Below are 56,246 nucleotides of genomic sequence, written 5' to 3' on the forward strand. Positions count from 1 at the left end.
CGTCCAGGCGCTGCTGTCCGACGCGACGATGGCGGTCGACGACGATTTCGCCGCGGAGGTGCTCACGGAGCTGGACGCGGAGATTCCGGATCTGGACCCGGATGAGCTCGATGACGTCGACGGCTGGCCGGACGGGGACTTCGAGCTGCTGGCCGACATCGGCCTGAGCGAGGAGGTGCTCGGCGTCATCGCCGACGACGAGGACCTGTGGCCCTCCCAGCAGCTGCTGCGGATAGCGGAGGAGCTGGGCTTCGACGAGGAGCTTCTCGACGTCACCGGGATCGACGATTGATCCTGCCCCGGGAGGAGGGTCTCGTCCGGGCGGAGCGCCTCATGCGGAGGGCCCTCGAGGTCGCGCGCACGACCCCGCCGGGTGACGTCCCGGTCGGGGCGGTGGTCTACGGTCCTGACGGCAGGGAGCTGGCGGCGGCCACGAATCGTCGGGAAGCGGACGCCGACCCCACCGCGCACGCGGAGGTGCTGGCGATCCGGGAGGCCGTGCGGCGGCACGGGGACGCGTGGCGCCTGGAGGGCTGCACGCTGGTGGTCACCCTGGAGCCCTGCACGATGTGTTCGGGGGCGCTGCTGGGGGCGCGGGTGGGGGAGCTCGTCTTCGGGGCGTGGGAGCCCAAGACGGGCGCCTGCGGTTCGCTTCTCGACGCCGTCCGCGCCCCCGGCCAGCTCCACCGCCCGCAGGTGCGCGCCGGGGTCCTCGAGGGGGAGTGTGCGGAGCTGCTGAGCGGCTTCTTCGAATCGTTACGTTGATGTTATGCATGGATCGCCATATGACCGGTACGGTGGGATCTACATCACATCAACGAAAGGATATGTCATGAGCATCGGAGACAAGGCGGAGAAGCTCGGCGGCAAGATCAAGGAGGGTGTCGGCAAGCTCACGGACAATGAGCGCCTCGAGCACGAGGGCAAGGCCGACCAGACCAAGGCCGACATGAGGGAGGCCGCCGAGGAGGCCGGCAAGAGCGTCAAGGAGGCCGGGGACCGCGTGCTCGGCTCCGTCCAGGACGCGAAGCGCGACCGCCACTGAGTGAGATTTGGCGCGCCACGACAAGCTGGTTTAGTCTTGACCGAGGTCGGCTTTCCGGCCAGTCAAGGTGGCGTGTCCGAGCGGCCGAAGGTGATCGCCTCGAAAGCGATTGTTGGGTAACCCCCAACCGAGGGTTCAAATCCCTCCGCCACCGCCATGTGATGTCGCGGGACGTACTACGTCCCGCGACATCGTTTCTTTTCAGCGGCCATTTCGTGTGACACCGGGGCCCGGACCGACTCGTTCCGGGCCCCGGTGTCACACGGAACGGTCGAGGCCTTCGGTGATTCCGGGCCGTCTCGGTAGACTGGCCGTGTTTGGTTGTCTGTCATCTGAGGAAGCCCATCCACCGTGGCTAAATTACTGTTCAAGCTGGGACGCTGGTCCTTTCACCGCAAGTGGGTCGTCATCGTCCTGTGGCTGGCGGCGCTGGCCGGTGTCGCCGGCGCCGCGGTGACGTTCCAGAAGCCCTTCTCCAACGAATTCTCCATCGGCGGCACCCCGTCGATTGACGCGACCTACACCCTCGTCGAGAAGTTCCCCGAGGGCGGCAACCCCGTCAACGCCGCCGGAGTGAACGTCGTCTTCGCCGCGCCCGCGGGGGAGAGGCTGGAGGACCCGCACAACTCGGCGGCCATCGACAAGGTGGTCACCCACATCCGGGACAACCTGCCGGACCTGACCGGCACGGAACGCTTCGGCAACCCCGTGGAAGTCTCGCCCGCGCTGCAGCAGGGCGTCATCGAGATGATGACCGAGCAGGGCCTCCCCGAGGAGTCCGCGCGTGACGACGCCGAGAACCTCGCCATGCTCTCCGACGACGGCCGCATCGGCTACACCACCTTCACCATCGACGTCCCCTCGTCGATGGACGTCACCGACGAGCACCGGCGCATCGTCAACGCCGCCATGGACCTCGGCCGCGCGGAGGGTATCGAGGTGGAGGCCGGCGGCGCCGGCTTCGGTGACCCCATCGAGGTGAAGACCACCAGTGAGATCGTCGGCCTGGCCATCGCCTTCGTGGTGCTCATCGTGACGTTCGGCTCCCTCGTGGCCGCCGGTCTGCCGGTGCTCACCGCGGTCATCGGCGTGGGCATCGGCGCGCTGGTCATCATCATCGCCACCGCGTTCGTCGAGCTCAACAACATCACCCCGGTCCTGGCGGTGATGATCGGCCTGGCCGTGGGCATCGACTACGCCCTGTTCATCCTGTCGCGCTACCGCGCGGAACGGCAGCGGATGCCCGCCGACGAGGCGGCGGGCATGGCCGTGGGCACCGCCGGCTCCGCGGTCGTCTTCGCCGGCGCGACCGTCATCATCGCGCTGGCCGCCCTGACGATCGTCAACATCGAGTTCCTCACCGCCATGGGCCTGTCCGCGGCGTTCACCGTGTTCGTGGCCGTGCTCGTGGCGCTGACGTTCATCCCGGCGCTGCTCGGCGTGCTCGGCGACCGGACCTTCAAGGGGCGCGTGCCCGGCGTCGCCGGCAACCCCGTCCGCCGGGGACGGGGCGTGAGCCGCACCAGCGAGCGCCGCCGTCGCCCCACCATGGGCAACCGCTGGGTCCGCTTCGTGCGCCGCGTCCCGGGCCTCGTCATGGCGGTCGTGGTGCTCACCCTCGGCGCGCTGTCGTACCCGGCGCTCAACATGGAGCTCTCGCTCCCCTCGGACTCGACGTCCAACCTCGACACCACCCAGCGCAAGTCCGCCAACCTCCTCGCCGAGGGCTTCGGCGCGGGCATCAACGCACCGTTCCTCGTCATCGTCGACGCCGACGACGTCAACCCCGACGCCCCGGCGCTGCAGCCGCTCGTCCGGGCGCAGGAGGCGATGGCTCCGGAGGGGGAGACGGTGGACCGTCGGGAAGCAGCGGTGACCGCCTCCTACATGTACACCGTCGGACAGCTCAAGAACGTCGGCGGCGTGAAGCACGCCCAGCTCGTGGGCATGAACCCGGACACCAACGGCGCCCAGATCCTGGTCACCCCGTTCACCGGCCCCGACGAGCAGTACACCACCCAGGTCTCCCACGCCCTGCGCGAACAGGGCGCGCAGATCGCCGACGCCACCGGCGCCGCCATCGGCCTGACGGGCCTCACGGCCGTGCAGATGGACATCACCGAACGCCTCTCCGAGGCCATGCCGGTCTACCTCGGCATCGTCGTCGGCCTGGCGGTCTTCCTGCTGCTCGGCGTGTTCCGCTCGGTGCTGGTGCCGCTCGTCGCCGGCCTCGGCTTCCTGCTCTCGGTCGGAGCGGCCTTCGGCGTCACCGTCCTCGTGTGGCAGGAGGGCCTGTGGGACCTGGTGAACACCCCGGCGCCGCTGATCTCCTTCATGCCGATCTTCCTCATCGGCGTGACCTTCGGCCTGGCCATGGACTACCAGGTCTTCCTGGTCACCCGCATGCGCGAGCACTACATCAACCTGCGGGTGAAGTCCCACGAGAACCCCGACCCGGACGTCCCCCGCGCGGTGTCCAAGCTCGACGCCCTCGAGGAGTCCACCATCGTCGGCTTCACCCGGGGAGCCCGCGTGGTCACGGCGGCCGCGCTCATCATGATCGCCGTGTTCATCGCGTTCATCGACCAGCCGCTGCCGTTCATCCAGATCTTCGGCTTCGCCCTCGGCGTCGGCGTCTTCTTCGACGCCTTCTTCGTCCGCATGGCACTCGTGCCCGCCACGATGTTCCTCCTGGGCAACGCCACCTGGTGGATCCCCCGCTGGCTCAACCGGCTCATCCCCCGCATGGACATCGAGGGCACCGCCCTCGAGAAGGAGTGGGAGGCCCGACACGCGGCCGAACAGCTGCACCGCAAGGAAATGGAGAAGCATGAGCAGGTCTGACCTGTCGTTCACCCTCGGCACCGAACTGGAGTCCGCGCCCGGCCGCCACGGCCGCACCGGCACGATCCACACCCCGCACGGTGACATCCGGACCCCCGCGTTCATCCCCGTCGCCACCAAGGCGACCGTGAAGACCCTCACCCCCGAGCAGATCGAGCAGACCGGCGCGCAGGCGATCCTCTCCAACGCGTACCACCTGTACCTGCAGCCCGGCGCCGACATCGTCGACGAGGCCGGCGGCGTCGGCCGTTTCGAGAACTGGTCCGGCCCGACCTACACCGACTCCGGCGGCTTCCAGGTGATGAGCCAGGGTTCCGGCTACCAGAAGGTCATCTCCATGGACTCCTCCGACGCCGCGAACGGGCACCTCCCGGCGAAGAAGAACATGGCGAAGGTCGACGAGGACGGGGTGAACTTCACCAGCTTCATCGACGGCTCCCGGCACCGCTTCACCCCTGAGGTGAGCATGCAGATCCAGCACCAGCTGGGCGCGGACATCATCTTCGCCTTCGACGAGCTGACCACCCTCATGGACACCCGCGCCTACCAGGAGGCCTCCGTCGACCGCACCCACCGCTGGGCGCAGCGCTGCCTCGACGAGCACGACCGCCTCACCCGGGAACGCGCCGACAAGCCCCTCCAGTCCCTCTGGGGCGTCGTGCAGGGCGCACAGTACGAGGATCTGCGCCGCCAGGCCACCCGCGGCCTCGTGCAGCTTTCCGACGCCGCCGTGGACGCCGGCCGCCGCGGATTCGGCGGCTACGGCATCGGTGGGGCCCTGGAGAAGGAGAACCTCGGCACGATCGTCGGCTGGGTCTGCGACGAACTGCCCCGCGACAAGCCCCGCCACCTGCTGGGCATCTCCGAGCCGGACGACATGTTCACCGCCATCGAGGCGGGCGCCGACACCTTCGACTGCGTCGCCCCCACGCGCCTGGCCCGCCGCGGCGGCGTCTACACCCTCGACGGCCGGATGAACCTGGAGGGGGCGCGCTTCAAGCGGGACTTCCGCGGCATCGACGAGGAGTTCGGCGGCTACGTCTCCGAGAACTACTCGCGCGCCTACATCCGTCACCTGTTCAAGGCGAACGAGTTCCTCGGCATGACGTTGTGCACGATCCACAACCTGCAGTTCATGATCCGCCTGGTGGACAACATCCGCGACTCCATCGAGGGTGGCTACTTCGAGGAGTACCGCGCCGAGTTCATGGGCCGGTACTACGCTAACCGGCGCTGAACTGCATGTTTGATATTTGCAAACAGAATGCATCGCAGAACGCGCTGTTTGATTCTGTTTGCAATGTTGTTTGATTAGGACGGTCGGACGTAGCGCGTGCCTCGGCCACGCCCCTCCATCACGAGCTCGCCGGTGTCGACGAGCTCCCGTAGAAAACGGTAGGCCTGCTGGCCACTGATTCCGCAGGTGTCCGCTGCCTGCGTGCGGTTGATCGAGCCGAAATCATCAACGTATGCCAGGAGGAGCTGGGCGGCCCGTGTCTCGTCGACCTTGGTGGAGCGGACGAAGTCTCCTCGGCGGCCGACGATGTCATGGAATACAGGGCCGAGGCGGTACTGGTTGCCGCGGGCACCGGGGATGATCGCCACCAGGCCGAAGTCGGCGAGTTCCGTCAGTTCACGGCTGATACGCTGTGGCGATTCGGACAGTCGTTCGGCCAGGCCGCTGGCGTGTGACGGGCCGTCGTTTCGAAGGGAGCGGATCAGGCGCAGGGAACGAACTGACAGCTCGGGGTGGGACTGCGTCCAGCGGGCGGTGAAGGCGGCGAATTCGCGGTCAGCGACGGTCACAGGTAGTCCGACGGACACGATTTCATCGGTGGTGCCGTGGAAGTCCGGCTCCATGTGGCCGCTGGTCAACATGGACTCGAACATGATCTTCACGCCACGTCCGCTGCGCTCGACCAGTCCAGCGCGTTTGAAGGCATCAGCTAGTGCGGGACTGCGGGGTGTCGATGCGTCGAAAATTGTGTCCAGGGTGACCGGCCGGGGAAGACCGCCGGGACTGGTCACACGGAACTCATCGTCGTCGAGCCTGATCTGGATGGGTCCAAGCATCGTGTAGTCGCGGTGAACGAGTGCATTGGCGACAGCTTCACGGCTGGCACGTTCGGGCAGGTTGACCAGTCCGATGCGCAGGATTCCCACAGTGATCTCGTCCTCATGGCGATAGGGCTCGATCCGGTCGGCAATCTCCTCCATGACCTGGAACAGGGGCCCGCGGGTGCGGAAGTTCACCTTCACGGCAGTACCCGCGAAGATTTGCAGAAGCACCTCGTGATTGGGAATCCACCGGGCCAACGCCGGGAGGGTGCCGAAGAGCAGGACGGCACCCAGTTTCACCGGGTCAGCTGAATCATCATAGAGTCCCATTCCCCGGAGTATTTCCTCGTCGTCGAGCTGAGACAGTGTCTTGTCTCCCGGGCCGGCAGCGATGAGTTTGCGAAGACGGTTGAACTCGGACGGGTCAAGGTCATCGAGGGTCGCGCCGATCGCGGGGAGTGTGGCCCAGTCCCTGGCATGGGCGGTGTGGTACTGGCTGAAGAGGTAGGCGGGGTCCATCGCAAGGCACTGGGGGTCACCCGTCGCGCGTAGTACGCGTCGCTGGTAGACGCCGTGTTGGGTGGCGATCGGCGTGGTGGAACGGGGCACCTCGATCACCAGTATCTCAACACCGTCAGTGTTGATCAGGTGGGCGACGGTGGCGAGTGAGGGTCGGGTGTTGTGCTGGATAAGCGACTCTATCGCCCGTGGATCGGTGCCTGTCTTGTGCCACGGGTATGAGCCGGATACGGTCCCGTCGTTTTCGACCCCGATGAAAATATGGCCACCCTGGCCGTTGGCCATGCAGGCCACCGCTTCGACCAGCTTGCGGTCGTTGAGGTCCTGGGAAGAGCGGCGTCGTTTGAATTCAACTGTGAGGGTTTCGCCGCCGGAAATGATTCTCAACGCCGTGTCAGCATCCATGGGCCCATTCTACCTGCATGTTTGATATTTGCAAACAGGATGCATCGCAGAACGCGTTGTTTGATTCTGTTTGCAATGTTGTTTGATTGGGGCGCGTCGCTAAGACGCGTAGCCCTCGCGACGCTTCACCCACCCGATGACTGCGTACGTGACCGGCAGCAGGAGCACCTCGATGAGGGTCTTCCACAGGAAGCCGACGATGACGTAGTTGACCAGGTCCCCGCCCGTCGTGATGCCGATGACCGGCGCCGCGATGACGCAGAACAGCAGGGTGTCGCCGAACTCGCCGACGACGGTCGAGCCGATGAGGCGCGCCCACAGGGACTTCTCGCCGGTGCGCTGCTTGATCTTCACCAGCACCCAGGAGTTGAGGAGCTGGCCGACGACGTAGCCGGCCAGTGACGCCACGACGATCTGCGGTACCAGGCCGAGGACGTGGGCGAATTCGGGCTGGGATTCGTAGAAGTCGGCGGCGGGCAGCCAGATCGCCACGTAGAAGGAGACGACGGCCAGCAGGGTCACCGCGAAGCCGGTGAAGATGGCGCGGCGGGCGGCCTTGAATCCGTAGCACTCGGCGAGGACGTCGCCCAGGACGTAGGCCAGCGGGAAGAGGAAGAAGGCGCCGTCGGTGATGAGGGGGCCGATGGTTACGCCCTTCGTCGCCAGAATGTTGGAGATGAGGAACACCGCGACGAAGAACGCCACGATGACGGGGTACAGGGTGGGCTGGAGGGGGATGAACCGGGCAGTCATCCCCTGCCCAGGTGCGGGATCAGGAGTGTTCACGGAGGAAATGATCTCACAGCACTAATCTGGAGTCATGACTGAGCACGCTGGACGCTACGCCCCTTCGCCGAGTGGGGACCTGCACTTCGGTAACCTCCGCACCGGCCTCATCGCCTGGCTCTTCGCGCGGACGACGGACCGGAGGTTCCTGCTGCGGGTGGAGGACATCGACACCCAGCGTTCCACGATCGACTCCGCCCACCGGCAGATCGATGACCTGCTCACCCTCGGTCTGACCTTCGACGGGGACATCCTCTACCAGTCGGACCGTTTCCCGGCCTATCAGCGGGCCCTGGACATGCTCACGGCCCGGGGGCTGGTGTACGAGTGCTACTGCTCGCGCAAGGACATCCAGGATTCGCCGCGGGCTCCGCACGCCCCGGCGGGTGCCTACCCGGGCACCTGCCGGGACCTGACGGAGGGGGAGCGGGAGGCGCGTCGTGAAGCACTCGCCGCGGAGGGGCGCACGCCGGCGCTGCGCCTGCGTGCCGACGTCGCCGAGTTCACCATCCACGACCGCTACCACGGCGCGTACACCACGGAGGTCGACGACTTCGTGCTGCGCCGCGGCGGCCAGGACCCCGACTGGGCGTACAACCTGGCGGTGGTCGTCGACGACGGTTTCCAGGGCATCGACCAGGTCGTCCGTGGCGAGGACCTGCTGCCGAGCACGCCGCGGCAGGCGTACCTCGCGACGCTGCTGGGTATCGAGCTGCCCGAGTACGTCCACGTGCCGCTGGTGGTCAATGAGCAGGGGCAGCGGCTGGCGAAGCGCGACGGCGCGGTGACTCTCCGGGAGATGCTTCTCGACGACCCGGTGTTCAAGGTCGTCGAGAAGCTCGCCGCCTCCCTGGGGTATCCGGGGGTGAACACGCTGCACAAACTGCTGGAGGTGTTCGATCCGGAGGATCTGCCGCGGGAGCCGCTCGTCTGGCGGTAGATTTGTCCGTATGAACCTGGACAAAATCGCCACCCGCATCGTCGCCGACACCCTCGATGCCGTCATCTACTGCGACCGCTCCGGCACCATCCGTCTCTGGAACGCCGGCGCGGAACGCATCTTCGGCTGGACCGCCGAGGAGGCCGTCGGCCAGAACCTCGACATCATCATCCCGGAGAAGCACCGCAAGGTGCACTGGGCCGGCTGGGAACGCGTCATGGAGACCGGCGAGACCAAGTACGGCGCCGACCCGCTGGCCGTGCCCGGCCTCCACAAGGACGGCTCCACCATGTCGCTGGAGTTCTCCATCCTGCTGCTTGCCGACGACACCGGCTACATCGAGGGCATCGCCGCCATCCTCCGCGACGTGTCCCGCCGCTGGAAGAGGGAGAAGGAGCTCCGCGCGCGGGTCCGCGAACTCGAGGCGCAGAAACCTTAGGGACGACTAAAATCTGAGGTACCCCTACCCAGCATTGGAGTCACCGTGCACACCAGCATGACCTCCCGCCTCGCAGCGGAATTCCTCGGTACCTTTGTCCTCGTATTCGGCGGCGCCGGCAGCGCCATCTTCGCCGCCTCCGTCCTGGCAGGCGACACCATCAACATGGGCATCGGCTTCGTCGGTGTCGCCCTCGCCTTCGGTCTCACCGTCCTGACCATGGCCTACGCCGTCGGCCACATCTCCGGCGGCCACTTCAACCCCGCCGTCACCCTCGGCGCGGTGCTGGCTGGCCGCGTCGAGCCCGGCGCCGTCATCCCGTACTGGATCGCCCAGCTCATCGGCGGTATCGCCGCCGGTGGCGTGCTCTACCTCATCGCCTCCGGCAAGGAGGGCTTCTCCGCCGTCGAGTCCGGCTTCGCGACGAACGGTTACGGCGCCCTCTCCCCGGACGGCTACTCACTGGTCGCCGTCCTCATCGCCGAGACCGTCCTCACCGCGATCTTCCTGTACGTCATCCTCGGTGCCACCGACAGGCGCGCCCCGCAGGGCTTCGCCCCGATCGCCATCGGCCTCGCGCTGACCCTGATCCACCTCGTGTCGATCCCCATCTCCAACACCTCGGTCAACCCGGCCCGCTCCCTCGGCGTCGCCGTCTACGCGGGTTCCGAGCCTCTCATGCAGGTCTGGGCCTTCTTCCTCGCCCCGCTGCTGGGTGCGGCGATCGCCGGCGTCACCTACAAGTTCGTGTTCCCCGACGAATCCGACCACGTCATGGAGGAGATCGGCCGCTGACCGTTTCGTGTGACGCCGGGGCCCCGAACCAACTGTTCGGGGCCCCGGCGTCACACCACATGGTCAGGGTCTCGGTCCGGAAAAGCAATGATGCCGCGGGACGTGGTACGTCCCGCGGCATCAGACTGCGGAGGATGTGGGATTTGAACCCACGAGGGTATTGCTACCCGCACGCGTTCCAGGCGTGTGACATAGGCCGCTAGTCGAATCCTCCTGAGCACCTGCAACCGTGGTTGCTGTGTTCTCGTGAAACAGTACACAACATGACGGGGAAAACACAAATCGCAGGTCATGGTGGGGAAAGGGGCGTCGATAAGCAGGGGAGTTGGCGGCCCGGTGCCGGGATGGGTTACAGTTGTGCGCAGGATCCCGTGCGGCGTTTATCTTGTGAACTCCCCCAGGGCAGGAATGCAGCAAGGGTCAGCGAGCTCTGACGGGTGCGCGGGATCCCCTTTTTTGATTCGGGGGCCGGGGGAAAAGTCACCGCGGGGAGAACGCGTCTATCATTGTGGCCGAAGACACCCGATGGAAGGCAGGCCCCTCAAGTGACGCTCCTCGATTTCGATTCCGACCGTCTCGCAGACTTCGCGGCGCAGGTCCGCAAGGAATACGACGACCTCAAGGCCAGGAACCTCAAGCTCGATCTGACCCGCGGCAAGCCGTCGTCGGAGCAGCTCGACTTCGGCGAGGCCCTCCTCGCGCTGCCGGGCGAGGGCGACCACGTCGACGCGGACGGCCAGGATGTCCGCAACTACGGCAACCTCAAGGGCATCCGCGAGATCCGCGAACTCTGGGCCGAGGTCCTCGGCATCGACGCCGCCGACATCATCGCCGGTGACGCCTCCTCGCTGAACATCATGTTCGACCTGGTGACCTGGTCCTACCTCTTCGGCAACAACGACTCCCCGCAGCCGTGGCGCAATGAGGAGAAGGTCCGCTGGATCTGCCCGGTACCCGGCTACGACCGTCACTTCACCATCACCGAGACCCTCGGCTTCGAGATGGTCACCGTCCCGATGCTCGAGGACGGCCCCGACCTCGACGCCATCCGCGAGCTGGTGCAGGACCCGCAGGTCAAGGGCATGTGGGCGGTGCCGATGTTCGGCAACCCGACCGGCATCACCTTCTCGGAGGAGGCCTGCCGCGAGCTGGCCGCCATGGAGACCGCCGCCCCGGACTTCCGCATCGTGTGGGACAACGCCTACGCCGTGCACACCCTGACCGAGGAGTTCCCGCCGATCGTCGACATCGTCGGCCTGGCCGCGGAGGCAGGCAACCCGAACCGCTTCTGGGCGCTGTCCTCCACCTCCAAGATCACCCACGCGGGCTCCGGCGTCAGCTTCCTCAACTCCTCCCAGGAGAACCTCGACTGGTACCTCGGGATCGCCGGCGTCCGCGGCATCGGCCCGAACAAGGTCAACCAGCTGGCGCACGTCCGCTACTTCGGCAACGCCGAGGGCGTCCGCGCCGTCATGCGTAAGCACGCCGGCTCCCTGGCCCCGAAGTTCGACCGTGTCCTCGAGATCCTGGAGGAGCGCCTCGGCGAGTACGAGGTCGCGCGCTGGACGCGACCGGAGGGCGGCTACTTCATCTCCCTCGACGTCATCGACGGCACCGCCTCCCGCGTCGTCGAGCTGGCCAAGGAGGCCGGCATCGCGCTGACGGGCGCCGGCTCCTCCTTCCCGCACAAGGACGACCCGAACAACCGCAACATCCGCCTCGCGCCGTCGCTGCCGCCGGTCGAGGAACTGGAGGTCGCGATGGACGGCGTGGCGACGTGCGTGCTGCTGGCGGCCGTCGAGAAGCTGGGCGCCTAGGAGCCTCCGATGAAGCGCGACGACACCATCTACTGGATCGACCAGCTCCTCCCCGCTGAGCTGCAGACCAGTGACAGGGTCGTCACCGCCGACCTCGGCGACGGCCAACGCGTCGCCGTGACGGTCGGCTTCGCGGACGTCGACACCGGGCTCGTGACGGTGGAGGACGGCACCGACGTGCGCTCCGAACTCATCATCGTCGGTCGGGCGACGGAGCAGCAGCTCACGTCCGTGCTGCACGCCGCCTGGGCCGCCTTCGAGGGCGGGGACCTCCCCGCCCAGCCCGGCACCCTCCTCCCGCAGCTGGACGCCGACCTCGAGGGCGTCAGCGTCGCCCACGGGATCTGCGTCCCGCCCTACCTGTGGGGTGGCGAGGTCCCGCGCGTCACGGAGGACGAGCGGCTCACCGTGCTCCTGCAGCTGGTCATGCTCACCGACGCCGAGTACGCCTACGCCGCCGAGGAGGGCGCGGCCGCCCTGCAGCAGGCGCTGGGGGAGGCCGGGATCGACCTTCTCGACTGGCAGCGCTGACCCGCCCGCCGGGTAAGGTTGGCGACGTGGCTCTCTACAGGAAATACCGTCCCGCCTCCTTCGCCGAGGTCGTCGGCCAGGAGCAGGTGACCCGACCCCTGTCGGTGGCCCTCGACTCCGGCCGCATCAACCACGCCTACCTGTTCTCGGGTCCGCGGGGATGCGGCAAGACGTCGTCGGCACGCATTCTCGCGCGGTCCCTCAACTGCATCGAGGGGCCGACGTCGAACCCCTGCGGCGTGTGCCCCTCCTGCGTGTCCCTGGCCCCCGGCGGCCCCGGCAACCTCGACGTCACCGAGCTCGACGCCGCCTCGCACCGCGGCGTCGACGACATGCGTGAACTCCGCGACTCCGCCATCTTCGCGCCCGCGGAGTCCCGCTACCGCGTCTTCATCATCGATGAGGCGCACATGATCACCCGCGAGGGCTCCAACGCGCTGCTCAAGATCGTGGAGGAGCCGCCGGAGCACCTCATCTTCATCTTCGCCACCACGGAGCCGGAGAAGGTCATCGGCACCATCCGTTCGCGCACCCACCACTACCCCTTCCGTCTGCTCACCCCGCAGGCGATGCGTGGACTGCTGCAACGCACCGTCGAGTCCGAGGGCGTGCCGGTCGACGACTCCGTCTACCCCCTGGTCATCCGCGCCGGCGGCGGCTCCCCGCGTGACTCGCTGTCGATCCTCGACCAGCTCATCGCCGGTTCCGGCCCCGACGGCCTGACCTACGACATCGCGTTGCCGCTGCTGGGGGTCACCGACCTCTCGCTTATCGACGCCACCGTCGACGCCCTCGCCGCCGGCGACCGCGCCGCCCTGTTCACCACCGTCGACGACGTCATCGAGGCCGGCCACGACCCCCGCCGCTTCGTCGAGGACCTCCTCGAGCGGCTCCGCGACCTCATGATCCTGCAGGCCGTCCCCGAGGCCTTCAACCTCGGGCTTGTCGACGCCCCCACCGACCGCGCCCCCATCCTCGCCGAGCAGGCCGGCTCCTTCACCGCCGGGCAGCTCGCCCACCTCGCGGCGACCGTCAACGACCGCATCGCCGACATGCGCGGCGCCACCTCCCCGCGCCTGCTGCTGGAGATCCTCTGCGCCCACCTGCTGCTGCCGGTCGCCCCGGTGCAGGGAGCCGGGGGAGTGGCGGCCGCTGCTGCACCCGCCGCCCAGGTCGCCCCTCCGCAGCCGACGCCGGCCCCCTCGGGCAAGGTCTTCGAGCGTCCCTCCGTGCGCAGGGCCCGCGAGGCGGCTGAGGCAGCGAAGGCGGCTGAGGCCGCCCCGGCCGCCCCGGCAGCGGAGCCCACGAAGGCCTCGGAGCCTGTGAAGCCGACGGGGCCGGTGACTCCGGTGGCACCCGTGGAGGAGAAGCCGGTCGTCGAGAAGCCGGTGGACCCCGTCGAGGTGGTCCGCGCCAGCTGGGCGACGGTCCGCGAAGAGGTGTCCCGCCGGAACAAGGTCGCGGGCATCATGCTCGCCGAGGCCCGCGTACTCGGCCTGCGGGAGGACACCCTTGTCCTCGGACACAACACCGGTGCACTGGCCGAGAGGCTGAATGCGGAGTCGAACAACACGGTGGTCGCGAAGGTGGTGTCCGAACATGCCCGCCGGGAGCTGAAGGTGCAGTGCGTGATCGGCACAGACCCCACCGCCGCCGGTTTCAGCCCGACCCCTGCGAAGCAGGAGACCTGGAAGCCGCACCCCCCGGTTGCGCAGCCCGAACCCGCCGAGGCCCCCGAGGAGCCTGAGAGTCCGGCCCCCACCTGGGGTAGACCGCGTGATGTCGGCGATGCCACCCCGCCGCCCCCTGCGGCTCCGGCCTCCACCTGGGGGAAGCCCCGTGATCTCGGGGGTGACTCCACCTCGCAGACCCCGGCCCCGCAGCCGGCACCCGCGGCCCCGGCCCCTACCTGGGGTAGGCCCCGCGATCTCGGAGGCGACTCCACCCCGCAGCCCCCGACCCCGACTCCGACACCTGCACCGGAACCCGAGCCCGAGAAGCCGTCGTGGCAGCAGATCGCCGAGCGCGGACGTGCCAACGCCGCCCGTCAGGCCGCGGAACGGGCCGCCCGTCCCGCCTTCGACGATGGGGTGCCCCTGCCGCCGGAACCGATGGACGACCCGGAGATGGTCCCCCCGGAGGACCACACACCGGTACCGCAGTCGCCCCAGCCGCCCCAGCCGCCCCGGCAGGACGCACCCTCCCGCCGCGAGGAGGAGGACGAGATGGTCGAGGCCGCGCAGGAGCCCGGCACCTACGACCGTCGGGACGCGACCACCATCGCCGTGGAACTGCTGGAACAGGAACTCGGCGCACGTCGACTGTGAGTCGGTAGGATGGCCGTCGGAAAAAGCAACCGACGAAAGGTAGACCCATGACCCAGCCGGACATGTCCCAGCTCCTCGCCCAGGCCCAGGAGATGCAGGCCAAGCTGCAGCAGGCGCAGCAGGAGATCCTCGCCTCCGAGGTCACCGGCACCGCCGGCAACAACCTGGTCACCGTGACCATGACCGGCGGTGGCGAGGTCACCGACGTGACGATCGACCCGCAGGTCGTTGACCCGGAGGACGTCGAGACGCTGCAGGATCTCGTCCTCGGCGCGTTCCAGGACGCCCACCAGAAGGCCGGCAACCTCGCCGCCGAGAAGATGGGCCCCCTGTCCCAGGGCGGTGACCCCTTCGGCGGGATGCTCGGCTAGAGCGTCGCGAAGTAGTCGACGTCGGTGAGCAGGATGCGGGCCCCCGGATTCTCGTCCCACTCGACGTCGATGCCGTGCCTGCGCAGGACGGGGATGACCTCGTCGCGCATGAGCCCGACGGTGAGGCGCTGGTAGGTGGCGTCCTTCTCCGCCTCGCTGAGCGCCTCCCACTCGCCCGCGCTGAGGTGGGAGTCGAGGAAGACGCCGTACCCGATGTAGGTCGCGCGGTCCTCGATGAGCCTCTCGGTGTCCTGCTCGTGGTAGTAGACGAAGCCGCGGGCGTCGGGCATGTCCTCGCGCTCGTCGACGATCTCCGCGTGGGCGCAGGTGCCGCAGCAGGTGAAGTCCTCGCGGGCGAGGACGCCGATGGTCTCCAGTTCGGCGAAGGCCTGCGTGAGGCGGGACGTCGGCTGTGCGCCCAGCTCGTCCTGCTGTCGACGGCGCAGCGCGAAGAGGTCGTCGACGAAGGCGCGGGTCTCGGTCTCGTCGACGTCCGGCAGCTCCTCGCCGAGTGCGTCGAGGTAGTAGCCGGGGTCGGATTCACCCCGCACGACGAGGGACCAGAGGTAGTCCGCGAGGTAGTCGCGGTCCTCCTCGTCCATCGGCCAGTGCGCGGGAAGGGCGTAGTCGGCGGGACGGGTGTTCCACGGGTGCGTCATGGCCGTGATTGTTCCACGCCCTGGTGGGTGGTGCAGGGTGGTCTGGCACTATCCTCGTATCGGATCATCGACGAAAGGCACGAGAGTGTTTGAAGGACCGCTGCAGGATCTCATCGACGAGTTGTCCCGTCTGCCGGGTGTCGGCCCGAAGAGTGCGCAGCGTATCGCGTTCCACCTGCTCGCCGTCGAACCGGACGACATCAACCGGCTCACCGCGGCCCTGGAGGCCGTGCGCGACGGCGTGACGTTCTGCCGCATCTGCTGCAACATCTCGCGTGAGGAGGTCTGCCGCATCTGCGCGGACTCCGGCCGCGACCGCGGCCTGATCTGCGTCGTCGAGGAGCCGAAGGACATCCAGGTCATCGAGCGGACCGGTGAGTACAACGGCCGCTACCACGTGCTCGGGGGAGCGCTGGATCCGCTGGCCAACGTCGGCCCGAAGGACCTGCACATCACGGAGCTCCTCCAGCGCATCGGCGGCGTGCTGCAGGACCGCGAGCTCGCGGACTCCACCCCGGACACCCCGCTTTTCGACGCCGCCCCCGACATCCACGAGGTCATCCTCGCCACCGACCCCAACACCGAGGGGGAGGCGACCGCCTCGTACCTGGCTCGTCTGCTCAAGGACTTCCCGGACCTGGTGGTCTCCCGCCTGGCGTCGGGCATGCCGCTGGGCGGCGACCTCGAGTTCGTCGACGAGCTGACGCTGTCCCGGGCGCTGAGCGGCCGACTGCAGATCTAGGGCATGCCCGTCAGGGACGGGACCGGGACGATGACGACGTCGTGGAGTTTCCAGTCGATGGACTCCACGGAGCGGCGCAGGCGATCCAGCTCGGACACCGTCGGATCCTGCCCGCGGTGGGGGACCACGAACAGTTCCACGTGGAACACGTGGCCTTGGTCACGCACGCGGGCGCGGGCGTCGGCGACCCAGGGGAAGGTGTGGGCGCGGGCCTCGGCGGCATCGATGAGGAAGTGGGGCTCGGAGTCGTCGAAACGCATGGCGCGTTCGTCGACGAGGTCGCCGACGGCGGCCTTGAGGTTGGTGATGCCGTCCCAGATGATCGACAGGGAGACCACGATCGCCGCGGCGGCGTCCATCCACCACAGCCCGACGCCGATGCCGAGGACGCCGATGATGGTGGCCAGGGCGGTGGTCCAGTCGGCTTTGAGCATGTCGGCGTCGGCACGCAGCAGTTTGTCGTGGAGCTGCTCCGCGAGCTTCAGTTTCATCCGGCCCAGGATGACGGGGGCGACGCCGGAGACGGCCATGACGGCGACCATGAGCCAGCCCGCCCAGATGTCGTGGCCGAACAGGACGGTGATGCCGATCGGCGGCCGCTCCTGCGCGATGAGCCCCGACGTCGAGGTGAACAGCAGCAGCCCACCCATGAACAGCAGTGCCGTCGCCGCGACGAGGTGCCCGACGCCGATGGCCCGGTGGTAGCCGTAGGGGAACTGCCCGCTCGGCGGGCGGCGGATGATGCGCACGGCGATGAGGAACGCGATCGGCGGCAGGAACGCCAGCATGTCCTCCAACCAGGCGGCGCGCATCGCCTGGGACTGCCCCGCGACGAGCCCGACGAGCGTGACGTTGACGGCGGTGGTGGCCAGGGTGATCCACTCGAGGCGGACCGCCTTCTGCAGGACCTGCTCTTCGGTGCTCACTGGATCTCACCGAACTCCCGCGCCAGGTGGCGCTCCAGATTGACCAGCAGCTCATTCTCGCCCAGGCGCACCCCCATGACCATCTTCTCCCCGGCGACCGTCTGGTACGGGCGGGTCAGGGCCATGGAGTCCATCCAGGGGGAGGAGGCGGTGAGCCCGCCGACGACGACGTCGACCTCACCCCGTCTCACCTTGTCGGCGAGGACGCTCTCGGGGCCTGCGGTCCACTCGATGTCCGCGTCGATGGAGTCGGCGAAGGAGGTGATGAGGTCCGCCTCGGAGCCGGTGACGCGGCCCTCGTCGTCGACGTGGGCCCAGGGCGGGTGCTCGGACACCCCGACGACGAGCGTGCCGCCCGACGCCCGGTCGAAGGTGCCCTCGACGTCGACCGGCAGGGCCGTGCAGCCGACGAGCAGGAGTGCGAGGGGGAGAGGGAGGAGGACACGCACCGGGACTCCTTTCCATAAGGGAAAGCGAAAGTGAGTCCCAGGCTACTCCTAGCGGAGGCGTTCCAGCCGGAGACGGTCGACGACGGCGATCTCCAGGGGCTCCAGCGCGTCCAGCTCCACGCCCATCGCGCGGGCGAGCAGTAGATCCGCGAGCTGCGGGTTGCGGGCCAGGACGGGGCCGTGCATGTACGTGGCGATGACGCTGCCCTGCACCGCGCCCTCGGCGAAGCGCTGGCGGGTGCCGTCGTCGACGTCGTCGGCGGCCGCGGCGACGTCGCAGTTGCCGGTGCCGCGGGTGACGCGGCCGAGAGGCTCGGCACCCGGGCCCAGCAGGGTGGCGCCGAGGTGGTTCTCGAAGCCGGTGAGAGGCTCCGTCAGCTCCGCGGTGATGCCGGCGCGGGTGGGCGTCGACGCGACCTCGCCGATCGCGCGGGACTGGAGCCCGATGGTGGTGGCGTCGATGAGCCCGAGGCCGTCGACGATGCGGCCACCGGCGCGGAAGGACTCGCCGAGCACCTGCAGGCCGGCGCAGACCCCGAGGACCGGGCGGCCGGCCCAGGCGGCGCGGGTGAGGCCGCCGTCGGCGATGAGGTGTTCCGCCGCGAGGATCTGGGCGGTGTCCTCGCCGCCGCCGAGGCAGTAGACGTCGAGGGACTCGGGGACGGCCTCGCCGAGGCGGACGGGCAGGATCTCGGCGGTGATGCCGCGCATGCGGGCGCGCTGGCGCAGGACCAGGGCGTTGCCGTCGTCGCCGTAGGTGCCCAGGACGTCGGGAAGCACGAGTCCGATGGTCAGCTCAGCCACGGTGGGTCTCCTTCTGCAGGGCGGCCTTCAGGTCACGGAAGGCGGTGTAGTTGGCCAGCACCTCGATGCGCCCGGGCGGGCAGGCGAGGACGGCCGAGAGGGGGTCGGGGACGAGTTCGTGCCCGATGTCGGCGTAGGTGAGCCGTACGGCGAGGTCGGTGCCCCGCTCGCCGGCGGCCTTGACCACCAGTCCCTCGAAGTCCTCGAAGGCGACGTCCCACAGCCAGGACAGGTCCTCACCGTCGGCGACCTGGCCGTTGACGGCGATGACCAGCCCGTCGGCGGAGCGGTCCACCATCGACAGCGCCTCCTGCCAGCCGGCGGGGTTCTTGGCCAGCAGCAGGTGGATGTCCCGCTCGCCGAGGCGGATGGTGGAGTAGCGGCCGGCGACGTTGTCGACGGACTCGGCGGCCGCGACGGCGTCGGTGAGCGGGACGCCGAAACCCTCGACGGCGGCGGCGATCGCCTGCGTCGCGTTGCCGCGGTTGGCGCGACCCGGCAGCTTGAGGGAGAGCGCGGAGGACCCGTGCGGGGACTCCAGACCGGAGTCGGTGATGGTCCAGGTGGGGGTGGGGCGGCGGAAGGGGCGGCCGTCGGGAAGCGGCTTGACGGCCCACCAGTCCTCCGCCTCGCGGACGACGTGACCCCCGGTGCGGGGGCAGGACACGGAGTCGCCGGTCCAGCCGGCCCCGGCGGACACCCAGATGACGTTCGGGGCGTCGTAGGCGACGGACGTCATGAGTACGTCGTCGCAGTTCGCGATGACGAGCATGTCCGGGTGGGCCGTGACCGCGCGGCGCAGGGCACGCTCGATCTTGTTGATCTCCCCGACGCGGTCCAGCTGGTCGCGGGTGAGGTTGAGCAGCACCATCACCTCGGGGCGCAGACGCTCCGCGACGGCGGGGACGTGGAGCTCGTCGACCTCGAGGACGATGTGGGAGGCGTCCTTACCGGCCAGGAGGGCGGAGATGATGCCGGCGTCCATGTTGTCGCCGCCGTCGTTGGTGGCGACGCTGAATCGGGAGCGCATGGCCGCGGCCAGCATCCGCGTGGTCGTGGACTTGCCGTTCGTGCCCGTGACGAGCACGGCCGGGCGTCCACGGCCCAGGTTCTCCATGATGGTGGGGTCGATGGCGTTGGCCACCAGGCCGCCGATCATGCCACCGGCACCGCGGCCGGTGAGACGGGAGGCGGTGGTGGCCAGCTGTGCGGCGGTGGTGGCCGCCCTCGATCGCAGGCGGCGCAGGACACCGGAACGTGGGGAACTCATGCCACCACAGTAGTCCTAGCGTCGCGGACGGCTCTGCACCTGCTCGACCGCGTCGAGGAACTCGGTGTCGGTGAGCAGCGGGATGCCCTTGCGTACCGCGTGCATAGCCTTGCCCCGCAGGTCAGCGGTGTCGTTGCACACGACGACGCTGGTGGTGCGGGTCAGCTTCTCCGAGTAGACGAGTTCCGCCTTCACGCACTCCGCGATGAGGATGTCGGGGTCGAGCTCCACCTCGGGGGCGACGACGACCTCCATGCCGCGGACGAGGTGGCGGCCCGGGACGTGCACACCCGGGTTGGGGTGGGGGCGGGGTGCCTCCATCGCGTCGACGCGCACGTGGGAGCGCTGCAGTCCGAAACGGTCGGCGCGCAGGTCGCCGGGGGCGGACTCGGCGAGCACGGCGTCGTCACTGTGGGCCCGCAGTTCGAAGAACACGTCGATGAGCAGGTCGTTGGTCTCCCGGGTCGTCTCGTGCTCCGGGCGGCGGGCCCGCTCGACGGTGGCGACGGGGGAGGGGGCGTCCATGCCCAGCGCCAGGGCCAGGCCGCCGAGGCGGGTGTCCTCCAGGGGGATGCGCCGACGACGGGCGGTGGCGAGCGTGTCGACGATCGCCAGCGGCTTCGGCACGTGCCCCACGCGTTGGCGACGACGCCCGCGTCCCCGTCCCCGTCCCCGGGAACGGTTGGAGCGGGCGGCGGCGTTCATCGCACGCCGGGCCTCGGCGACGATGAACCCCCACACGCGGGGGGCGTTGTGGACGATGAGCGTGCGGTCGTCGAGAAGCCTGTCGAGGGTCTTGAGGACGGAGGAGAAGCGCTGCCCCGCCGCGACCTCCTCGTGGGTCAGCCCGTGGTAGTGGTGCGGGCCCGGATCGGAGCCGGGGTTGAGGACGGTGTGGAACTCCTCGCCGATCTCCCCGTCCTCGTCGAAGGTCAGGACGTCGACGGCCACCAGGCGGGCGGTCGACGGATGGATCCCCGTGGCCTGGACCGTCAGAGCGACGAAGGGGAACGCCGGCTCGACGGCAGGCGGGGTCTCAGCTGCGGAATCGCCGTGGTCTGGGGTCGTGGTCATTGTTCAGAGTCTAGTGCCTCTCCTGCGGGGACTGTGCTGGTAGGGGCCGGTAGGGGCGGTGAGATACGGAAGGAGGGGAGTGCGCGGCCGCGCACTCCCCTCCCGTGACTCAGGCGGTCTAGACGCCGCCGGCCAGCACGGAGGCCTCGACCTTGATGGCACGGTTGACCGCGGAGGTCAGTGCCTTGATGGAGGCGCGGGTGATGGAGCCCGCGATACCGACGCCCCAGGCGGCGGAGCCGTTGACCGTGGCGTAGATGTAGCAGGCGGCCTCGGCGTCATCGCCCGAGGAGCGGGCCTGCTGGGAGTAGAACTGGACCTCCGCGTCGATGCCCAGCTGCTCCAGGGCGTTGGCGTAGGCGGCGACGGGGCCGTTGCCGGTGCCGGTGATCTCCTTCTCGGAGCCCTTGTGGATGACGGTGGCGGTGACGGTGGCCTCGTCGGTGTCGGTCTCGGCGTTGACGATGCGGATGGAGACCTCCTCCACCGGCTCGGTGACATCCAGGTACTCGGTGGCGAAGACGTCCCACATCTCCTTGGAGTTGACCTCTCCGCCCTCGGAGTCGGTGATCGCCTGGACGACGGAGGAGAACTCGGCCTGCATCTGACGCGGCAGGTTGATGCCGTGATCCGTCTTCATGATGTAGGCGACGCCGCCCTTACCGGACTGGGAGTTGACGCGGATGACGGCCTCGTAGTCGCGGCCGACGTCCTTCGGGTCGATGGGCAGGTAGGGAACCTCCCAGACGGCCTTGCCCAGCTCCTCCCAGGTGACCTCGGTGTTGTTGGCGCCCGGCTTGACCTTGGCGGCCATGGCGTCGAGGCCCTTGTTGACGGCGTCCTGGTGGGAGCCGGAGAAGGCGGTGAAGACCAGGTCGCCGCCGTAGGGGTGACGCTCCGGGACTCGCAGCTGGTTGCAGTACTCGACGGTGCTGCGGATCTGGCGGATGTCGGAGAAGTCGATCTGCGGGTCGACGCCCTGGGTGAGCATGTTCAGGCCCAGGGTGACCAGGCAGACGTTACCGGTGCGCTCACCGTTGCCGAACAGGCAGCCCTCGATGCGGTCGGCGCCGGCCAGGTAGCCCAGCTCGGCGGCGGCGACGCCCTCACCACGGTCGTTGTGGGGGTGCAGCGACAGGATGACGGAGTCACGGCGGTCCAGGTTGCGGTGCATCCACTCGATGGAGTCGGCGTAGACGTTCGGGGTGATCATCTCGACGGTGGACGGCAGGTTGATGTTGATCGGGTTGTCCGGGGTGGGCGCCATGACCTCGATGACGGCGTTGCAGACCTCGAGGGCGAACTCCAGCTCGGTGCCGGTGAAGGACTCCGGGGAGTACTGCCAACGCCAGTTGGTGCCCGGGTAGTCCTGGGCGATGGTCTGGATCAGCTCGGCGGCGTCGACGGCCAGCTGCTTGATGGCCGGCTTATCCTTGCGGAACACGACGCGGCGCTGCAGCTCGGAGGTGGAGTTGTAGAAGTGGACGATGACGTTCTTCGCGCCCTCGCACGCCTCGAAGGTGCGGCGGATCAGGTGCTCACGGGCCTGGACCAGGACCTGGATGGTGACGTCCTCCGGGATCATGTCCTGCTCGATGATCTCGCGGACGAAGTCGAAGTCGGTCTGGGAGGCGGACGGGAAACCAACCTCGATCTCCTTGTAGCCCATCTGCACCAGCAGGTTGAACATGCGGCGCTTGCGTTCCGGGCTCATCGGGTCGATGAGCGCCTGGTTGCCGTCACGCAGGTCGACCGCACACCACTGCGGGGCGGCGGTGATCTTCTTGTCCGGCCAGGTGCGGTCCGGCAGAACGATGTCCTCGACGGCCTCGGCGAAGGGGCGGTAGCGGTGTACCGGCATGGAGGAGTTGCGCTGCTTGTTCCAGAAGGGCTGGCCCTCGCGGCGCGGTCCGTCCGGGGTGCGGATCTCGGAGGGGGCGGAGATGAAGGAGTCGTTCGGGGACATGAGTTTCCTTTTCGGGTCTGTCTGTGGCTGCGGACTACCAGGGGCCGACAACGGCCTTCACTGTAGTAGCCTGCGAGGTCTCACCGCTGATGAATGGGCTATTCAGCGGGAGCAGCGACCGGCAACACCAAACTCCGCGACGGGGTGCCGGTCGCTTCGTTACTGGACCTGGGACCCGCCGCGGCGAAGAAGAAGGAGGTTCGCGCGGGAGAACATGCTGTGAAGTCTACACACTCCCTCCCCCGGCGCAACGCAGTTTTGTGAAGAAACGTGAAAAGCCCTGCTCCACGGCATCGACCCCCGTCGCACCGGGGTGCGACGGGGGTCGGTATCGAGTTCCGGACGGGCCCTAGAAGTGCGAGCTGATGGTCCGGAACGGCCAGGTGACCCAGCCGAACAGGAACTGGAACGGTGAGACGATCCAGTTGATGATCTCGGTTGATCCGTGCATGTCGCTGTTCCTTTCTCTCGATTGATGAACCACACCTAATGCTACTGGAGGGGTAGGTCGAGGTCCATACTTTTTCACTTGGAGAAGGGTGGCAACAAGGGCGTGGATTCATCCCTTGTTCACAGCCGGAATCTGTAACACAATGCGGGTGCTCCCGGATCAGCCCAGGGAGCTGAGGAAGGGAACCGCGTCGACGATCGAGGAGGCGAGGCCGTCGAGAAGCAGGAAGAAGGGAAGAGGGATGACGCTGAGCATGAGATCTCCTGGTGTCGGGGGTGTTTCCCACCAGCGTAGCGCGGATCCGCAGTGGTTACGGGTGCTTGTCGACGCCATCCTGGTGTTCACCCTCGGCGCCGCCTTCCGCGTCGCTGTGCTCGGGCTTCTCGCCCGCGCCAACGACGACTCCCTCTCGGGGCTGCTGAACAAGTGGGACGCGCAGTACTACCTCGCGATCGCGGAGCAGGGCTACTTCCGGGCCGACATCGGCACCGACGTGCCGGTCCACGAACGCACCCTCGCCTTCTTCCCCGGCTACCCGGGGCTGGTGCGGCTGGTCCACGAGCTGACGCACCTGGACTACGATGTGTCGGCGGCGCTGGTCAACCTCGTCGCCGGGGTCGCCATGACGGCCGGCGTGATGGTGCTCGCCCAGCGGATGGGGGCGGGGCGGGGCGCGCAGATCGGGGCGGCCGTCGTGGTGTCCTCCGCCCCGATGGCCATCACCTACTCCATGCCCTACAGTGAGGCGCTCTTCGGGGCGCTGGCGGTGTGGTCGCTCGTCGCGTTCCTCGACCGGCGCTGGTGGTGGGCCGCCGGCCTCGTGCTGCTCCTGGGGTTCACCCGGCTGACGGCGGTCACCATGATCGGCGTGTTCGCGCTGGCGGTGCTGCGGCACGCGCGCCGGGACCGGCGGGCGTGGCTGGCGTTGGCACTGACCCCGTGGTCGCTGCTGGGCTACCTCACCTGGGCGAGCAGCCACACGATCGCGCAGGGCGGCTACTTCGGCATCCAGGAGGCGGGCTGGGACTCCGGCTTCGACTTCGGCCGGGCCACCGTCACGTGGGTGTGGGAGGTGCTGACCACGGGTGACGAGGGCGGCTACCTGCTCACGGTCGGCGTGATGCTCGCGGCGGTGGGGGCGCTGCCTCTCGCCTGGCGGCGCGTGCCGTGGGAGGTGTGGTGGTTCGCCGCGGCACTCCTGGCGACGGTGCTGCTGTCCGACGGGATCATGCACTCCCGCCCGCGCCTCCTGCTGCCGGCGGTGATCCTGCTGCTGCCGTGGGTGATCCGGGGCGTCGAGAAGCTCCCGCCGCGGTTGACGGTGCCCCTCGGCGCGGCGTGGGTGCTGTTCGGCGCGTGGTATTCCGCCTACATGCTGGCCGTCTTCGAGTGGGCGATCTGAGGGGCTAGGAGACGCCCCTGCGGGACAGCACGACGGTGGCGGCGAGCATCGCCAGGAAGGCGACGGCCATGAACAGCCAGCCGGAGACGGTGGACACCTGGAACTTCTCGCCGAGGACGAGGTAACCGAGGCTGAACGCCACGACGGGTTCGGAGATCGTCATGGCGGGCAGGGAGTTCTTCAGCGCCCCGGCGTTGAAGGAGTACTGCTGGACGATCGTGCCCAGGGTCGCGCCGATGATGAGGCCGTAGGTCTCCCAGTTGGTGATGATCGCCCACACTCCACCGTGGACGAAGATGTCCACGAAGGCCTTGCTCAGCACCGCGACGTAACCGAAGAGAGCGCCGGTGACGATGCCCAGCAGCAGCGCCTTCTCCCGGCGGATCTGCCGTTGCGCGAACCGTTCCAGCGAGACGAGCACCACCACGCCGACCGCCAGGGCCGGTAGCCACCGTTCCAACGGGGGCTGCGGATCGCCGGGCAGGGGACGGCCGAGCATGACCAGGACGGTGACGCCCACGGTGAGCACCCCCGCCCAGAAGAGTTCGTGGCCGGAGATGCGGCGGCCGTCGTAACGCGCGGCCAGCGGCAGGGTGAACATCAGGGAGAGCACGAGGATCGGCTGGACCACCAGCAGGGTGCCGAACGCCAGCGCCACCACCTGCAGCCCGTAGCCGAGGAGGGCGGTGCCGGTGCCCGCCCACCACAGGGGACGGCTGATCGCGTTCCAGAAGGGGGAACCCTTGAGGGAGCCGTCGGCGGGGGCCTCCTCCGCGATGCGGTGGCGCACCACGGTTCCCCACGCGATGGTGAGGGCGGAGGCCAGTGCGAACAGCACGGCCAGCAGATTGCTGTGCACCTCATCCACCTTAGTGAACGGGGGCCTTTCCGCAGGGCCGGGACCCGCCCACTCGACTACTCGGACGACCCCGGCTCCGGGTACGATGAAGCAGAACTTTGGCACCCCAGACGAAAGGCGGCCTACACGGTGGCTCTGATCGTTCAGAAATATGGAGGCTCCTCCCTGGAGACCGCGGAGCGGATCCGCGCTGTCGCCGAACGGATCGTCGCCACGAAAAAGGCCGGCAACGACGTCGTCGTGGTCTGCTCCGCGATGGGCGACACCACGGACGAACTCCTGGACCTCGCCGCCCAGGTGAACCCGGTTCCGCCGGCCCGTGAGATGGACATGCTGCTCACCGCGGGTGAGCGCATCTCCAACGCGCTGGTCGCGATGGCGATCTCCTCGCTCGGCGCGAAGGCGCAGTCCTTCACCGGCTCGCAGGCCGGTGTGCTCACCACCGAGCGTCACGGCAACGCCCGCATCGTCGACGTCACCCCGGACCGCGTCCGCGAGGCGCTGGACGAGGGCAACATCTGCATCGTCGCCGGTTTCCAGGGCATCAACAAGGACACCCGCGACGTCACCACCCTGGGTCGTGGCGGTTCCGACACCACAGCGGTGGCCCTGGCGGCGGCGCTCAACGCCGACGTGTGCGAGATCTACTCCGACGTCGACGGCGTCTACACCGCCGATCCGCGCATCGTCCCGAACGCGCAGAAGCTCGAGAAGCTCTCCTTCGAGGAGATGCTCGAGCTGGCGGCCGTCGGTTCGAAGATCCTGGTGCTGCGTGCCGTCGAGTACGCACGTGCCTTCAATGTTCCCCTGCGAGTTCGCTCGTCTTACAGCAATGACACCGGCACCCTGATCGCCGGTTCGATGGAGGATATCCCCGTGGAAGAAGCAGTTCTCACTGGCGTTGCCACCGACAAGTCCGAGGCCAAGGTCACCATCCTGGGTATTCCCGACAAGCCGGGCGAGGCGGCCACCGTCTTCCGCGCCGTCGCGGACGCGGAGATCAACATCGACATGGTCCTGCAGAACGTCTCCTCCCTGGAGGACGGCACGACCGACATCACCTTCACCTGCCCGCGTGCCGACGGCCCCCGCGCCATCGAGCTGCTCAAGAAGATGCAGGCGAAGAGCGGCTGGTCCAACGTGCTCTACGACGACCAGGTGGGCAAGGTCTCCCTCGTGGGTGCCGGCATGAAGTCCCACCCGGGCGTCACCGCCGACTTCGCCGAGGCGCTCCGCGACGCCGGCGTGAACATCGAGCTAATCTCCACCTCGGAGATCCGCATCTCGGTGCTCACCCGCGAGGCCGACCTGGACGCCGCCGCCCGTGCCCTGCACGAGAAGTTCGAGCTCGGCGGCGACGCCGAGGCCACCGTCTACGCCGGCACCGGCCGCTAGACAATCCCTTCCACAGAGGAGCTTTCACTCTCATGACCACCATTGCTGTCGTCGGTGCCACCGGCCAGGTCGGCCGCGTGATGCGCTCGATCCTGGAGGAGCGCAACTTCCCGGCCGACAAGGTCCGTTTCTTCGCGTCCCCGCGCTCCGCGGGCACCGTCATCGAGTTCCGCGGTGAGGACATCACCGTCGAGGACCTCACCCAGATCACCCCGGAGTCCGTCAAGGACGTCGACATCGCCCTCTTCTCCGCCGGTGGTTCCACCTCCCGTGAGTGGGCCCCGGTCTTCGCCGAGGCCGGCGCGACCGTCATCGACAACTCCTCCGCCTGGCGCAAGGACGACGAGGTCCCGCTCGTCGTCGCCGAGGTCAACGGCGAGGAGGCGAAGAACCCGTCCAAGGGCATCGTCGCCAACCCGAACTGCACCACCATGGCCGCCATGCCGGTGCTCAAGCCGCTGCACGACGCCGCCGGCCTCATCCGCCTGCATGTCTCCTCCTACCAGGCCGTCTCCGGCTCCGGCCTCGCCGGTGTGGAGACCCTGGCGAAGCAGACCGCCGAGCTCGGTGAGGACAACGTCAAGCTGGTCCATGACGGTTCCGTCGAGGCCCCCGCCGACCTGGGTCCCTACGTCGCCCCCATCGCGTTCAACGCCCTGCCGCTGGCCGGCGCGCTGGTCGATGACGGCTCCCTGGAGACGGATGAGGAGCAGAAGCTGCGCAACGAGTCCCGCAAGATCCTGGACATCCCGGGTCTGCGCGTCGCCGGCACCTGCGTCCGCGTGCCGGTGTTCACCGGTCACACCCTGACCATCCACGCCGAGTTCGAGCGTCCGATCACCGTCGACGAGGCCAAGGCCCTGCTCGCCGACGCCCCGGGTGTCGAGCTTGTCGACGTCCCGACCCCGCTGGAGGCCGCCGGCAAGGACACCTCCCTGGTCGGCCGTATCCGCCAGGACCAGTCCGTCGACGACAACAAGGGCCTCGTGCTCGTCGTCTCCGGTGACAACCTGCGCAAGGGCGCGGCGCTGAACACGGTGCAGATCGCGGAGCTGCTGGTGTAGTCCACCGCCTCCACTGATATCGGGCCCCTCACCATGTTGTGGTGAGGGGCCCGTTCTTGTCGGTGGTCTGGTAGGGGAGGCCTTCATTCTGTCCAGACAATTCTTGTGGTGTCCTGGGGCGTCGGCATGCGGCGTCGGGCGGGTATCGGCGTTCCCGTTCCTCGTTTGGCGGTTCACTGCCGGACAATGGAGGATTTTCTCAGGAACAGGGATCCCTGCTGATCTCGTATTTCGCCCCGGAACTCCGCTGGACGCTCAGCTTGTCCCCAGAATTGGGGTCTTTCCGCAGCGAATTGTGAGGAAATGTTGCGGGAGCCGTGAAATGTAGGTGCAATTGACCCGTGTCATAACTCAGTAGATATGAATGCTGAGCCTCCTTGATGGCCTGGGTGACCACCGGTTCGCCGGCAACGCCCACGTCACACGACAACTGATTGAGGACGGACTATGAGTCTCAAGAAGAAGGTCACTGCAGTCGTCTCTGCAGTGGCCATGGCGTTCGGAGGTGTCGCGGTCGCGACCAGCCCCGTCGCCGCTCAGGAGCCCGAGCAGGGCAACCTCACCGACGCCTGCAAGATCGACTTCAACGCCGTGGGTGAGCTGGACACCAGCAAGGCGACCGATGTGGGTTCGCTCGAGGGTTTCCTGGTCAACACCAGCCCGAACGAGTACGGTGACGCCGGCGCGGCCGCCCAGCACTGGAAGTACAAGACCGGGGACTGGCAGAACTTCAACTGGCGTATCCCGTTCGGCACCGCCGAGCCGCTCCAGAACGCCCAGCTGACGGTGACCCTCCCCGAGGGCTTTGAAGTTGCGCAGCGTGATGAAAATAACCTGATCTACGACAGCGATGTGCTCGTCTACTTCTCCGTGGAGAAGAACCCTGACTACGGTGTGGCGAACGCCCGCTCCAACGGTGGTTACATCACCGACAGCTCCACCAACACAGGTTCTCCGGAGTCCGAGCAGCACCGCAAGAAGTGGAACAACGTCATCGTGTCCACGAACTCCGCGGGCCAGACCACCGTCACCGGTGACATCGGGCGTTTCGATGCCGGCGAGCATTCTGTCCTGCAGATTGAGGTCACCCCGAAGGCGGACTTCGTTCTCGGACCGGTGAGCACCCTCAAGGTGAACATCACCGCTGACCGTGCCTGCGCCATCGACGGCCGCGCCTTCAACGACACCGATGCTGACGGTGTCTGGGATGCGGGCGAGCTGCCGCGTCCGGGTGTGCCGGTCTACCTCATCAACGCTGCGGGCGAGATCGTCCAGCAGACGGTGACCAACCACACCGGCCAGTACCGTTTCGGCGAAGTCGACATGGACACCTACACCGTCCACTTCGAGCGTCCGGAGGCTCTGCCGGGATACATCTTCACCCAGGGCCCGGACTCCCACGTCGACGCTGAGGGTGTCGCTGGTCCGATGATCTTCGACAATGACACCCCGCAGTTCGGTACCGACCGCGAGTTCCGCGGCGTGAACGCAGGTATCGCCCGCGTGGAGGGCCAGCCCTCCTACGACGATTCCTACACCAGCCCCGGTACCCCGGTGGAGGTCAACCAGACCGGTGACCCGTTCGTCCCGGCTGGTTCCGAGTACTCCATCGATGAGGGAACTGTTCCGGCCGACTGGACCGTCGAGATTGACAAGAACACCGGTCGCCTGACCGTCACCCCGCCGGCTGATGCACAGCCGCGTGAGAACCACGAGATCGGCGTCGTCATCACGCTGCCCAACGGTGACGTCTACGCTGAGACGACCGCCCGCGTCGAGGTCGACGCCCGGATCGTGCGCTTCTACATCAACGACGACGGTGACCTGATCGTCGTCTGGAACTACAACGGTTCCGACGGCCAGCCGTACGAGGAGAACCTCGGCAACGTCAAGGGTGAGCCGGGTGAGCAGGGAGCGCCGGGTAAGCCGGGTACTCCGGGCCAGGACGGCATCAGCATCGTCAAGACCGAGATCATCAACGGTGAACTGTGGATCACCTACAGCGATGGCCGCGAGGAGAACGTCGGCAAGGTCATCGGTGAGGACGGCAAGGACGGTATCGACGGCTCCTCCGCAATCGTGGCAGGTTCCTCCGCTCTCCTGACCGGCTCCTCTGCACTGCTGGGCTCCTCCGTGGATGACGAGGGTGATGAATCCTCCTCGTTCCTGGGTTCCTCCGCTGACGGCACCGGTCAGGGTGGCTCCTCCGACGCACGTTGCGTCCAGGCCGCCGCCACCGTCGGCATCCCCCTGCTGGCTCTCCTGCCGATCGGTCTGGCCACCCAGGTGAATATCCCGGGTCTGTCCCCGCTGGTCGCTGACGCCCAGGCACAGCTGCAGTCCTTCAACACGGACATTCAGCAGCAGTCCGGTATCCACGACCCGAACACCTCCCGCTTCATGGCTCAGGTCAACGCTGAGCTGCAGAAGCACGGTGCAACCGTGGGACAGGCAGTGGGTGCTGCTGCACTGCTCACCATCGGTGGTCTCGCCGGCAAGTACCTCTACGACAGCTGCGTGCCGCGCGGCTAGTTTCCGCCTCGGCTGATCACAATCGTCCGTCCCTCCCACTGGAGGGGCGGACGATTTTTCTTCTGGTGAGGACCGTGTGTTGTGGACCGCGTTCGTTTCTGAACGCCCCGGCCTCTACGCGCTCGACGTCCCCACTCCGCTGGAGGTCGTCGGCAAGGACACCTCCCTGGTCAGCCGTATCCGTCAGGATCAGTCCATCGACGACAACAAGGGCCTGGCCCTGGTTGTCTCCGGTGACAACCCGCGCGAGGATGCGGCGTGAACATCGGTCAGGTCGCTGGCGCAGCTGTGTTGCTGACCGTCGGTTGTCTGGCGCTCAAGCACGTCGTGGACAACTGCCTCCCGGCTTAAGTCCCTGACGTCTCTGCCGGCTGCCGGCAGTGAGGCGCAACGCCCGAGCTCCCTTCGGGGAGGGCGGGCGTTGCCGCGTTTCGGGGGGTCAGCTGGACTCGATGAGGTCCTTGCGGGCGCGGGCCACGCGGGAGCGGATTGTGCCGATGCGGACGCCGGCGATCTTCGCGGCCTCCTCGTAGGTGTAGCCGAGGACCTGGGTGAGGATGAGGGCCTCGCGGCGTTCCTCGGGGAGGGCGTCGATAAGCGTGCGGACGTCGATCCACTCGGACCAGGAGGCGGCGTTCGCGCCCTCCACCGGGGTGGTGGCGGCGGCGTCCTCGTACTCGGTGATGGACTTGCGGGGGCGGGCCATGTCGTGGCGGATGTTGTCCACCCACACGCGTCGCGCGAGGGACAGGAGCCACGTGCGTGCCGAGGAGCGGGCGGCGAAGCGGGGGAGTGCGCCCATGACGCGGAGGTAGGTCTCCTGCGTGAGGTCGTCGGCGATGTCGCGGCCGCCCAGGTGGGCGAGGAGGCGCCATACGTCGTCCTGGGTGGCGCGGATGAACTCCGTGAGCGCCGCGCGGTCACCGCGTCCGGCACGTAGTGCCAGGTCGGTGACGCGAGCGTCTTCGTGGGCGGAGTGCTTGGTCACGGATACAGACGTTACCAGGGCAAACGGCGGGGATCGCTTTCGATGGGTACGGTGAGGGTTGCACGGGTCACAATATGGGTCTAGACTATGAACCAGCGGCCACCGATAGGTGGAATGAATTATCAATCCAGAAAGAGGAGCCATGAGCGACCAGAACTCCAAGGCCAACGAGATCGTCGAGCGCGGACTGCGTCCCAAGGTCACCGGCACCACCACCCGCCACAACGGCGCGCCGGTTCCGTCCGAGAACATCTCCGTCACCGCGGGCCCGCAGGGCCCCAACATTCTCAATGACATCCACCTCATCGAGAAGCTCGCGCACTTCAACCGTGAGAATGTCCCGGAGCGCATCCCCCACGCCAAGGGCCACGGTGCCTTCGGCGAGCTCCACGTCACCGCCGACGTATCCCGGTACACCAAGGCGAAGCTGTTCCAGCCGGGCACGGTCACCCCGATGGGCATCCGCTTCTCGACGGTCGCCGGCGAGAAGGGCTCCCCGGACACCTGGCGCGACGTGCACGGCTTCGCCCTGCGCTTCTACACCGAGGATGGCAACTACGACATCGTCGGCAACAACACCCCGGTGTTCTTCCTTCGCGACGGCGTGAAGTTCCCGGACTTCATCCACTCCCAGAAGCGTCTCGGCCGCAACGGCCTGCGTGACGCCGACATGCAGTGGGACTTCTGGACCCGCACCCCGGAGTCCGCGCACCAGGTCACCTACCTCATGGGCGACCGCGGCACCCCGACCACCACCCGTCACATGAACGGCTACGGCTCCCACACCTTCCAGTGGGTCAACGAGGCCGGCGAGGCCTTCTGGGTGAAGTACCACTTCCTCTCCCGTCAGGGCGTGGAGAACTTCACCGCCGCCGAGGCCGAGGAGATGGCCGGCAAGAACGCCGATCACCACCGTCAGGACCTCTACGAGGCCATCGAGCGCGGCGACTATCCCGTCTGGGACGTCAAGGTGCAGATCATGCCGTTCGAGGACGCCGAGAAGTACCGCTGGAACCCCTTCGACCTGACCAAGACCTGGTCCAAGAAGGACTACCCGCGTATCGACGTCGGCCACTTCATCCTCAACCGCAACCCGCGCAACCACTTCGCGCAGATCGAGCAGATCGCCCTCGACCCGGGCAACATCGTCCCGGGCATCGGCCTGTCCCCGGACCGCATGCTCCAGGCCCGCGTCTTCGCGTACGCCGACCAGCAGCGTTACCGCATCGGACCGAACTACCGTGACCTGCCGGTGAACCGTCCGCTCAACGACGTCAACACCTACAGCAACCGCGGCCCGATGGCGTACTTCTTCGACGACGAGGACCAGCCGACCTACTCGCCGAACCGCTACGACAAGGGCGCCGGCTACCTGGACAACGGCGAGGACTCCTCCTCCAACCACCAGTCCTACGGTCAGGCCGCCGACATCTACGTCAACCCGGACCCGCACGGCACCGATCTGGTCCGCGCCGCCTACGTCAAGCATCCCGAGGACGATGACTTCGGCCAGGCCGGAACCCTCTACCGTGAGGTGCTCGACGACGCCGCCAAGCAGCGTCTCGCCGAGAACATCGCCGGTGCCATGCAGGGCGTCTCCGAGGGGACGGAGCAGCGCGTCTACGAGTACTGGACCAATGTCGACCCGAACCTGGGTGAGGCAGTGAAGGCGGAGTACGCCAAGCTGAAGTAGTTTCCCACCCGCACCCGTCAGCCCCGGAAGCCCCCGCTTCCGGGGCTGACGTGCCACGATGGGGGTATGCGCCCCCTCATCGTCTGTGTGCTCGGAACCGCCCTGCTGCTGGGTGGGTGCGCCTCCGACGGGACAGATCCCGTGGTGATCACCGTGACGGAGGTGGAGACGGTGACCCCGGACGTCGGTACGCAGGCGGACCGTGCCTTCCGGGACCATGCGCCGCTGCCGGAGTCGGGGCTGATCGCCATCCTCCGGGAGGAGGGTTTCGGCGAGGAGGAGGCGCGGCAGGCCGTGGCGGAACTGAACGTCGACTGGGTGGAGCAGGCGGGGGAGACCATCCGGCAGGACGGCGGCGACCTGTCGCTGTCCCGGGTGGAGATGGAGTACTGGCTGCAACGCGCGGGCTACACCGCGGAGGAGTCGCAGCAGGCGGTCGCCCTCGCCGCCGTCGACTGGCGTGACAACGCCCGGCGGGCGGCACGGGAGACCCGGGAACACGAGGGCCTCACCCACGAGGCCATCCGGGAGCGGCTCCTCCAGCGCGGTTTCACCCCGGAGGAGGTCGCGGGGGCGATGTCACACCTGTAGCGGGGGAAGGGTTTGCATTCCGCGGAAACTGCGCCTCTGACGTGCCAGTATGAAGGTATGCGCCCCCTCTGCCTCCTGCCCGTGATCATCCTGCTGGTGAGCGCCTGCGCCCAGCCGGAGCCCGGACCCACGCCGACGGTGACGGTCACGACGTCGGCAAGTGAGGAGCACGGCGGCACCCGGTCCCCGGACCCGACCACCCCGAATCCGACCACCACGCACGAGACCACCGCACAGACGGAAGACTTCGCCCGGGAGCGTGCCCGCGAGCTCCTCAACAACGAGATCTACTCCGCGCTGGGACTCGAGCTGGATCTCATCGGCGAGGGATTCAGCCGCGAGGATGCCCGCCGGGCCGTCGACTCCCTCGACGTCGACTGGCGGGAGCAGGCCGCCCTGGCGGTCGGGGAACTCAGCATGTTCACCATGAACTCCCGCGTCGGGATGATGAACGACCTCCAGGCCGGCGGCTTCACCCGGGAGGAGGCACAGTACGGCGTCGACAACGTGTACGTCGACTACTACGAGAAGGCACACGCGATGGCCCACTACCTGTCCTACAACATGGACTACGTGCTGTTCGAGGACATCCGCCAGCTCCTCATCGACGAACACGGCTTCCTGCCGGAGGAGGCGGACTGGGCGATCGAGAACCTGCACCCCGACGCCGTGGGCTGAGCGCACGGCCCCGACCCCAGGACGAATGACATGAAGCGTGCCCTGACCCTCCTGCCCGTGACGATCCTGCTGCTGGGCGCCTGCACCCAGACCGGGCCCACCCCGCCACCCGCGCCGACGGAGACGGAGACCGTCACGGTGAGCGTGACCCCGGACATACCGTGGGTCCCGGAACGCCCGACCCCGGAACCCACCACCCCCGGGGAGATCATCACGCAGTCCCGGGACTTCGCCCGGGCGCGGGCCCGTGAACTCAACACCCAGGAGATCCACTCCGTGACCAGCCTCGAGTTCGCGCTCGTCAGCGAGGGCATCAGCCGGGAGGACGCCCGCTGGGCCGCCGACTCCCTCGACGTCGACTGGAACCAGAACGCCGTCCGGGCGGTCAGGGAACTCGACAGGGTGACCACGAACTCCCGCGTCGGGATGCTTCGTGACCTCAAGGCCCGCGGCTTCACCCAGGATGAGGCGCACTACGGGATCGACAACTCGTGGATCAACTACCACGACAACGCCCTGCAGACCGCCTACCAGCTGCACCAGTCCACGGAGGAGGGCATGCTCTACGAGGAGATCCGGCACGGCCTCATCGAGTGGTACGGCTTCCTCCCCGAGGAGGCCGACTGGGCCATCGACAACATGTACCCCCACGCCGTGGGCTGAGCACGCCTGTTCGTACCCGGTGCGTGACGTGTCGGTGGCAGGGAGGAAGATGAGGATCCGCCTTCCCGAACCGAAGAAAGAGTACTCATGGTCACACCCCTCCGCGCCGGCATCCTGCTCGCCGCCACCTCCCTGACGCTGGCATCCTGCGCCTCCGAGCCCGAGATCGTCACGGTCACCGAGACCGTCACCGCCTCGCCGGAGAAGTCCACGGTGACGTCGACACGCAGCACGACGAGCAGCGCCACCCCGGAACCCGCGACGGATACCGCGACGGAGCCCCGGGAAACCACCACCGAGACGACCACGACTCCGACCACCACCCGGGCGGCCGCGGCAGACGGGACGCCGCGCGAATTCCGCGCCGCCGTGGACAAGGCCGTGAGTTACAACTCGACGTCCGGATTCTCAAAGCAGGGTCTCTACGAACAGCTGCTCTACGAGGGGTTCCCGGAGGCGGCGGCCCAGTACGGGGTCGACAACGTCTCAGCTGACTGGTCGAACAATGCGCTGCGGACGGCGGAGAGCTACAACTCCATGTCCGGATTCTCGCGACAGGGGCTCCACGATCAGCTCATCTACGAGGGTTTCACCGCTGAGCAGGCCCAGTACGGGGTCAACAACGTGCAGGCGGACTGGTCCGCCAATGCGCTGCGCACGGCGAACAGCTATCTCCAGACCTCCGCCTTCTCGGACGCGGGGCTCTACGATCAGCTCCTCTACGAGGGTTTCACCCCTGAGCAGGCCTCCTACGCCCTGGCGAACCTCTGAGTGGTTGAGGGGGTATTCGACTCGGGGAATCAATCAGGTGGCGCCGACGCAGCACTCGATCAATTCCCTGAGTCGAATACCCCCTTCCTCTCTAGACCGTCTCCGTGCCCTGCTGGTAGGCGCGTTCCTCGGCGTGGATGGCGTCGACGACGGTGACGCCGTAGATCGACCTGCCCAGGTAGTAGGAACCGACGGACCCGACGATCCACACCCCGGCGATGGACAGCACCGCACGCACCGTGTCGTTGGCGTCGAAGCCGCTGGTGGACCAGTCGATGATCAGCTTGCCCGTCACCAGCAGCGGGAACGCCACGCCGACGACCGGGCCCATGAGGTTGACGCGGGTGAGCGCGTCCGGGGCACGCCACATCGCGACTGCGGTGGTCACCACCATGAGGGTGGCCAGCACCACGAGGACGGAGACGAAGATCTCTGCGACACTCATGCTTATCGACGCCCCCTCGAGATGATCCGTGCCATCGACAGGGTGGGGAGCACGCCGCCGGCGATCGCCGCCAGCAGTGCCACCTCGTAGCCGATGGACGTGGCGTTGGTGAGGGTCCACGTGAGGAAGATGCAGACCATCGAGTAGAAGATCAGGTCACTGATCACGGCCTTCGTGATCACGTCGCGGGTCCGCAGAATAAGGACGAGGCCGGACACGAGCGCGAGCGTCATGACGGCGATGCACACGGCGAGGAGCCATTCGAAGGGGGTCACCGGTTCTTCTCCTTCCGGCTGGTGGGGTACGCGTAGAACCTGGGGTCCAGCGAGGTGGCGGGACCCTGTCCGGGCACGCCGTGGTCGATGTCGCGGACGCGGGGCGCCAGACGGGCCTCCATGTCGGCCAGGTCGGCGACGACCCCGGCCGGGTCAGAACCGAAGGCGGCCTGGACGAGCAGGATCCGCGGCTGGCCCTCCTCCGCCGGCTCACGCAGACCGAGCGAGAGCGTCGACGGGGTGGCGGTGATGGCGGTGGTGAACCAGAAGATCTCCCACTCGGAGGTCACCCGCAGCGGGTAACGCACCACGACCGGGTCGTATCCGGCGTCAGGGCGGAAACCCGCCCACGCCACCTGGAAACCGGCGACGAAGATCTCCTTGATCCACCAGGGGATGAACAGCAGTACGTGCATGTCAGCGGCCTCCCTGGAGGTCGGTCAGGTCGGGGACACCGACGGGATTCTCGCCGAGGATGGCGGCGGAGTAGCCGGTGACGTCGAGAAGCCCTGCGGTGGAGGTGAGCGTGGCGTCGATGAGCGGGCCCGCGAAGACGAACATGGCGACGGAACCCGCCATGAGCACCACCGACGGCGTCAGCAGACGGCCGGAGACACGGCGTTCAGCGGGCTGGTGCTGCATCGGTTTGCCCCAGAACACCTTGCGCCACACCCGCAGCATGGACAGCAGCGCACCGATCGACGCGCCGACGATCACCGCGATGACCGTCCACGCCCACCAGTCGGCGACACGGGCGATCTCCATGACGATGAGGATCTTGCCCCACATGCCCGAGAACGGCGGGAAACCGACGATGGAGAAGGACCCGGCGGCGAACAGCGCGGCCACCAGCGGATCGCGACGCGCCAGACCCGACAGGCGTGTGAGCAGGCCGCTGGCGTAGGTCTCCTCGATGGCGCCGGAGGTGAGGATCAGCGCCCCCACCGTCACCATGTGGTGCAGCGTGTACAGCAGACCGGCCGCCAGCGCCCGCTGCGGGTCATCCGACGTGAACGCCAGAATGATGAGGATGAAGGGCATGCCGTTGATCATCTGGTAGCCCAGCACCCGACGGATCGAGTTCTCGCCCAGGCCGGCGAACGCGCCGATGAGCATGGAGACCAGCATCAGGGCGATGATCAGCCAGTTCCAGCGCGCCTCCAGGTCGAAGATGGTCACCCAGATGCGGAACAGCATGTACACCGCGACCTTGGTGTGCAGACCCGAGAACAGGCCCATCACCGCCGCCGAGGTGGCCGGGTAGGTGCGCGGCAGCCAGGTGTGCACCGGGAACACGCCGGCCTTCGCGCCCACCGCGATGAGCACCAGGCCCATCGCCACCACCACCGGACCGTTGCCCGCGGCCGCCCCCTGCAGCGCCGCGATGTTCACCGTGCCGGTGATGCCGTAGACGACGCCGACGCCGATGAGCAGCAGCGTGGACGCCGCCAGGTTGACCAGCACGAACGCGCGGCCACCGGCCAGACGGGCCCAGGTGCCGGACATCGCGATGAGGCCGTAGGACGGCAGGAGCATGACCTCGATGAACACGAAGAAGTTGAACAGGTCGGCGGTGAGCAGGGCACCGTTGACGCCCGTGACCAGGATGAGCGTGAGCGACGCGTAGTAGCGCGACACCGTCTCACCCGACAGGGTGGCGAACCAGTTGGCCGACGCCGCGACGATCATCGTCGCGATGATCATGATCGCCGAGAACGTGTCCGCCGCGAACGGGATGGCCACGCCACCGACGTACAGGCCGACGTTGTGGGCGATCGTGCCGTGCTCCGCGGTGTACGCGAAAAGCCAGGCGCCGGCCAGGATGCCGAGGGTGGGGATGCCGATGTGCAGCACATCCCGGGCCCACCGCCACGGCAGCAGCACAGCCACGGCCGCGGTGAACAGGGGGACCGCCGCGAAGAGGGGAAGTGTCCAGTCCATCTAGTTGCCTCCGGTGACAGCGGCCCGACCCAGCGTCTGCACCGGGTCGACGATGTTGTCGTCCGCGGGCTCCGGGACGTCGGTGTCGTCGTCCCGGCCCAGGGCCGCGAGGGTGAGCAGGATGGTCGTCGTCGCCATGGCGATGACGATGGCGGTCAGCACGAACGCCTGGGGCAGCGGATCGGCCGCCAGCTCCAGGGAAGTCCGGTCGGCGAAGGGCTCGCCGCGCCAGGCGCCCACGCCACCCGCGAGCAGGGTGAGGTTGCCGGCGTGCCCGAGCAGGGACATGCCGAACACGATGCGCACCATGCCACGCTGCTGGATGAGGTAGACGGCCCCGGTGACGAGCACCGCGATGGTCAGTGCCAGGATCATCGGTCGTTCTCCTTCGCGTCGGTGGCGAGCACGTCACGTGGACGCGCCGCCGGGTTGATCGGCGCAGGGAAGGGTTCCGGGGCGGGTTCGCCGCCGAAGCTGTCGCCCTGGTCGCCGCTGCTGCGGTCGGATTCGCCGTCACCGGCGGCGCTGTCGTCGGCGGAGGAACCCGGGGTGTAGTCGAGGTCGTCGAGATCCACGCCCGGGCGCAGGTAGCCGCCGAGCGCGTTGATGGCCATCGAGAGCATGCCCAGCACAGCCAGGTAGATGCCCAGGTCGAAGATGAGGGAGGTGGTCATGTGCTCACCCAGGATGTACCCGTGGATGGCGAAGAGGAAGGAGCCCTCGAGGAGGCCGAGGAAACCGGCGCCGACCGCGGTCATGATGCCGACGCCGGTCAGCCACATCGGGGTGGAGTCGCGGAAGACGATGTCGTCGCGGCCCCGCGAGAGGTAGGTCAGGCCGATCGCCGCACCCATGATGAGAGCCGCGACGAAACCGCCGCCCGGGTCCTGGTGTCCGCGCATGAACACCAGGACGCTGAGCACCGCCAGGACGGGGATGACCAGGACGATGAGCTTGCGCATCGGGATGGAGTTGAGCTGCGACTGCCCGAAGGGCGCCGGGCGGGTGCCGTCCTTGAAGGGGTGCCGCGGCATCGACTGCGCCACCGCCGCGATGACGATGGCGGCCATGCCCAGCACCGAGAGCTCGCCCAGGGTGTCCAGGGCACGGAACTCGACCAGGATCGTGGCGACGATGTTGTTGCCGCCGGTGATCTCCGGGGCCTCGGTGAGGTACCACATGGCCAGCTCGGAACGCTCCCTTCGGCCCAGCAGGGAGTACACCCCGCCGAAGGCGACGGCACCGGCGAGCAGCGCGATCACCAGGGAGCCGACCTGGCGGCGGTTCTGCTTCACCCGGGGGAAGAGGTTCGGCTGGTAGCGCAGCACCATCATGATGACGATGACGGTGAGCGCCTCGACCGTCAGCTGTGTGAGCGCGACGTCGGGGGCGCCCAGCAGCATCATCTGCAGGCTCATGCCCACGCCGGCGGTGCCGATGAGCACCGCCGCGGACAGCCGCGAGTTGGTGATCATCAGGCCGAAGACGGACACCGCGATGATGACCAGCGGGATGAGGTCCCACGGGTTGTCCAGGCCCGGGGTACGCGGGGCGGGGGTGACGCCGTCGACACCCGGCGACAGCCAGGCGGCGCCACCCAGGATGATGACCAGCGCGACCAGCGGCAGGAGGTGCCGCGAGGGGTTGTGGCTGTCGGCCATCGCGCCGAGCATACGGCCGGTGCGGGTGGCGGCTCCCACCAGGGCGGAGAGCAGCTCGTTGCCGGTGGCGGGGGCTAGCTTGCGACCCTCCAGGGCCGGCCAGATCTGCCTGCGGGCCAGGACACCGAGCACACCGAGCGCCAGCACGCCGAGGGAGATGAGCAGCGGGGTGTTCACCCCGTGCCACAGGGCCAGGTGCGACTCGTGGTTGGCGCCCATGGCGGCGACGATGGCGTCGAGGGGGGCGTCGGCAAGCGGCAGGACGAAGACCAGCGGCAGGGACATGACGCCCGGCAGGGCGGCCGGCAGCCACAGCGACACCGGCGCCTCGTGGACCTCCGACATGTCGCGTGGGCCGTCGATGAACGCACCGAAGACGATCTTCGCCGAGTAGGTGAAGGTGAGCACCGCGCCGACCGCCGCGACCGCCAGGAGCGGGCCGGAGGCCGGGGCGTCCTGGAAGGCGGTGAGCATGCCCTCCTTGGACACGAAACCGAGCAGCGGTGGCACCGAGGCCATCGACGCCGCGCCGATCACCATCGAGCCGAAGGTCCACGGCATGCGGTTCCACAGCGGGCCGAGCCGACGGATGTCCCGCGACCCGGCCTCATGGTCCACCACGCCGATGAGCATGAACAGGGAGGACTTGAACAGGGCGTGCGCGGCGGTGTGCACCACGGCCGCGGACAGAGCGAGGGGCGTGCCGACGCCGATCGTCGCGACGATCCAGCCCAGGTGCGACACCGTCGAGTACGCGGTGAGCTGCTTGAGGTCGGTCTTCTGCACGGCGAAGGCCGCCGACATGACGGCCGTGGCCATGCCGACGACGATGAGCAGGCCGTTCCACACGGCGACGTCGTGGAACACCGTGGAGAACCGCAACAGCAGGTAGATGCCGGCCTTGACCACCGCCGCGGCGTGCAGGAACGCCGACACCGGGGTCGCCGCCGCCATCGCCTCCGGCAGCCAGAAGTGGAAGGGCAGCTGCGCCGACTTGGTGAACGCCGACAGCGCCACCAGCACCGCCACCAGCACTGTCAGCTCCGGGCGCTGCGACCAGAAGTCGCTGGCCAGGATGCCGGTGAGGTTGGTGGTCCCGGCGGCCGTCGCGGCCACCGCCACCGCCACCAGCAGCGTCAGACCGCCGATGAAGGTCAGGATCAGGGTGCGCACCGAACCGGCCTCACCCCCGGAACCGGAGCGGGCTATGAGCATGAACGACGCCAGCGAGACGAGCTCCCAGGCGAGGAAGAGGAGGACCACGTCGTCGGCGAGGACGAGCAGCAGGATCGACAGCGTGAACGCCGTCATGATCGTGTAGAAACTCGTGTTGCCCCTGCGGGGCGGGAGATAGGCCGCGGAGTAGATGAACACCACCGCGCCGATGACCAGCGCCAGCAGCGCGAAGAAGAGGCTCAGGGCATCGCCGCGCAGCGTGAAACTGACGTCCATGCCGGGGGCCACCACATCCGGCACCCACACGCGGTCGAAGGTCAGGGGCCGACCGTCCATCACGCCGGGTAACTCCCGGCCGAGCAGCACCGCCCCCACGAGGAACAGGCCGGCCAGAGGCCACCCTGCTTTTCTGTCCAGGATGTGCACCGCGGGTGGGGCCGCTACAACCGCCAGTGCCGCGAGCGCAATGACAAGAATCAGTGTCACAGGGAAACCACGCTCTATTAGCTCGGGGACATGTCAGATCCCATCTGACGTTACCAGCCGGATACGACGGTGCGCCTACCGCACCTGGCACCCGTTCTACCAGTACTTTCATTAGGCATGAGCCCCTCCCTGCGCAACTGGATGACCGCCTTCATGCTGCTGGTGCCCCTGATCCTCGGCGCCACCGTCGCCGCGGTCACCAACCTCGACCCCGCCCGCAGCTGGAGCAGCGCCGATGAACCGGCCGCCGCCCCCGCCCCCGTCCCCACCACGGAGCTTGTCGACGCCCGCCGCGCCGCCGGTGAGGCCGGCGCACAGGCGGGGTTCCTCGCCACCGGCACCGGCGAGCTGAAGGACGGCGTCGCGGAGATGCGCAGCGGGGCGGAGGCCCTGCCGCAGCAGTTCGCCGAGGCCGTCACCGGGGCGCAGCAGCTCCACCAGGGGCTGATCGAGCTGCAGGCCGGCGTCGGGCAGCTGGGAACCGGCGCGAACGACATCGCCGACGGCGTGGGCAACGCCGTCGACCAGGTCATCGGCTTCGGTGCACTGCAGGGGCAGCTGCTCGGGACGCTCGACGCCACCCTCGAGGAGATCGGGGACACCGAGGACCCCGTGCTCGTCGAGGCCCGCGCACGCCTCCTCGAGCTGCGCGGCCAGGTGGAGATGATCCGCCTCGACGGGCCCCTCGCCGATCAGCTGCAGGCACTCAAGGACGGCTCCCGTGACCTCGCCAACCAGCTCGGCGTGCCCGGCTACGCCTTCCACGACGGCGTCTACTCCGCGACGCGTGGCGCCCAGGACCTCTCCTACGGGCTGACCCAGGCGCAGGGTGGGGTGGATGAGGCGGTGGCGGGCGTCGAGAAGCTCGATGAGGGGGCCCAGCGTATCGACGGCATGGCCACCCGCACCCAGGACCGCATCGGCGACGTCCAGCGGGCCCTCCCCTCCACCATGACGGCCGCCGGGGAAGCGGAGGGGGAGGGGGAGATCCTCGGCCTGTCGCCCATGTTCGCGCTCCTCATCGCCTCCCTGGCACTCATCGGCGGTGCCTTCGCCGGGGCCACCCGCCGCTGGTGGGTGCTCGCCGCGGCCGTGCCCGCGCTGACCGCAGCCGGGCTCATCCTGCTGTGGCTGGTCGGCGTCGGCGCCACCACCCAGACCCTCACCTGGTCCGCGCTGGTGCTCGCCCTCGGCGTGCTGGCCTCCGCGACGGCGACCCGTGCGCTGCTCGGCGTGTTCGGCATGGTCGGCGGCTCGCTCTCCGCTGCGGTGCTCGGCCTGGTGCAGCTCGGCCTGGTCGGCTGGGTGTGGAGGAACCTCACCACCGCGGAGGTCTCCGGCGCGTGGCAGATCGTGGCCAACCTGTCCCCGCTGAGCTGGGCCACCGCCGGCCTGACCACCGCGGGCAACGACGCCTCCCCGGGTGTCCTGTGGCTCGCCCTCGGCGTGCTCGGCGGGATGGCCGTGGTGGGGCTCGTCGGCGGGGCGCTCGACCGGCAGGGGCCGCAGAAGGACGCGGATGCGGTGGAGGCACTGTAGGCACTGCGCGCGCCACACAAGTTCGGGTTCACTCTGTCGAGAGGACACCCCGGGGGCCGGACACGTTCGAGAGGAGACTCCTCTCGAACGTGTCCTCTCGCCGTTGCGGTTTACCGTGGACAGCAGAAAACCCCCTGGCCCGAAAGCCAGGGGGTTGTCATGTGGTCGGGATAACAGGATTTGAACCTGCGACCTCTTCGTCCCGAACGAAGCGCGCTACCAAGCTGCGCCATATCCCGGTGTCCTGCGGTGTACTGCCGTACTCCGTGGTACCTCGAATACCTTAGCCCACAGTAGTCATAAGAGGCAAAACGTGAGGTCAGGACTCCTTTTCGGTGATGCGGAGCAGGGTTGCCGAGGGTCGGCAGAACAGGCGCAGCGGAACGAAGCGTGAGGTGCCCAGACCGTTGGACACGTGCATCTTCATCCGGCCGAAGTCGTGCAGCCCCTGGGCGCGCGCCCGGTCGATGCCGCAGTTGGTCACGATCGCCCGCGAGCCCGGCAGGCACAGCTGGCCGCCGTGCGTGTGGCCGGACAGGGACAGCTGGTAGCCGTCGCGCTCGAACTCGGTGAGCACACGCGGCTCCGGGGCGTGGAGGAGCGCCAGGGAGAGGTCGGAGTCGGGGTGCGGGGCACCCTCGATGAGCGAGTAGTCGTCGAGGTCGTGGTGCGGGTCGTCGACACCCGCGGCGGCGATGCGGACGGAACCGACCTGGAACTCCAGGCGCCGGTGTGTGGCGTCCTGCCAGCCGCGCTCGATGAATGCGGCGCGCATGTCCCGCCACGGCAGGTCGATGTACGACGGGATGCGGCGCATGCCCAGCAGGTACTTGAAGGGGTTGGGCAGCTGCGGGGCCCAGTAGTCGTTGGTGCCGAAGACGAACATGCCCGGGCGGTTGAGCAGCGGGCCGAGCGCGCGGAGGACGTCGGGGACGGCGCGTTCGTCCGAGAGGTTGTCGCCGGTGTTGACCACCAGGTCCGGCCGCAGCGCGTCGAGGGCGCTGACCCACGCGATCTTGTCGCTCTGCCCGGGGATCATGTGCAGGTCCGAGATGTGCAGCAGCCGGAACTCCGACTTCCCGCGCAGCGTACCGGGGGCGAGCAGGGGGACCGTGATGTCCTTGAGCTCGAAGCGGCGGAGCTCCGCGTTGCCCCAGACGGCCAGTCCCGCACCCGCGAGGGCGGCCGCGCCGAGGGCTCCGGCGAGGGGGAGGAAGCTCTTCTTCAGGGTCACCTTGGCAGTCTCGTTCACCCGGACCACCCTACCCGGGGAGTACCGTGGTCAACATGAGTGAGCTCAAGGACAAGATCCGTGCCGACCTGAAGACCGCGATGCTGGCCAAGGACAAGGCCCGCACCGGCACCATCCGTATGCTCCTGGCTGCGATCCAGGGTGAGGAGACCACCGGCGTCAAGCATGAGGCGACCGACGAGGACATCCTCAAGGTGATCGCCCGGGAGATCAAGAAGCGCCGCGAGTCGGCGCAGATCTACACCGACAACAACCGCCCCGAGCTGGCCGAGACTGAACTCGCCGAGGTCGCGGTGCTCGAGGAGTACCAGCCCGCACAGCTGGATGACTCGGCTGTCGCCTCGCTTGTCGACGACGCCGTGGCCACCGTCGCCGCCGAGGCCGGTATCGAGCCGGGTGAGGTCTCGATGAAGCAGATGGGCCAGGTCATGAAGGCCGCCACCGCGGCCGCCGCCGGCCAGGTGGACGGCAAGCGTCTGTCCACCGCAGTGCGCGCGAAGCTGGCCTAGCTGTCAGAGGCCGAGGGCGTCGCGCAGCTGCTCGGCGACCTCGTCGAGGTCCTGCTGCGTGATCTGCGGGCGGCGCGTGGTGGTCGCGGGGGCCGGGTCGGGGGACGGCTCCGTGTTGCGCGGGGCGGGCGTGTAGCCGCGGGAGATCTCCAGGATCACCGTGGCCCCGCGCTCGAGGATGCCCTCCGCGACGGCGCGTTCCACCCGTCCCTGCGGCTGCTGGCCGTCGACGGTGCGGGTGACCACGTGGTAGCCCCGCCCCTCCAGGACGCCGCGTGCCGCGGTCTCGGTCATGCCGACCACCTCCGCCAGGACGGCGTTGGTGGTGCCGAGGTCGTACTTGGGGTCATGGCCGGGCAGCACGCCGTTGACGGCCGCGGGCAGCATGTTCGCCGTGTTGAACCAGGTCTCCGCGGCCTCCCGGCCACCGAAGAGGTTGCCGCTGCCGCACTGGCGCACGGGTGACGTGCACAGGGGGGAGGTCGTGGTGCCGTCGTTGTAGATGTACGGCGCCGCCGCGAAACCGCTGTTGAAGCCCAGGAACGCCGAGGACTGGTGGGATTCCGTGGTACCGGTCTTGGCCGCGGCCCGCCCGCCCCAGCCGGTCACGGACGCCGCGCGGGCACCGGTGCCGGAGATGAGGTCCTCGGCCATGCCGTCCGCCAGGGCGTTCGCGATGCCCTCGTCGACGGCCTGCTCGCAGTCGGGGCGCTCGAGGAAGACCTCCCGGCCCTCCCGGTCGGTGACCGACGCGATGGGGGTGGGCTCGCACCAGCGGCCGCCGGAGGCGAGGGTGGCTCCGACGTTGGACAGCTCCAGTGGGTTCACGGCCGTCGGGCCGAGGGTGTAGGAGCCCAGGTTGGCGTTGCGCATGTAGTCGGCGATGGAGTTCTCGGAGTCGAAGGTGCCCGGCTTCTCGTAGCTGCGCAGGCCCAGCTTCACCGACATGTCGACGACCGCGGGCACCCCGACATCCTCGATGAGCTTGATGAACGTGGTGTTGGGGGAGTGGGCCAGCGCCTCCCGCAGGGTCATCTGCGGCTGGTAGGACCCGGCGTTCTCCACGCAGTAGGTGTTGGGCGGGCAGTTCGCCGCGCCACCCGTGCCCAGTCCCCGGGCCTCGTAGCGGGCGGGGACGTCGAGGACGGTCTCCAGGCCCATGCCCTTCTCGATGGCGGCGGCGGCGGTGAAGACCTTGAACACCGAACCCGCGCCGTTGCCCACCAGGGAGCTGGTCTGCGGCAGGACCGTCTCGCCCGCCTCCAGGTCGAGGCCGTAGTTGCGGGAGGAGGCCATGGCGAGGATGTTGCGGGAGTCCCGGCCCGGCTCGACGACGTTGATGACCTCGGCGACGCCGGTGGCCATCGGATCGACCGCCCGGGACACCGCCGCCCGCGCCGCGTCCTGGGTCTGCGGATCGAGGGTGGTGTTGATGGTGTAGCCGCCGTCGAGAAGCTGATCGCGGCCCAGCCCCTTGTCCGCGAGGTAGGTGAGGACGTAGTCGCAGAAGAAGCCGCGGTCACCGGCGGCGATGCAGCCGTTGGGGAGGGTGGCGGGGGCGTCGAGAATGCCCAGCGGCTCCGCGATGTGCGCCTCGGCCTCCTCGGCGGTGAGGTGGCCGTTGGCGGCCATCGCCCGCAGCACGGTGTCGCGGCGGTTTTTCGCGCCCTCGGGGTTGGTGTACGGGTTGAGGTACTCGGAGGACTGGACCATGCCGGCCAGCATCGCGGCCTGGGGGACCGTGAGCTCGGCGGCGCTGGACCCGAAGTAGGTGCGGGCCGCGGCCTCCACGCCGAAGGAGCGGTTGCCGAAGGGCACCAGGTTGAGGTACCTCGTCAGGATGTCGTCCTTGGAGAGGTTGCGGTCCAGGTCGGAGGCCATGCGCATCTCCCGCAGCTTGCGGGGGATCGACTGCTCGACGGCGGCGGCCTGCTCGTCCTCGTCCTTCGCCTCGATGAAGAGGAGGTAGTTCTTCACGTACTGCTGGTTGATCGTCGACGCGCCCTGCTCCACGCCGCCGGCCAGGACGTTGGTCACCATGGCGCGTGCGGTGCCCTGGATGTCCACGCCGTCGTGCTCGTAGAAGCGGTGGTCCTCGATGGAGACGATCGCGTCCTTCATGTGCCGGGAGATCTGGTCGTTCTCCACCGCGTACCGGCGCTGGTTGTACAGCCACGCGATCGGCTGCCCCGCGGCGTCGTTGATCGTGGTGACCCCCGGGGTGGTGCCGTCCGTCAGGTCGGCGAGGTTGGACTGCATCGTCTCGTTCGTACGGGCGATGCCGACGCCGGAGATGCCCGCCACGGGGGCAAGCGCGAGTGCGCCGGCCACGCCCGCGATCACGGCGGCGGCGGTCATGTTAGCCAGGGATTTCCACACAGACACGCTCCTACCCTACGCAGAGATGGGGGGAGTAGGGAACTAATGATTGCCCCTAGGAGTGTGACCTATTCGACTTCTTGTTAGGTCTGTGAATAGACTTACATGCAGTAAGTAGGCATTGTGAGCTGCACAGTGAGCGGTGCCACGTACGCGCCGCGAATGGCCTTGTCAGATTGGAGAGCACGATGGCAACCCCCCTCGCCGGAGAATCCTTCCGTTCCCCCTCCAAACCCCCGCAGCAGCCCGTCTCCTACGAGCGTGGCGAGTGGATCACCCAGGCCAAGTGCCGTGCCGGAGACCCGGACGCCCTCTTCGTCCGTGGTGCGGAGCAGCGCAAGGCCGCCGTCATCTGCCGCCACTGCCCGGTGGTCACCGAGTGCCGTGCCGACGCCCTGGACAACAAGGTCGAGTTCGGCGTGTGGGGTGGCCTCACGGAGCGTCAGCGTCGCGCCCTCCTGCGCAAGAACCCGCACATCACCAGCTGGGCGGAGTACCTGTCCTCCGGTGGGGAGCTCCACGGAATCTGATCCACCCCGCCGCGGGTAGTGTGGTGCCATGACCATTTGGGAGTACGCCACTGTTCCGCTGCTCAGCCACGCCACGAAGCAGATCCTCGACACCTGGGGCGAGGACGGCTGGGAGCTCGTCACCGTCATTCCGGGGCCGAACCCGGAGAACGTCGTCGCCTACATGAAGCGGGAGGTGAAATGATGACCACCTGGTCCGCGCGCCTCAAGCGCCTGCAGATCACCCTGCCGAAGGTCGCCGCCCCCGTCGCGGCGTACGTCCCGGCCCTGCGCACCGGTAACCAGGTGTGGACCTCGGGTCAGCTGCCCTTCGTCGACGGTCAGCTCGCCGCCACCGGCAAGGTGGACGAGGACGTCACCCCGGAGGAGGCCACCCGCCTCGCCCGGACCGCCGCGCTCAACGCCCTGGCGGCCGTCGACGACCTCGTTGGTATCGACAACGTGACCCGCGTCGTCAAGATCGTCGGCTTCGTCGCCTCCTCCGACGGCTTCACCGGCCAGCCCGCCGTGGTCAACGGTGCCTCCAACCTCATGGGGGAGGTCTTCGGTGAGGCCGGCGCCCACGTCCGTTCCGCCGTCGGCGTCTCCGAGCTGCCGCTGGGTTCCCCGGTGGAGATCGAGCTCGTCGTCGAGGTCGCCGACGCCGGCGGGGACCTCACCAGGGACTGATTGTTCGGTCATTCGGTTCGGCACGCGGAGTCAGGCGGGCTAAGCTGGTGCGCATGGAGCATCCTGCCTACAGCCAGCTTCGACCGGTGTCCGATTCCGTGTCTGTCGTCCTGTGCCCGAATCCGGGGTACGCGTCCCTCGAGGGGACGAATTCATGGGTGATCCGTGCTGAGGGGGACTCCCACAGCATCGTGATCGACCCGGGCCCGGAGGATGAGGGTCACCTCAATGTCCTCGGCGCCAAGGCTGAGACGGTGGGTCTCATCCTGCTGACCCACCACCACCCGGACCACGCCGACGGTGCCCACCGCTTCCGTCAGCTGACCGGTGCCCCGATCCGCGCCTTCGACGCCACCGCCTGCGCCGGTGACGTCGAGCCGCTCGTCGACGGTGAGATCGTCTCCGTCGACGGCGTCACCCCGCAGATCGAGGTCGTGCACACCCCCGGCCACACCGCCGACTCGGCGTGCTTCTTCATCTGGTCCGGCAAGCCGGGTGCCTCCACCCTGGAGGGCATCGTCACCGGTGACACCATCGCCGGCCGCCACACCACCATGATCTCCGAGACCGACGGTGACCTGGGCCAGTACATGGACACCCTGCGTCTGCTGGAGGAGCGCGGCCGGGACGTGCGTCTGCTGCCGGGCCACGGTCCGGAGGGCGATGACCTGTCGGCCTACGCCCGCAAGTACATCGACCGCCGTGAGCACCGTCTCCGTCAGATCCGCGAGGTCCAGGGCCGTCTCGGTGCGGACGTCGACCTGAAGACCCTCATCGACGAGATGTACGACGACGTCGACCCGGTCCTGCGTCATGCCGCCGAGCAGTCCACCCGCGTGGCCCTGCGTTACCTGGCGAAGCAGTCCGCAGAGTCCGCGCAGTAGAGCATCCGCGTACGGAGGAACCCGCCGCCCCTCGAGGGGCGGCGGGTTCCTTCTTCTCTGTGCTGCAGACTGTGTCAGCGGGCGCGCTTGGCCAGCGACTCGGTGTCCACGATGAGGACGGACTTGCCCTCGAGACGGATCCAGCCGCGGTGGGCGAAGGTGGCCAGGGCCTTGTTCACGGTCTCACGGGAGGCGCCGACGAGCTGGGCGATCTCCTCCTGGGTGAGGTCGTGGTTGACGCGCAGCGCGCCACCCTCCTGGGAGCCGAAGCGGTTGGCCAGCTGCAGCAGCGTCTTGGCGACGCGGCCCGGCACATCCGTGAAGATGAGGTCGGCGAGGGAGGCGTTGGTGCGGCGCAGGCGGCGGGCCAGGACGCGCAGCAGCTGCTGGGCGATCTCCGGGTGGTCGGACACCCACTGCTTGAGCATGTCCGAGTTCATCGTGGCTGCCTGCACCTCGGTGACGCAGACCGCGGAGGAGGTGCGCGGACCCGGGTCGAAGATGGACAGTTCGCCGAACATGTCGGACGGGCCCATGACGGTGAGCAGGTTCTCGCGGCCATCGGACGCGTGGCGGGCGAGCTTCACCTTGCCTGCGGTGATGATGTAGAGGCGGTCACCGGGCTCGCCCTCTTCGAAGATGGTCGTTCCACGGGGGAAACGGACGGTCTCCATGTCCTTGATCAGGTTGCTGACGGCAACCGGATCCACTCCCTGGAAGATTCCGGCGCGGGACAGGATCTCCTGTACACCTTCCAATTGTCGCTCCTCGGTTCTGTGACGGCACGCCGGGAGGACCCCTGGATATGTGGTCGTGGCCCTGCTAGGGGCACAGGTGTGACTCTCGGCGCAGTGTGTTCCTCACTACCTTACCGTGCAATCGGTCACTAGCGGGACTGGTGAGGGAAATTTGTCACATTATACCGACGCGGGCGGCAACGCGAATCGTCAGGAATCGTCCCGCGAAGGCAGGATCCAGGAATCCAGCTTCTCCATCTGCATGGCGAACAGGGCGAGGACGAGGGGAGCGGCGACGACGAGCACGACAGTCATGTTGGAACATCGTAGTGGCTAAGCTGTCCGGTATGCCGGTCAGATCCTCCTCCCCCCATCCCGCCGCCCGCGGCGTCGAGACTGACCTCGGACGCACCCGCCGGGCGCGCCGCATCAACCGCGCCCTGGCCGCGGAGTACCCGGACGCACACTGCGAACTCGACTTCACGTCCCCCTTCGAGCTGACGGTGGCCACGGTGCTCTCCGCGCAGACGACGGACGTCCGCGTCAACCAGGTCACGCCGGAGCTCTTCCGCCGCTTCCCGACGCCCGCCGCCCTCGCCGCCGCCGGGCCGGGGGAACTGGAGGAGATCCTCCGTCCCCTCGGCTTCTTCCGGGCGAAGGCGCGCAGCCTCATCGGCCTGGGGGAGGCGCTGCTCGCGCACTTCGACGGTGAGATCCCCCGGGACCTCGAGGACCTGGTCACCCTGCCCGGCGTGGGGCGGAAGACGGCGCTGGTGGTGCGGGGCAACGCGTTCGGGCTGCCGGGGCTGGCCGTCGACACGCATGTCAGCCGCCTGGCGCAGCGCCTCATGCTCACGGAGGAGACCGACGTGCTCCGGATCGAGCAGGACCTGTGCGGGCGCATCGAGAAGAAGGAGTGGACCATGTTCTCCCACCGGATGATCTTCCACGGCCGACGGGTGTGTCACGCCCGCCGACCGCAGTGCGGGGAGTGCGTGATCGCGCGGGACTGCCCCTCCCGGGAGGTGGCGGCATGACGCGGCAGGCCGTGTGGACCGTCGTCGTCGGCGTGCTGCTCACCGTGGCGGTGGTGGCCGGCGCCTTCACGATGCTGCGGACCGTGAACAACCCGGACCCCGCCCCCGAGAACGCGGGCACCCTCGACACCGACGCGCTCATCAGCGACGTCGGCGAACGTCCCGACTGCCCCGCCACCGGGGCCGGGGGAGTGGAGCTGGACTGCCTGGGCGGGGAGAACGCGCCGGTGGCGTCGTCAGGCATCACCGTGGTCAACGTGTGGGCCTGGTGGTGCGGACCCTGCCGCGACGAGCTGCCGTACTTCGACGAGTTCGCCGCCGCGCACCCGGAGTACACGGTCGTCGGCGTGCACGCGGACCGGAACCCGGGCAACGGCGCCGCCATGCTCGACGAGCTGGGCATCTCCCTTGCCAGCTACCAGGACCTGGACAACACCTTCGCGGGCACGCTCGGACTGCCGGGCGTCATCCCGCTCACGGTGGTCTTCGACGGTGAGGAACAGGTGGCGCTCTTCCCCCGCACCTTCGCGTCGACCGCGGAGCTGGAGGCGGTCGTGGCGGAGGCGGTGGCCGGACGATGAGGATGGACTTCGGCCCGGACCACCCGGGCCAGAACATCGACCTGCGCCCCCAGCGTGCGCCACGGTGGATGCGCCGGCTCATCAACGGGGTGGACGGCGTGTACCACCACCGGGACGTCCGCAGCGTCGACGCCCGCGGGCGGACGACGCCGCGCCCGGCGGACCAGTCGGCGGCCGTGCTCATGCTCTTCTCCGGCGCCGACCACCTGCAGGCGGACCCGCCGGAGGACGCCGCGGTGCTGCTCACCCACCGTTCGCCGTCGATGCGCTCCCACTCCGGGCAGATCGCCTTCCCCGGCGGCCGGATCGACCCGACCGACCTCAGCCCCGTCGACGCCGCCCTGCGGGAGGCGTGGGAGGAGACGGGGCTGGACCGCACGACCGTCACGCCCGTCGCCACCCTGGAGCCGGTGCACATCCGGGCGTCCGGTTACCCCGTGCACCCGGTGCTGGGGCACTGGCACACGCCGGGGGAGGTCGGGGTGGCCAGTCCCGCGGAGGCGGACGACGTGTTCCCCGCCTACCTGTCGGACCTCGCCGACCCCCGCAACCGCCTCATGGTCGGGTGGGCGGGCTGGACGGGGCCGGCGTTCACCATCAACGACTACCTCGTGTGGGGCTTCACGGCGGGGCTGCTCTCGGGTCTGCTGCACCAGGCGGGGTGGGAGAGGCCCTGGGACCGGGAGACCACTCTCGACCTGCAGGACACGCTGGCGAAATCGCGTAACGACGAGCCCCGTTATTCCGAACCGGACAACCGGGTAAGATTCCTCCGATAACCCGCTGACCCCGTTAGGACCTGAACGACCCGTGACCCCCGCCCTCCTCATCGACGGTCTCGTCATGCTGGTCGTGCTGTCGGCGATCGTCGTCGGCTGGCGTCAGGGGGCGTTCGCCTCGGTGCTGTCCACCGTCGGCGTCGTCGCCGGCCTCATCCTCGGTGCGGCCCTGGCCCCGCCGGTCATGCAGCTCACCGACTCGGTGGCGCTGCGCTTCCTGCTCGGGCTGGGCACGATCATCATGCTCGTCGGTCTGGGCAACCTCGTCGGCGGGATGCTCGGGGCCTCGGTGCGGGAACGGATGCGCATGCGCTCCTCCCAGACCATCGACTCGGCGGTCGGGGCGCTGTTCTCCGCGCTGGCCACGCTCATCGTCGTCTGGCTGATCTCCATCCCGTTGGCGACGGGTCTCACCGGCACCGTCAGCCAGGGCATCCGCAACTCGGTGATCCTCGGCGCGGTCGACAGGAACACCCCACCGGTCCTGGCCGACCTGCCGACGCGCATCACGGTGCTTCTCGACGACTCCGGCCTCCCGCCCCTGTTCGCCCCCTTCGACGAGCCCCCGGCGCGCGAGGTCGAGGCCCCCCGCATCCACGTCGAGGACCAGGCGCTCGTGGAGCGCCTGCGCCCGGCCGTGGTCCACGTCCAGGGTGACTCAGATGAGTGCCGTCGCCGCCTCATGGGCTCCGGGTTCGTCACCGCCCCCGACTACGTGGTGACCAACGCCCACGTCGTCGCGGGCACGCAGACCGTGCGCCTGGACACCGTCCTCGGGGTGCGGGAGGCGGACGTCGTGTACTACAACCCCGGCGTCGACCTCGCCGTCCTCCACGCCCCGGACCTGCAGCTGCCGGTCCTGCCGTGGGCCGCGGTCCCGGCGGAGTCCGGCGCCGACGCCATCGTCATGGGCTTCCCCCAGTCCGGCCCCTTCGAGGCCGCGCCCGCCCGTGTCCGCGAGGACCTCACCATCGCCGGCCCGGACATCTACTCCACCGGCCGGGTGGAGCGTGAGGCCTACACCGTCCGCGGCACCATCCGGCAGGGCAACTCCGGGGGTCCGATGGTCGACACCTCCGGCAACGTCCTCGGCGTGGTTTTCGGCGCCAGCGTCGACCAGACCGACACCGGCTACGTCATCACCGCCGCGGAGGCCCAGCGTCAGATCGGTGACGTCACGACCCTCACCGCCCCGGTGAGTACCCGGGAGTGCGTGGCCCGGTAGCGCCGCGTCAGAGGTCCAGCGTCCCCGCGAAATGCTCCACGACCTCGGTGAAGCCCTGCGGGTTCTCCAGGTGGGGCAGGTTCCGGGAACCGGGGACGTGGCGGACGGACAGGGGGGCGTCGACACGCGTGAGCGAACGGCGGGCCAGATGACGCCGCACCGACTGCAGCGGCTGGATGAGCAGCGTCGGGGCGGCCACCGGGGCGTCCACCCACCGGCTCGACGCCATGAGCAGGCGACTCGTCCGCAGGACCGCCGGGCGGGTGTGACCGATCTGCGCCGCCCGCTGCCGCAGCTCCAGCTCCTCCCGGAAGGCGGGGGTACGACGGAAGTCAGGGGTGGTGGAGGCGATGAGGTGGCGTCGGTAAGCAGCGGCCCCGAGCAGAGGCAGCAGGGGGTGCGCCAGCGTCGACGCATGGAGCCAGGGGCGGGTCACCACGGCCCGCCGCAGGTCGACGGGGTGCGCCGCACTGACGGAGACCAGCCCCGCGACGAGGGTGGGGTAGTAGGCGGCCAGCGCCCACGCGACGGTGCCGCCGGTCCCGGCCCCCACCACCACTGCCCGGTCGTGCCCCAGAGCCCGGATGAGGCCTGCGATGTCGCCTGCGGCGATACGCAGATCATCACCCGAGGTGGACGGCGGCTTGTCGCTCAGGCCGTAGCCGCGGGCGTCGACCGCCGCCACCCGGAACCCCCGCGCCGCCAGCGGGGCGATCACCCGCCGGAACTCGAACCAGCCCCCGAACGTGTCGTGCAGCAGCACCACCAGTGGATCCCCCGGATCACCCGCCACCGCAGCATGCAGCCGCAGCCCCCGCGTGTGCACCATCTCGTGCCGGAAAGGACCGTCGAGCTCCACGACGGACGGGGACAGGACAGGCCGCCGCCGACGGCGGGGGAACAGTGCGGACACGGCGGGGACCTCCCTCAACCTCTCAGGAACGAAAAAGCCGCCCCCGCGGTGAGCGCGTGGGCGGAGGGTGGGTCGGCTAGCTGTACATGCCGCGGGTGCGACCCTCGAGCTTCTTCGTGGCCTGACCCGGGACGAGGTTCTTCAGTTCGTTGACCGAGTCGATCGTCTTCTGCGGAGCACCCACCGTCTTGACCTTCTTCCAGCCGAACAGGGCCAGCAGCGCAGCAGACAGCAGCATGAACAGGAAGACGATGAGGTAGGCGGCCCAGCTCTCCAGCCATTTCGTCAGCAGCTCGGCGACGAAGAAGAAGAAGAAGAAGGAGGAGTACAGCGCAATGACGCCGGCGACACCGAACAGGCCACCACCGATCGCGCCCTTCTTGGCCTCGCCGGCCAGCTCGGTCTTCGCCAGCTCCAGCTCCGCGCGGAACAGGCTGGACATCTGGGCGGTGGCGTTGGACACCAGCTCGCCGATGGACCCCTCGCCGGAGCGGGTCGTGTCAACGTCGCTCAGCGGGATCGAGCTGACCCGCGGAGTGAAGTCCTTCGGTCCGTCGGTGAAAAGTCCGTTGTTGCTCACGATGTGCCTTCCTGCTGCGGTGTCATGCGTTGTCGACCATTCTCGACCATGGTGCCACGGATTCGCGATGAATGCGCAACCCTTGCAGCGCTATCGTAGTGGATATGTCCGCGGCTGCCCCCCTGCAACCCCTTCTTCGTCTCGGCGAGGTCGCGGCACTCGCCGATCAGGCACGTGCCGCCGTCGCCGCCGTCCACCGACGACCCGTCTCCCTCCGCCGCGCGGACGTCACCGGTTCCGAGTCCGTCCTGCGCGGCGCCCGCACCTCAGCGCTTCTCGACGACCCCACCATCCGCCTCGGCGACGAACCCGTGGGGGTGCTCGGATCCTCCATCTCCGTGTCGAGCATGCTGGCCCCGGAGTCGCTGCAGGCGTCCGCGCGGGTCTTCAGCCGGGCACCCCTGCAGATCCTCGCGCGCATGGCCGTCGGCGCCGGGGGCACCGGCCGGCCGGAGGGCTCCCCCGAGAGGCTGCAGCGGCTGGCGGCCCTGATCTCCTCCGGCACGGCACACGACGTGCTGCTGCCCCAGGTGGTGCACGCCGAGATCCTGGCGCACGAACTCCTGGGGGAGCGTTCGGGGCTGGTCGCCCGTGCCGCGGCCCGGCTGACGGCGGTGACGACCGGCCTCGACCCGCGGGGACTGGCAGTGCCGGAGACGTACCTGCTGCGCCACCGCGCCGGGTACCTGGCGGCGACGCAGGCGTGGGCCGCGGGGAGTGCGGTGGAGTTCCTGGAGCTGTCGTTGCGTTCGTGGATCGCCGGGGCGGAGGAGGCGGAGGCGATCGCGCGGGCG

At 68.4% G+C, this 56,246-nt stretch carries 55 protein-coding genes, 3 tRNA genes, 1 other RNA gene and 1 pseudogene (2 of these 60 cut by a window edge); 36 read left to right on the forward strand and 24 right to left on the reverse strand.

Translation table 11 applies throughout. From position 1 onward, the window contains the following. The 6 genes from B842_RS00815 to tgt all read left to right on the forward strand — a co-directional run. A protein-coding gene (locus B842_RS00815; protein WP_040084650.1) for a tRNA adenosine deaminase-associated protein crosses the window boundary here: on the forward strand, positions 1-292 show its 3' portion. 206 nt of this gene lie to the left of the window's left edge; the window shows 292 of its 498 coding nt (coding positions 207-498); its start codon lies off the left edge, out of view; it ends in the stop codon at positions 290-292. 41 nt (positions 293-333) lie between these two features. Then, positions 334-765 carry a nucleoside deaminase gene (locus B842_RS00820; RefSeq protein WP_052437959.1) on the forward strand — a complete coding sequence of 144 codons (432 nt, stop codon included), beginning with the start codon at positions 334-336 and terminating at the stop codon, positions 763-765. Between the two features lie 67 nt (positions 766-832). Continuing rightward, entirely contained in the window at positions 833-1,045 is a 213-nt protein-coding gene (locus B842_RS00825) for a CsbD family protein (protein WP_040084652.1), read from the forward strand. Positions 1,046-1,111: 66 nt separating this feature from the next. Further along, positions 1,112-1,202 (forward strand) — tRNA-Ser (locus tag B842_RS00830). Positions 1,203-1,396: 194 nt separating this feature from the next. Further along, a complete protein-coding gene (locus B842_RS00835; protein WP_040084653.1) occupies positions 1,397-3,889 on the forward strand; it encodes an MMPL family transporter in 2,493 nt (830 codons plus the stop codon). Continuing rightward, positions 3,876-5,126 carry a tRNA guanosine(34) transglycosylase Tgt gene (gene tgt, locus B842_RS00840; protein ID WP_040084654.1) on the forward strand — a complete coding sequence of 417 codons (1,251 nt, stop codon included), beginning with the start codon at positions 3,876-3,878 and terminating at the stop codon, positions 5,124-5,126. Before B842_RS00835 ends, tgt begins: the two co-directional genes overlap by 14 nt. Positions 5,127-5,200: 74 nt before the next feature. Here tgt and B842_RS00845 read toward each other — a convergent pair whose 3' ends face one another. Together B842_RS00845 and B842_RS00850 are read right to left on the reverse strand one after the other, a co-directional pair. Beyond that, the gene (locus B842_RS00845; protein ID WP_040084656.1) at positions 5,201-6,871 is read right to left on the reverse strand and encodes an RNA-binding domain-containing protein; all 1,671 of its coding nucleotides are present in this window, start codon (positions 6,869-6,871) and stop codon (positions 5,201-5,203) included. A 99-nt stretch (positions 6,872-6,970) separates the two neighbouring features. Then, positions 6,971-7,624, reverse strand: a complete 654-nt coding sequence (locus tag B842_RS00850) for a queuosine precursor transporter (protein ID WP_052437648.1) — start codon at positions 7,622-7,624, stop codon at positions 6,971-6,973. Positions 7,625-7,691: 67 nt separating this feature from the next. On the opposite strand from B842_RS00850, the gene gluQRS reads away from it, so the two are divergent. Genes gluQRS through aqpZ form a run of 3 tightly spaced genes read left to right on the forward strand, consistent with a single transcriptional unit; the run spans position 7,692 to position 9,831 of the window. Beyond that, entirely contained in the window at positions 7,692-8,597 is a 906-nt protein-coding gene (gene gluQRS / locus B842_RS00855) for a tRNA glutamyl-Q(34) synthetase GluQRS (protein WP_040084659.1), read from the forward strand. Positions 8,598-8,607: 10 nt separating this feature from the next. Continuing rightward, a complete protein-coding gene (locus B842_RS00860) occupies positions 8,608-9,036 on the forward strand; it encodes a PAS domain-containing protein (RefSeq protein WP_040084660.1) in 429 nt (142 codons plus the stop codon). 57 nt (positions 9,037-9,093) lie between these two features. Further along, a complete protein-coding gene (aqpZ, locus tag B842_RS00865; protein ID WP_082028474.1) occupies positions 9,094-9,831 on the forward strand; it encodes an aquaporin Z in 738 nt (245 codons plus the stop codon). 128 nt (positions 9,832-9,959) lie between these two features. Here the strand turns inward: aqpZ and B842_RS00870 are convergent. Continuing rightward, positions 9,960-10,045, reverse strand: a tRNA-Ser gene (locus B842_RS00870). A 146-nt stretch (positions 10,046-10,191) separates the two neighbouring features. On the opposite strand from B842_RS00870, the gene ffs reads away from it, so the two are divergent. From ffs to B842_RS00890, 5 genes are all read left to right on the forward strand, one after another. Next, positions 10,192-10,288, forward strand: an RNA gene (ffs, locus tag B842_RS13335) — signal recognition particle sRNA small type. Between the two features lie 88 nt (positions 10,289-10,376). Then, positions 10,377-11,648 carry an aspartate aminotransferase type Ic gene (locus tag B842_RS00875; protein WP_040084661.1) on the forward strand — a complete coding sequence of 424 codons (1,272 nt, stop codon included), beginning with the start codon at positions 10,377-10,379 and terminating at the stop codon, positions 11,646-11,648. 9 nt (positions 11,649-11,657) lie between these two features. Next, positions 11,658-12,179 (forward strand): suppressor of fused domain protein, encoded by a 522-nt coding sequence (locus B842_RS00880; protein ID WP_040084662.1) that lies wholly within the window; start codon positions 11,658-11,660, stop codon positions 12,177-12,179. A 26-nt stretch (positions 12,180-12,205) separates the two neighbouring features. Then, a complete protein-coding gene (locus tag B842_RS00885) occupies positions 12,206-14,506 on the forward strand; it encodes a DNA polymerase III subunit gamma and tau (RefSeq protein WP_040084663.1) in 2,301 nt (766 codons plus the stop codon). Between the two features lie 47 nt (positions 14,507-14,553). Beyond that, the gene (locus tag B842_RS00890; protein WP_040084664.1) at positions 14,554-14,877 is read left to right on the forward strand and encodes a YbaB/EbfC family nucleoid-associated protein; all 324 of its coding nucleotides are present in this window, start codon (positions 14,554-14,556) and stop codon (positions 14,875-14,877) included. Here the strand turns inward: B842_RS00890 and B842_RS00895 are convergent. Further along, a complete protein-coding gene (locus tag B842_RS00895; RefSeq protein ID WP_052437649.1) occupies positions 14,874-15,536 on the reverse strand; it encodes a DUF6891 domain-containing protein in 663 nt (220 codons plus the stop codon). The genes B842_RS00890 and B842_RS00895 overlap by 4 nt on opposite strands. A gap of 85 nt (positions 15,537-15,621) precedes the next feature. On the opposite strand from B842_RS00895, the gene recR reads away from it, so the two are divergent. Further along, the gene (gene recR, locus B842_RS00900) at positions 15,622-16,278 is read left to right on the forward strand and encodes a recombination mediator RecR (protein ID WP_040084666.1); all 657 of its coding nucleotides are present in this window, start codon (positions 15,622-15,624) and stop codon (positions 16,276-16,278) included. Here the strand turns inward: recR and B842_RS00905 are convergent. From B842_RS00905 to leuA, 6 genes are all read right to left on the reverse strand, one after another. Continuing rightward, on the reverse strand, positions 16,275-17,204 hold the full coding sequence (locus tag B842_RS00905) for a cation diffusion facilitator family transporter (RefSeq protein ID WP_052437650.1): 930 nt from the start codon (positions 17,202-17,204) through the stop codon (positions 16,275-16,277). The two genes, recR and B842_RS00905, sit on opposite strands and share 4 nt — an antisense overlap. Beyond that, positions 17,201-17,653, reverse strand: coding sequence for a transporter substrate-binding domain-containing protein (locus tag B842_RS00910; RefSeq protein ID WP_040084667.1), 453 nt, complete (start codon positions 17,651-17,653; stop codon positions 17,201-17,203). Before B842_RS00910 ends, B842_RS00905 begins: the two co-directional genes overlap by 4 nt. 48 nt (positions 17,654-17,701) lie before the next feature. After that, positions 17,702-18,457, reverse strand: a complete 756-nt coding sequence (locus B842_RS00915) for a type 1 glutamine amidotransferase (protein WP_040084668.1) — start codon at positions 18,455-18,457, stop codon at positions 17,702-17,704. Then, positions 18,450-19,727, reverse strand: a complete 1,278-nt coding sequence (locus B842_RS00920) for a Mur ligase family protein (RefSeq protein ID WP_040084669.1) — start codon at positions 19,725-19,727, stop codon at positions 18,450-18,452. Before B842_RS00920 ends, B842_RS00915 begins: the two co-directional genes overlap by 8 nt. Before the next feature lie 15 nt (positions 19,728-19,742). Then, positions 19,743-20,801 (reverse strand): exonuclease domain-containing protein, encoded by a 1,059-nt coding sequence (locus B842_RS00925; protein ID WP_040084670.1) that lies wholly within the window; start codon positions 20,799-20,801, stop codon positions 19,743-19,745. Between the two features lie 118 nt (positions 20,802-20,919). Then, entirely contained in the window at positions 20,920-22,767 is a 1,848-nt protein-coding gene (leuA, locus tag B842_RS00930) for a 2-isopropylmalate synthase (protein ID WP_040084671.1), read from the reverse strand. Between the two features lie 767 nt (positions 22,768-23,534). Between leuA and B842_RS00935 the strand changes: the two genes are divergently transcribed. Next, entirely contained in the window at positions 23,535-24,620 is a 1,086-nt protein-coding gene (locus B842_RS00935; protein WP_040084672.1) for a mannosyltransferase family protein, read from the forward strand. Between the two features lie 4 nt (positions 24,621-24,624). On the opposite strand, the gene B842_RS00940 is transcribed toward B842_RS00935, so the two are convergent. Further along, positions 24,625-25,479 carry a DMT family transporter gene (locus B842_RS00940; RefSeq protein ID WP_040084674.1) on the reverse strand — a complete coding sequence of 285 codons (855 nt, stop codon included), beginning with the start codon at positions 25,477-25,479 and terminating at the stop codon, positions 24,625-24,627. A gap of 129 nt (positions 25,480-25,608) precedes the next feature. Between B842_RS00940 and B842_RS00945 the strand changes: the two genes are divergently transcribed. The 4 genes and pseudogenes from B842_RS00945 to B842_RS00960 form a co-directional block, all read left to right on the forward strand. After that, positions 25,609-26,874 (forward strand): aspartate kinase, encoded by a 1,266-nt coding sequence (locus B842_RS00945; protein ID WP_040084675.1) that lies wholly within the window; start codon positions 25,609-25,611, stop codon positions 26,872-26,874. Between the two features lie 32 nt (positions 26,875-26,906). After that, complete coding sequence (locus B842_RS00950; RefSeq protein ID WP_040084676.1) at positions 26,907-27,938, forward strand: aspartate-semialdehyde dehydrogenase; 1,032 nt, start codon at positions 26,907-26,909, stop codon at positions 27,936-27,938. A gap of 447 nt (positions 27,939-28,385) precedes the next feature. Next, complete coding sequence (locus B842_RS00955; protein ID WP_040084678.1) at positions 28,386-30,470, forward strand: YPDG domain-containing protein; 2,085 nt, start codon at positions 28,386-28,388, stop codon at positions 30,468-30,470. A gap of 115 nt (positions 30,471-30,585) precedes the next feature. Then, a pseudogene (locus tag B842_RS00960) lies at positions 30,586-30,732 on the forward strand (aspartate-semialdehyde dehydrogenase); the annotation flags it as partial. A 177-nt stretch (positions 30,733-30,909) separates the two neighbouring features. On the opposite strand, the gene B842_RS00965 reads toward B842_RS00960, so the two are convergent. Further along, positions 30,910-31,458: an RNA polymerase sigma factor gene (locus B842_RS00965; protein WP_040084680.1), complete on the reverse strand. Its 549-nt coding sequence runs from the start codon at positions 31,456-31,458 to the stop codon at positions 30,910-30,912. Between the two features lie 142 nt (positions 31,459-31,600). On the opposite strand from B842_RS00965, the gene B842_RS00970 reads away from it, so the two are divergent. The 5 genes from B842_RS00970 to B842_RS13040 all read left to right on the forward strand — a co-directional run bounded on the left by B842_RS00970 (position 31,601) and on the right by B842_RS13040 (position 35,854). Then, positions 31,601-33,151, forward strand: coding sequence for a catalase (locus B842_RS00970; RefSeq protein ID WP_040084682.1), 1,551 nt, complete (start codon positions 31,601-31,603; stop codon positions 33,149-33,151). Positions 33,152-33,217: 66 nt separating this feature from the next. Continuing rightward, positions 33,218-33,742: a hypothetical protein gene (locus B842_RS00975; RefSeq protein WP_040084683.1), complete on the forward strand. Its 525-nt coding sequence runs from the start codon at positions 33,218-33,220 to the stop codon at positions 33,740-33,742. A gap of 57 nt (positions 33,743-33,799) precedes the next feature. Next, positions 33,800-34,420, forward strand: coding sequence for a hypothetical protein (locus tag B842_RS13030; protein ID WP_052437651.1), 621 nt, complete (start codon positions 33,800-33,802; stop codon positions 34,418-34,420). Between the two features lie 30 nt (positions 34,421-34,450). After that, positions 34,451-35,083 carry an Ltp family lipoprotein gene (locus tag B842_RS13035; RefSeq protein ID WP_052437652.1) on the forward strand — a complete coding sequence of 211 codons (633 nt, stop codon included), beginning with the start codon at positions 34,451-34,453 and terminating at the stop codon, positions 35,081-35,083. Between the two features lie 87 nt (positions 35,084-35,170). Beyond that, positions 35,171-35,854, forward strand: a complete 684-nt coding sequence (locus tag B842_RS13040; RefSeq protein WP_052437653.1) for an Ltp family lipoprotein — start codon at positions 35,171-35,173, stop codon at positions 35,852-35,854. 91 nt (positions 35,855-35,945) lie between these two features. On the opposite strand, the gene B842_RS00995 is transcribed toward B842_RS13040, so the two are convergent. Genes B842_RS00995 through B842_RS01020 form a run of 6 tightly spaced genes read right to left on the reverse strand, consistent with a single transcriptional unit; the run spans position 35,946 to position 41,838 of the window. Then, entirely contained in the window at positions 35,946-36,299 is a 354-nt protein-coding gene (locus tag B842_RS00995; RefSeq protein ID WP_052437654.1) for a Na+/H+ antiporter subunit G, read from the reverse strand. A 2-nt stretch (positions 36,300-36,301) separates the two neighbouring features. Continuing rightward, on the reverse strand, positions 36,302-36,574 hold the full coding sequence (locus B842_RS01000; protein WP_040084685.1) for a cation:proton antiporter: 273 nt from the start codon (positions 36,572-36,574) through the stop codon (positions 36,302-36,304). Continuing rightward, positions 36,571-36,990, reverse strand: coding sequence for a monovalent cation/H+ antiporter subunit E (locus B842_RS01005; RefSeq protein ID WP_040084686.1), 420 nt, complete (start codon positions 36,988-36,990; stop codon positions 36,571-36,573). Before B842_RS01005 ends, B842_RS01000 begins: the two co-directional genes overlap by 4 nt. Before the next feature lies 1 nt (position 36,991). Next, positions 36,992-38,515, reverse strand: a complete 1,524-nt coding sequence (locus B842_RS01010) for a monovalent cation/H+ antiporter subunit D family protein (RefSeq protein ID WP_040084687.1) — start codon at positions 38,513-38,515, stop codon at positions 36,992-36,994. Beyond that, a complete protein-coding gene (locus tag B842_RS01015) occupies positions 38,516-38,890 on the reverse strand; it encodes a cation:proton antiporter subunit C (protein WP_040084689.1) in 375 nt (124 codons plus the stop codon). Next, complete coding sequence (locus B842_RS01020; protein ID WP_052437655.1) at positions 38,887-41,838, reverse strand: DUF4040 family protein; 2,952 nt, start codon at positions 41,836-41,838, stop codon at positions 38,887-38,889. Before B842_RS01020 ends, B842_RS01015 begins: the two co-directional genes overlap by 4 nt. A 117-nt stretch (positions 41,839-41,955) precedes the next feature. On the opposite strand from B842_RS01020, the gene B842_RS01025 reads away from it, so the two are divergent. Next, positions 41,956-43,377, forward strand: a complete 1,422-nt coding sequence (locus B842_RS01025) for an ABC transporter permease (RefSeq protein WP_040084690.1) — start codon at positions 41,956-41,958, stop codon at positions 43,375-43,377. A 162-nt stretch (positions 43,378-43,539) separates the two neighbouring features. On the opposite strand, the gene B842_RS01030 is transcribed toward B842_RS01025, so the two are convergent. Continuing rightward, a tRNA-Pro gene (locus B842_RS01030) sits at positions 43,540-43,616 on the reverse strand. 80 nt (positions 43,617-43,696) lie between these two features. After that, positions 43,697-44,629: a metallophosphoesterase gene (locus B842_RS01035; RefSeq protein WP_082028325.1), complete on the reverse strand. Its 933-nt coding sequence runs from the start codon at positions 44,627-44,629 to the stop codon at positions 43,697-43,699. Between the two features lie 35 nt (positions 44,630-44,664). Here B842_RS01035 and B842_RS01040 point away from each other — a divergent pair, with 35 nt between their 5' ends. Further along, positions 44,665-45,138, forward strand: coding sequence for a GatB/YqeY domain-containing protein (locus B842_RS01040; RefSeq protein ID WP_040087180.1), 474 nt, complete (start codon positions 44,665-44,667; stop codon positions 45,136-45,138). A gap of 3 nt (positions 45,139-45,141) precedes the next feature. Here the strand turns inward: B842_RS01040 and B842_RS01045 are convergent, their stop codons facing one another. Continuing rightward, a complete protein-coding gene (locus tag B842_RS01045) occupies positions 45,142-47,523 on the reverse strand; it encodes a transglycosylase domain-containing protein (protein ID WP_040084691.1) in 2,382 nt (793 codons plus the stop codon). 182 nt (positions 47,524-47,705) lie between these two features. On the opposite strand from B842_RS01045, the gene B842_RS01050 reads away from it, so the two are divergent. From B842_RS01050 to B842_RS01060, 4 genes are read left to right on the forward strand one after another with little or no spacing between them, the layout of a single operon-like run. Beyond that, positions 47,706-48,047, forward strand: coding sequence for a WhiB family transcriptional regulator (locus B842_RS01050; RefSeq protein ID WP_040084692.1), 342 nt, complete (start codon positions 47,706-47,708; stop codon positions 48,045-48,047). Between the two features lie 28 nt (positions 48,048-48,075). After that, a complete protein-coding gene (sp36, locus tag B842_RS13550; RefSeq protein ID WP_156119393.1) occupies positions 48,076-48,231 on the forward strand; it encodes a Sp36 family protein in 156 nt (51 codons plus the stop codon). Then, positions 48,231-48,716, forward strand: coding sequence for a RidA family protein (locus B842_RS01055; RefSeq protein WP_040087182.1), 486 nt, complete (start codon positions 48,231-48,233; stop codon positions 48,714-48,716). The genes sp36 and B842_RS01055 overlap by 1 nt, the downstream gene beginning before the upstream one ends. 53 nt (positions 48,717-48,769) lie before the next feature. Further along, the gene (locus B842_RS01060; protein WP_040084693.1) at positions 48,770-49,600 is read left to right on the forward strand and encodes an MBL fold metallo-hydrolase; all 831 of its coding nucleotides are present in this window, start codon (positions 48,770-48,772) and stop codon (positions 49,598-49,600) included. Between the two features lie 74 nt (positions 49,601-49,674). Here the strand turns inward: B842_RS01060 and glxR are convergent, their stop codons facing one another. Beyond that, complete coding sequence (gene glxR / locus B842_RS01065) at positions 49,675-50,358, reverse strand: CRP-like cAMP-activated global transcriptional regulator GlxR (RefSeq protein ID WP_040084694.1); 684 nt, start codon at positions 50,356-50,358, stop codon at positions 49,675-49,677. 326 nt (positions 50,359-50,684) lie between these two features. On the opposite strand from glxR, the gene nth reads away from it, so the two are divergent. Genes nth through B842_RS01085 form a run of 4 tightly spaced genes read left to right on the forward strand, consistent with a single transcriptional unit; the run spans position 50,685 to position 53,959 of the window. Further along, a complete protein-coding gene (gene nth, locus B842_RS01070; protein WP_082028326.1) occupies positions 50,685-51,374 on the forward strand; it encodes an endonuclease III in 690 nt (229 codons plus the stop codon). Beyond that, the gene (locus tag B842_RS01075; protein ID WP_040084696.1) at positions 51,371-51,955 is read left to right on the forward strand and encodes a TlpA family protein disulfide reductase; all 585 of its coding nucleotides are present in this window, start codon (positions 51,371-51,373) and stop codon (positions 51,953-51,955) included. The genes nth and B842_RS01075 overlap by 4 nt, the downstream gene beginning before the upstream one ends. Further along, the gene (locus tag B842_RS01080) at positions 51,952-52,734 is read left to right on the forward strand and encodes an NUDIX hydrolase (RefSeq protein ID WP_040084697.1); all 783 of its coding nucleotides are present in this window, start codon (positions 51,952-51,954) and stop codon (positions 52,732-52,734) included. The genes B842_RS01075 and B842_RS01080 overlap by 4 nt, the downstream gene beginning before the upstream one ends. Before the next feature lie 31 nt (positions 52,735-52,765). Next, positions 52,766-53,959 (forward strand): MarP family serine protease, encoded by a 1,194-nt coding sequence (locus tag B842_RS01085; protein WP_040084698.1) that lies wholly within the window; start codon positions 52,766-52,768, stop codon positions 53,957-53,959. Positions 53,960-53,966: 7 nt separating this feature from the next. On the opposite strand, the gene B842_RS01090 is transcribed toward B842_RS01085, so the two are convergent. Next, the gene (locus B842_RS01090; RefSeq protein ID WP_245631357.1) at positions 53,967-54,872 is read right to left on the reverse strand and encodes an alpha/beta fold hydrolase; all 906 of its coding nucleotides are present in this window, start codon (positions 54,870-54,872) and stop codon (positions 53,967-53,969) included. 76 nt (positions 54,873-54,948) lie between these two features. Continuing rightward, a complete protein-coding gene (locus B842_RS01095; protein ID WP_040084699.1) occupies positions 54,949-55,455 on the reverse strand; it encodes a phage holin family protein in 507 nt (168 codons plus the stop codon). Positions 55,456-55,556: 101 nt separating this feature from the next. Between B842_RS01095 and B842_RS01100 the strand changes: the two genes are divergently transcribed. Further along, positions 55,557-56,246, forward strand: the 5' portion of a protein-coding gene (locus tag B842_RS01100; protein ID WP_040084700.1) for a hypothetical protein. It continues 6 nt past the right edge of the window; only the first 690 of its 696 coding nucleotides appear in the window; it begins with the start codon at positions 55,557-55,559; the stop codon falls past the right edge of the window.

Source organism: Corynebacterium humireducens NBRC 106098 = DSM 45392 (assembly GCF_000819445.1).
In the GTDB taxonomy this organism is placed as follows: domain Bacteria; phylum Actinomycetota; class Actinomycetes; order Mycobacteriales; family Mycobacteriaceae; genus Corynebacterium; species Corynebacterium humireducens.

Bases quoted from the DNA above. Each gene is read 5' to 3' on its own strand.
- B842_RS00820 (WP_052437959.1), top strand. From the start codon at position 334: ATGCGGAGGGCCCTCGAGGTCGCGCGCACGACCCCGCCGGGTGACGTC.
- B842_RS00825 (WP_040084652.1), top strand. From the start codon at position 833: ATGAGCATCGGAGACAAGGCGGAGAAGCTCGGCGGCAAGATCAAGGAG.
- tgt (WP_040084654.1), top strand. From the start codon at position 3,876: ATGAGCAGGTCTGACCTGTCGTTCACCCTCGGCACCGAACTGGAGTCC.
- B842_RS00845 (WP_040084656.1), bottom strand. From the start codon at position 6,871: ATGGATGCTGACACGGCGTTGAGAATCATTTCCGGCGGCGAAACCCTC.
- B842_RS00850 (WP_052437648.1), bottom strand. From the start codon at position 7,624: ATGACTGCCCGGTTCATCCCCCTCCAGCCCACCCTGTACCCCGTCATC.
- gluQRS (WP_040084659.1), top strand. From the start codon at position 7,692: ATGACTGAGCACGCTGGACGCTACGCCCCTTCGCCGAGTGGGGACCTG.
- B842_RS00860 (WP_040084660.1), top strand. From the start codon at position 8,608: ATGAACCTGGACAAAATCGCCACCCGCATCGTCGCCGACACCCTCGAT.
- aqpZ (WP_082028474.1), top strand. From the start codon at position 9,094: ATGACCTCCCGCCTCGCAGCGGAATTCCTCGGTACCTTTGTCCTCGTA.
- B842_RS00880 (WP_040084662.1), top strand. From the start codon at position 11,658: ATGAAGCGCGACGACACCATCTACTGGATCGACCAGCTCCTCCCCGCT.
- B842_RS00890 (WP_040084664.1), top strand. From the start codon at position 14,554: ATGACCCAGCCGGACATGTCCCAGCTCCTCGCCCAGGCCCAGGAGATG.
- B842_RS00895 (WP_052437649.1), bottom strand. From the start codon at position 15,536: ATGACGCACCCGTGGAACACCCGTCCCGCCGACTACGCCCTTCCCGCG.
- B842_RS00920 (WP_040084669.1), bottom strand. From the start codon at position 19,727: ATGAGTTCCCCACGTTCCGGTGTCCTGCGCCGCCTGCGATCGAGGGCG.
- B842_RS00925 (WP_040084670.1), bottom strand. From the start codon at position 20,801: ATGACCACGACCCCAGACCACGGCGATTCCGCAGCTGAGACCCCGCCT.
- leuA (WP_040084671.1), bottom strand. From the start codon at position 22,767: ATGTCCCCGAACGACTCCTTCATCTCCGCCCCCTCCGAGATCCGCACC.
- B842_RS00950 (WP_040084676.1), top strand. From the start codon at position 26,907: ATGACCACCATTGCTGTCGTCGGTGCCACCGGCCAGGTCGGCCGCGTG.
- B842_RS00955 (WP_040084678.1), top strand. From the start codon at position 28,386: ATGAGTCTCAAGAAGAAGGTCACTGCAGTCGTCTCTGCAGTGGCCATG.
- B842_RS00970 (WP_040084682.1), top strand. From the start codon at position 31,601: ATGAGCGACCAGAACTCCAAGGCCAACGAGATCGTCGAGCGCGGACTG.
- B842_RS00975 (WP_040084683.1), top strand. From the start codon at position 33,218: ATGCGCCCCCTCATCGTCTGTGTGCTCGGAACCGCCCTGCTGCTGGGT.
- B842_RS13030 (WP_052437651.1), top strand. From the start codon at position 33,800: ATGCGCCCCCTCTGCCTCCTGCCCGTGATCATCCTGCTGGTGAGCGCC.
- B842_RS13035 (WP_052437652.1), top strand. From the start codon at position 34,451: ATGAAGCGTGCCCTGACCCTCCTGCCCGTGACGATCCTGCTGCTGGGC.
- B842_RS13040 (WP_052437653.1), top strand. From the start codon at position 35,171: ATGGTCACACCCCTCCGCGCCGGCATCCTGCTCGCCGCCACCTCCCTG.
- B842_RS00995 (WP_052437654.1), bottom strand. From the start codon at position 36,299: ATGAGTGTCGCAGAGATCTTCGTCTCCGTCCTCGTGGTGCTGGCCACC.
- B842_RS01005 (WP_040084686.1), bottom strand. From the start codon at position 36,990: ATGCACGTACTGCTGTTCATCCCCTGGTGGATCAAGGAGATCTTCGTC.
- B842_RS01010 (WP_040084687.1), bottom strand. From the start codon at position 38,515: ATGGACTGGACACTTCCCCTCTTCGCGGCGGTCCCCCTGTTCACCGCG.
- B842_RS01015 (WP_040084689.1), bottom strand. From the start codon at position 38,890: ATGATCCTGGCACTGACCATCGCGGTGCTCGTCACCGGGGCCGTCTAC.
- B842_RS01025 (WP_040084690.1), top strand. From the start codon at position 41,956: ATGAGCCCCTCCCTGCGCAACTGGATGACCGCCTTCATGCTGCTGGTG.
- B842_RS01040 (WP_040087180.1), top strand. From the start codon at position 44,665: ATGAGTGAGCTCAAGGACAAGATCCGTGCCGACCTGAAGACCGCGATG.
- B842_RS01050 (WP_040084692.1), top strand. From the start codon at position 47,706: ATGGCAACCCCCCTCGCCGGAGAATCCTTCCGTTCCCCCTCCAAACCC.
- sp36 (WP_156119393.1), top strand. From the start codon at position 48,076: ATGACCATTTGGGAGTACGCCACTGTTCCGCTGCTCAGCCACGCCACG.
- B842_RS01055 (WP_040087182.1), top strand. From the start codon at position 48,231: ATGACCACCTGGTCCGCGCGCCTCAAGCGCCTGCAGATCACCCTGCCG.
- B842_RS01060 (WP_040084693.1), top strand. From the start codon at position 48,770: ATGGAGCATCCTGCCTACAGCCAGCTTCGACCGGTGTCCGATTCCGTG.
- nth (WP_082028326.1), top strand. From the start codon at position 50,685: ATGCCGGTCAGATCCTCCTCCCCCCATCCCGCCGCCCGCGGCGTCGAG.
- B842_RS01075 (WP_040084696.1), top strand. From the start codon at position 51,371: ATGACGCGGCAGGCCGTGTGGACCGTCGTCGTCGGCGTGCTGCTCACC.
- B842_RS01080 (WP_040084697.1), top strand. From the start codon at position 51,952: ATGAGGATGGACTTCGGCCCGGACCACCCGGGCCAGAACATCGACCTG.